The sequence below is a fragment of the Caballeronia sp. RCC_10 genome (assembly GCF_041360715.1).
Classification (GTDB): domain Bacteria; phylum Pseudomonadota; class Gammaproteobacteria; order Burkholderiales; family Burkholderiaceae; genus Caballeronia; species Caballeronia grimmiae.
In genome coordinates this window covers 1-57,036 of sequence record NZ_JBFUPT010000006.1, presented here as the reverse complement: position 1 = coordinate 57,036, position 57,036 = coordinate 1, and the positions used below count along the sequence as shown (strand labels likewise).

Genomic DNA, 57,036 nt, shown 5'->3' with positions numbered 1-57,036 from the left:
CACGCACGCATGCTCTCCGCGACGACGACGGAAAGCCGTGGCGGCAGCGTCGTAATTGAAGGGAGTTCCGTCGAAAAAGCACAAGTGATTCTGGCGTATTTGCGCGAGCATCAACTCGTCGACTACTGATTTCGACGGCAGCAGGCGGGCAGACAAACGGGCACAACAGCGGGCCAAAAAGCGATGCAGGAGCACACGATGAAAGTTTCGGCAGACGTTCGCGCAATGATCGAACGCCGCAAGAAGGGCTATACGCTCGAAGCGCCGTTCTATACGAGCGAAGAGATTCACTCGCTCGATATGAAGGCGATTTTCGGGCAGCACTGGATTCAGGTTGCGGTGGAACCGGACGTGCCCGAGCCCGGCGATTACACGACGATCGATATCGGCAACGATTCGATTCTGATCGTGCGCGACGACGACATGCAGATCCGCGCGTTCCATAACGTGTGCCGTCATCGCGGCGCGCGCCTGTGCAACCAGGAGAAAGGTTCGCTCGGCAATATCGTGTGTCCGTATCACAGCTGGACATATAGCCTGAACGGCGATCTCATGTTCGCCGAGCACATGGGCGACCAGTTCGACCGTTGCAAGCACAGCCTGAAGAAAGTTCATGTGGAGAATCTCGCGGGCCTGATCTTCATCTGTCTCGCCGATGAACCGCCCGCCGATTTCGCCGTCCTGCGCGAAGCGATGGAGCCGTATCTGCTGCCGCACGGCCTGAAGGATTGCAAGATCGCGGCGAGCGTCGATCTCGTCGAAAAGGGCAACTGGAAGCTCACGATGGAGAACAATCGCGAGTGCTATCACTGCGTCGCGAACCATCCCGAACTGACCATTTCGCTCTATGAATACGGCTTCGGCTATCAACGCTCGCCCGCGAACGAGGAAGGCATGGCCGCGTTCGAGCGCACCGTCGTGGAACGCGCGAAGCAATGGGACGCGATGAACCTGCCGTCCGCTGAAATCGAGCGCCTGTCCGATCTCGTCAGCGGCTTCCGCACGCAACGCCTGCCGCTCGATCGCGATGGCGAATCGCAAACGCTCGACGCAAAGGTCGCCTGCAGGAAGCTGCTGGGCGGCTTCGAACGCGCGGACCTGGGCGGACTTTCGTTCTGGACGCAGCCGAATTCGTGGCATCACTTCATGAGCGATCACATCGTCACGTTCAGCGTGATCCCGCTGTCCGCCGGCGAAACGCTCGTGCGCACGAAGTGGCTCGTGCACAAGGATGCACGCGAAGGCATCGATTACGACGTCGACAATCTCACGGCCGTATGGCGCGCGACGAACGAGCAGGATCGCACGCTCGTCGAGTACTCGCAGCTCGGCGCGGCCAGCAGCGCGTATCAGCCGGGCCCGTATTCGCCCTTCACGGAAGGGCTCGTCGAGAAGTTTTGCGAGTGGTACATCGGGCGGCTGGACAGCTTTGCGAACACGCCCGACGAGCAACTCGCATCGCATGGCGAGAAAATCGTTTCCTTCATGCGCTAAGCGCGTTAGAGAGGCACATCATGATGCGCGATCAGGCCACGTTCGAGCCGACGAAGAGCCGCGTGACCCAGCCGAAGTTCTGGGGCGCGCTGCCCGCGCGCTGGAATAGCGACGTCGACGACACGCTCGTCTGCTGTCATGTGCGGCAGGAAACGCATGACGTGAAGAGCTTTTTCTTCAAGGCGCCCGATGAACGCGCGTTCCTGTTCGAGCCGGGGCAGTTCATCACACTCGAACTCGATATCGACGGCGAGCCAGTCAACCGCTGCTACACGATCTCTTCCGCGCCGACGCGCCCGCATACCATTTCGATCACGGTGAAGCGCGTGCCGGGCGGAAAGGTGTCGAACTGGCTGCATGACAACGTGGTTGCAGGGGCGCGCGTGCGTGTGCTCGGGCCATCGGGCGAGTTCACGTGTGCGCGGCATCCGGCGCGAAAGTTTCTGTTTCTGTCGGCGGGATCGGGCATTACGCCGCTCATGTCGATGAGCCGCGCGCATCATGAACTGGGCGACGATGCCGACATCGTGTTCGTGCACAGCGCACGCACGCCGGACGACATCATCTTCGCGCGCGAGCTCGATCTCATCGCATCGAATCATGCGAACTTCCGCACCGCGTTCGTTTGCGAGCGCGTCGGTGCGCGTACGAATTGGCCCGGAATTACGGGGTTTTTGAGCTTGCCGCTGCTCAAGCTGATTGCACCGGATTATCTCGATCGCGAAGTGTTCACGTGCGGTCCCGCACCTTATATGCAAGCGGTGCGCAATCTGCTCGATGAAGGTGGCTTCGATCGCAAGCACTATCACGAAGAGAGCTTCTCGTTCGAAACGATCGCTGAAGTCGCATCGCAACTGACGACCGCGCATGTCGCCGATGCCATCGCCACCGATAGCGAATTCGTCGAAACCAGCGACTTCGCGCCCGCGCCCGCCGACACGACGTACAAGGTCGCGTTTGCCAAGAGCCGGCGCGAGATCGAATGCGGCAGCGGCGAACATGTGCTCGACGCCGCGAAGAAAGCGGGCGTGCGATTGCCGTCGTCGTGCACGCAGGGCATGTGCGGCACGTGCAAGGTAAAGCTCGTATCGGGCGAAGTCGCGATGAAGCATGCGGGCGGCATTCGTCAGCGCGAGATCGATCAGGGCATGGTGCTGCTGTGTTGCAGCAAGCCACTGAGCGATCTCGTCGTCGACAAGTAGAAACCGGGCGTCGTTTCTTGACAACTGGATGTCGCAAAAGCGCGTTACAGCACTATTCTGGCTGGCGATTCTGAGTGCACGGCGTGGGGCCGCAAAGGGGAAACCATATGAAAGCGATGAGAAGACTGTTCGTGCTGGGCGCGATGAGTGCGGCCCTGGCAGCGAGCATGGGGGCAAGCGCCGATACGAAGCCGACCATCAAGATCGGCTACGTCGAAGGCTGGGACGACAGCGTGGCGACGTCGAACGTGGCGGCGCGCATCATCGAGAAGCGGCTCGGCTATCAGGTGCAGCTCGTGCCGGTCGCGGCGGGTGTCATGTGGCAAGGCGTGGCGCGCGGCGATCTGGATGCGACGCTGTCCGCATGGCTGCCGGTCACGCATGGCGCGTACTGGAACAACTTCAAGTCGAAGGTCGTGAATCTCGGCCCGAACTTCAACGACGCGAAGATCGGGCTGATCGTGCCTGAGAACGTCGATGTATCGAGCCTGACCGATCTCGAAGCGAAGAAGGCGGAGTTCGATTCGCGCATCGTCGGCATCGACGCCGGTGCGGGCGTCATGCAAAAGACGAGCGAAGCGATCAAGGCCTATAACCTCGATTACAAGCTGATGCCGAGTTCGGGCAGCGCGATGACCGCGGAACTGGCGCGCTCGGAAGCAGCGAAGAAGCCGATCATCGTGACGGGCTGGAAGCCGCACTGGATGTTCGCCAAGTACAAGCTCAAGTTCCTCGAAGACCCGAAGAAGGTGTTCGGCGAAGCGGAGCATGTCGACAGCGTCGTGAATCCGGAACTGGAAAAGAAGGCGCCGCCGGTGGTCGCGTTCCTGAAGAAATTCCAGTGGAAGCCGGGCGAAATCGATAGCGTCATGCTCGCGACGCAGAACGGCGAAAAGCCCGCCGCAGCCGCCGATGCGTGGATCAGCGCGCATGGAGACCGGGTGGATAGCTGGGTCAAGTAAGCCGGGTTGCAGGCTTAAGCGATGAGGAAAGCGCCGCTTTTCAGCGGCGCTTTCGCGTTTGGGAGACTCAACGCAACACCACTGTCCTCTCCCCGTTGATGAACACGCGCCGCTCGACGAACGCCTTCACGGCGCGCGCCAGCGTGATGCATTCGACATCGCGCCCGGTCGCAAGCAAACGGTCGGGGCTATACGAATGATCGACCCGTTCCACTTCCTGTTCGATGATCGGGCCTTCGTCCAGATCGTCGGTGACGAAGTGGGCCGTCGCGCCGATCAGTTTCACGCCGCGCGTATGTGCCTGATGATAGGGCTTCGCACCCTTGAAGCCCGGCAGGAACGAGTGATGAATGTTGATTGCACGTCCCGCCAGTTTGCGGCTCGTATCGCCGGAAAGAATCTGCATGTAGCGCGCGAGGATCATCAGTTCCGCGCCTGACGTATCGAACAGATCGAGCAGGCGGGCTTCCTGTTGCGACTTGGTATCCGCGGTAATCGGCAAGTGATGGAAGGGCAGGCCATGCTGCTGCGCGAGCGGCGCGAGGTCCGTATGGTTCGAGCCGATGCCCACGATATCCATCTTCAGCTCGCCCATGCGCCAGCGGAACAGCAGATCGGCGAGACAGTGCTCGAGCTTCGACACCATGATGAGCACTTTCGGACGCACGGCGAGATCGTGAATCGCCCACGTCATCGAGAAGCGCGCGGCAATGGATGCGAACTCGCGTTGCAGCATGTCGAGGTCGAGCGTTTCATCGCGCCTGGCGGCATGGAAGACGCAGCGCACGAAGAAGCGTTCGCTGAGGTCGTCGTCGAACACGGTGAGTTCGTCGATATAGCCGTGATGCCGCTCGAGAAAGCCGACGATGGCGGCGACCTGTCCGGCCGCGCTCGGACACGCGACGGTGAGCACCAGTTGATTGAGGCGTGATTCGGCTGACATGCGTGGCTCCGTCCAGAGAAAGCGTCGCCGCAATCGGGCGAGCGTGCCGCTAGTAGAGCAAACGCCGCGAAACGGCGATAGAAGCGATACGCCTCGCAGCTAGTACGAAAGCGTCAACGGACCGGGCAGCCGGTGATGGACGGCGCGTGCAGCGTGAATGACTTAGCCGGAAATGCAACGAGCGCCGCAAACGGCCTGCAAGCGTCGGCGGCGCTCGTCTTGAAGCGAGCAACGCTTCGTTTAGAACGTGAGCTGATCGAGCGCGTCGCGCGTCGCCGGGGCAACGAAGTGACGAATGGACTGGATTTGCGGTGCGTCGAGGAGCATGTTGTCCTGGTAGATGCCAAGCATCTTGCGCATCCGGTCGAGAATGATCCCGTGGACGATGGAGACGTCCTGCCCGAAGTCGACAGCCTGGGTGCTCACGAGGCGATTGATCGCGCTGACGATGGCGATCGGTTCGTCGGACGAGTTTGGATAGGTGTTGAGGAACGGGATGACGATGCGTTCGATGTCGCTCGGGTCGAGGTCGGGATACCAGAGCGCGAGAAGGCGGCGGCGCGCCGTTTGGAGCCACGGACCGGCGACGTCCACCCGGCTGTTGGTGAAGCTGCCGCGATGCGACTTGTGCTCGGTGAGCGCTTCGTCGACATTGGCGAGTTGGCCGCCAGCCGCGATGACCGACGTCAGATAGTCGAGGTCCTAGGCGCTGCGGGCGAAGTCGTCGAACCGGATGCCATGCGCGCGCACGAATGAGCGCCGCACCATGAGGTTGCCGCCGCTGATCGTGTTGAGACCGTCGAGCAGACGAGCCTTGAAGTTGACGTCGCGCCGCGCGCAATAGGCGATGCCGTCGGGAACGTCACCGAACACGCTGGCGTGAGAACTCGCTGCGGCCAGGCGGTGATTTTCCCTGAAGGCGGCGACCTGCGCGGCAAGCCGGTTCGGGACCGCGCGGTCGTCCGAATCCACGCGAGCGATGAACTCGCCCTGCGCCGCGTCGAAGCCGGCGTTCGACGCGGTGCGGATGCCCTCGTTGCGGTCGAAACGGGATGAGGCGGATGCGGCGGTCGTCGCCGGCGGCTTCGCGGGCGGCGGACAAGGTCTGGTCAGCGGAGCCGTCGTCGACGACGATGAGCTGCCAGTCTTCGATAGTCTGACACCGGATCGAGGCGATCGCTTCACCGATGAACGATTCTGCATTGAAGGCGGGAATGACGACAGTGACGAGGGGCGAGGATGACAAGGCGGTCTCGGGCGTTGACGGATCGAGCATGGCCGGCAACCCAGCGAACGGAACAGCGATGGCGCGGGCGGCGTGACGCAGCAGTCCACTGCCCCGTTTTCGAATGGCTAGATGCGGCTTTTTTACAGATTCCGAGGTATGCGGAGACGCCCAGCGGTTTCCTATCGGGCTTGTCTGAATTCGGGCGAATCGGATCGGCACGGGGATGCCGGCGCGCCCGCAGGGCGGCCGGACATGGGCAAAGCGTGCGGCCTCAGATGCCCGCGAGCGCGTTCGTCAGGGCGAGCGCAACGGTAAGAAGCTGCGGTTCAACGACGAGATCGTTATGCCGGCCTTCCACCTGCATGATGCGCAAGCCCTGCTTCGCGACGCGCCGCCATACCGGCAACGGATCGCCGCGATCGTCTTGCTGGATCGATGCGCGCACATAAACGATCGGTCCGCCGAGATAGCGGCGCGGCTTGTAGGTCGTCATCGCGACGCGCATCGACTCACGCACGAGCATCAGCGGCGGCGGCAGGCCGCGCGTTTCGGGGCCGGGGCGCTGCGCCGTCTTGCCGAGACGCATGCGTACCCGATCCCTCATTGCGAGTGCCTTGCCGCGCACGTACGCAATGCGCTCGCGCGTGCCGAGCGCCCGGAACTCGCGCATCCGGTAGGCGATCATGCTGGCCTGATAGCGTGCCCACGCGGTGAGCGGCAGACAGCGCTCGTGCACATAGGTATCGAGCAGGCAGAGCATTTCGATTTGCTCGCCCGCCTTCACGAGTTGCTGCGCGATCTCGAACGCAACCAGCCCGCCGAACGAATAGCCGACGAGCGCATACGGCCCGCTCGGCTGCACGCCGCGCATGCGCAGCACGTAGGCGCGCGCCATGTCCTCGACGCTGCGCTGCGGCGCTTCATCGCCATCGAGGCCGAGCGCCTGCAGACCGTAGACCGGCCGCTCGCTCTGCAGCGTGCCGGCGAGCGTCAGGCATTCCATCACCGAGCCGGTGATGCTGTGGACCATGAAGAGCGGCCGTCCGCGCCCCGCGCGCATCTGCACCAGCGACGAGCTTTCGGCGCTCATGCTCGGATCGGCGGCGATGACGGCCGCGAGCCGCGCGATTGTCGGCGCGACGATGAGCGTGGCGATCGGCAGCGTGCGGTTCGTCGTCCGCTTGATGTCGGCCAGCATGCGCGCCGCGAGCAGCGAGTGCCCGCCGAGTTCGAAGAAGTTGTCGTCGCGGCCGATCGGCGAGAAGCTGAAATACTGCTCCCATAGCGCACAAAGATACGCCTCGATGCTTTCCGCCGATTCGCCCGGCGCGGGCAAGTCGGAATGCGCGCGCGCAAGCAGCGGATGTTCGCGAATGCCATCGAGACAGTCCGGATTCGCGAGCGACGACACGTTGCGCGCGGGCAGGCCGTTGACGGCATCGCGAGCAGCGGCTTCAGACGGCTTGCCGTTGTGCGTGACCGGCAAACCGCCGACCTGCACGATGACATCCGGCACGAGCGCCGCCGAACCGTGCCGCGTGAGTTCGCGCCGGATGCGGATGGCGAGCGTCGCGTTGAGATGCTCGCCTTCGCGCAGCACGAGCAGCAGCACGATGCGCTGGCCGCCCTCGCCGGCGCGCGGGCCGGTTTGCGGCACGGCCATCGCCTGACGAATCTCGTGCACTTCGCTCAGAATGCGGTAGATCTCGCCGGGGCTCACGTTGATGCCGCGCACGTTGAGCACGCCGTCGCTGCGGCCATGCAGGCGCGCGCTGCCGTCCGGCGAAAACTCTATGACGTCGCCGTGCGTCCAGACGCCTTCGTTCTCAGCGAAATATGCCTTGTGAAAACGCGAGCCGTCCGTGTCGCCAAAAAAGCCGAGCGGGCGCGACGGAAACGGGTTCGTGCAGACGAGCTCGCCCGGCATGTTCGTCTGCACGCCATGATCGAAGGCCTGCACGTTCAGGCCGAGCGTCTTGCACTGCGCTTCGCCGGCATGAACGGGCAGGTTGGGATTGCCGAGCACGAAGCAGCCGATGATGTCCGTGCCGCCCGATATCGACTGCAGCTGCAGCGGCTTCACGTGCCGATGCACCCAGTGGAATTGCGTGTCGTAGAGCACGGCGCCGGTCGACATCATCGCGCGCAGGTCGGAGAGGTCGTACAGCGTGCCGGGTTCGAGCCCCGCGTCCTCGCTCATCTTCAGGTAGGCGGGACTCGTGCCGAACACGGTGACATGCTCGTTCGCGACGATGCGCCACAACGTGTCGACGGCCGCCACCGGCCCGTCGTACGTGACGATCTGCACGCCCGATGCGAGCGCCGACAACTGCCAGTTCCACATCATCCACGAGCAGCTCGTGAAGAAGAACAGCTTGTCGTCCGGTCCGAGATCGCTATGCAGCCGATGTTCCTTCACATGCTCGATGAGCGTGCCGCCCGCGCCATGCACGATGCACTTCGGCTTGCCCGTCGTACCCGACGAAAACATCACGAAGAGCGGATGGTTGAACGGAAAGCGCCGCCACGCGAACCGCGACGGATCGCCGTGCTCGATGAGTTCGCGCATCTCGTGCTGACGCGTCGTGACCGTGCTGGGCAGCGGCGTTTCGTCGAGGCACACGATGTCGGTGAGCGTCGGCAACGCGGCGGCCACGGCGGCGACGTGCGCGCTGAGCGCGCCGGCCGTATCGAACGAGCGCTGCATCGTGTGCGCGAACAGCATGCGCGGCGCGAGCGGCGCGAAGCGGTCGAGGATGGCCTGCACGCCGTTTTCCGGCGCTGCGGTGGACAGCGTAGCGCCGAGCGAGGCGACGGCGAGCGCGGCGGTGATCGCTTCGGCGTCGTTGCGCATGATCGCGACGACGCGGTCGCCCGGCTTCAGCCCGAGTTCGCGCAAGGCCTGCGCGAGCCGTATGACGCGCTCGCGCAATTCGCCGCGCGTGTAGGCGACGCGGCCGCCGTCGGCATAACAGGCGACGAGCGCGATAGCGTCGTCGGGCGCGATGCCCGGGCCGAGAAGATTCTCCGCGTAATTCAGTTCGACGTCGGGAAAAAAACGGGCGGTTTCGATTTCATCGCCGGTACAAACGGGTTCCGCGATACCGGACCATTCGAGTCCTTCGGCCGATTCGAGAAAGGATTTCCAGAACTGGCGATATTCGCGGGCGGTGTAATCGTGCAAAGCGGGGTAATCGGCGAAGCGCTCTCCGGTTTGCTTCTCGAAGTCTTCGATAAAGCGTGTCATGCGTGAACGCGATACGCGTTCCGGCGCCGGCGCGTAGAGGGACTGTCGCAAATAAAACTGCGCACTCTCCCGAATGGCGTTTTGACGTTCCATCGTCTGAAGCACCTGTGATTGCACGGGGTTATGAATTTGTAATGTGCTCAGCGACAGGCTCCGAAAATCTCTCATTTTCCGGTGGTGCGCGAAATCGCCGGAGGCAGGTTCACTTCCTCGGCAGTCAGAGTACCGCGAGCGAAAGCGGCGCAATGTGCGCACAACCACAAAAGGCCGCGTGGCAACAGGCAAGAATGCCCTTGCAATTTGAGTTGAATATATGCTTTGACGCGCGAAGCGTAGCAATAAGTACTCGTGCGGATATGCTGAGCATATCAATCAGCGTTAACCAGCGTGGCGGACAACGCGGTCATTCTTTTAGATGAAGTATGCAGCGATAAGTTGAATCAGCGTCTATTCGAAACAACTGAAGATATATAACAGCTTTCAAAGCGACGCGGCAATTGCGCCCTGAATTTTGGCTAGGCTGTTCGTGGGCGCAATCAGAAATTGACGTCGGAATGGAGTGCGTTTTTTGTCTCGCAGATGACGTTCGCAATCCGAGGGATTATTGGCAATTTCAATTAGGAAATGCCTGATGCGACATGACGGCGATGTATCGCGACGAATGGTTGGGTTACCACGGCCATTTACTGTATCGCCACCCGATGCGTGCATGGACCGCATCGGGTGTCGCTTATTGGGGCGACGTCGAGCAAGCAAGCTGCCTTCAATTCGACGATCACATCGGCGAAAGAATGCCCGTCATGCGGCCCGCGTGATCGAACTCGCAGCGCGCCCGCCCGCCGGCTCCGCGCCCGCCGCCGATCCCGCCTGAGCGCGCCACGTCCTGAGCAACAGCGCGTTCGTCACGACGCTCACGCTGGAGAACGCCATCGCCGCGCCGGCGAACATCGGATCGAGCATGCCGAACGCCGCGAGCGGTATGCCGATCAGGTTGTAGATGAACGCCCAGAACAGATTTTGCCGGATCTTGCGATACGTCCGCCGCGATATGTCGATGGCGTCCGCGACGAGAGCGGGATCGCCGCGCATCAGCGTGAGGCCGGCGGCTTCGATCGCCACGTCCGCGCCGCCGGCCATCGCGATGCCGATATCGGCGGCGGCCAGCGCGGGCGCGTCGTTGATGCCGTCGCCGGCCATCGCCACGATGCCGTGGTTCGCCGCCTTCAACTGCGCGACCACGCTCGCCTTGTCGGCGGGCAGCGTTTCGGCGTGGACCGCGTCCGGCGCGATGCCGAGCGCGCGCGCGACGGCCTGCGCACTGCCGGCGTTGTCGCCCGTGACCAGCGCGCTCCGCACGCCCATCGCGGCCAGGCGGTCGACGGCGGCGCGAGCGGTCGGTTTGATCGTGTCGCCGAAAGCGAGGAGGGCGAGCGCGCGGGTGCCGTCGAGATCGATCAGCCATGACACCGTATTCCCCTGGCCTTCGAGTTCGCGGGCGCGCGAAGTCAGCGTGTGCGGCACGTCCGCGCCCAGCTCCGAAAGCCAGCGGCTGCTGCCGATCGCGATACGGCGCGTGGTCCGGGTCCCTTCGTGGCCGATGACCGTCACGCCCGCCTCGACGCCGCGCCCGGCGACCGCGCGAGCATCGCTTGCGTCGTAGTGCGGCGCGCGGGCTTCAGCCGCCGACGCGACCACCGCCTTCGCGAGCGGATGCGTGCTCATCCTCTGAACCGCTGCCGCGAGTGCGAGCGCGTCGGCGCGGTCCTGGCCCGGCGCGGTCTCGAATGCGACGAGGGCCGGACGCCCGACCGTCAGCGTGCCGGTCTTGTCGAACGCGACGATGGCGATGGCGTGCGCCTGCTCCAGCGCCTGCGCGTCCTTGATGAGAATGCCCTGGCGCGCCGCGACGCCCGTGCCCGCCATGATCGCGGTCGGCGTGGCGAGGCCGAGCGCGCACGGACAGGCGATCACGAGCACCGCCACCGCGTTCAGCAGCGCGGTCTCCGCGCTTGCGCCGTGCAGCAGCCAGCCGCCGAGCGTCACGGCCGCGATGGCGAGGATCGCCGGCACGAACACGGCCGACACGCGATCGACGAGCCGCTGGATCGGCGCTTTCTCCGCCTGTGCCGACTCGACGAGGCGGATGATCCGCGCGAGCGTCGTTTCCGCGCCGATGGCGGTCGTTTCGATCGCGATCACGCCTTCGCCGTTGATCGAGCCGCCTGTGGCACGCGCGCCCGGCTCCTTCGCGACGGGCAGGCTTTCGCCGGTGATCAGCGATTCATCGACGTGCGTGCGCCCCTCGCGCACGATGCCATCCACCGGCACGCGTTCGCCCGGCCGCACGATGGCGATATCGCCGATGCGAACGTCAGAGAGCGGAATCTCGCGTTCGCGCGACGGATCTGCGGCATCGCGCACGCGCGCCTTGTCGGGGCGAAGCGCGTTGAGCGCGCGGATTGCATCGGTCGTCTGACGCTTCGCGCGCGCCTCCAGCCACTTGCCGAAGCGCACCAGCGTGATGACCACCGCCGCCGCTTCGAAGTACAGATGCGCGTCCGGCCCGCCGTGCGCGAGCATCTGATAAACGGACAATCCCCACGCCGCCGATGTCCCCAGCGCAACCAGCAGATCCATGTTGCCCGCCAGCGCCCGTACCGCGCGATACGCGCTCACATAGAAGCGCGCGCCGAAGCCGAACTGCACGACGCTTGCGATCGCAAGCTGCCACCACGGCGGAAGCGCGCCGCCGAACATCGGCGCAAGCAGCGGCAGCGTCAGGACCGCGCTGCCGACGACCGCCGCCAGTTCGCCGTCCCGTGTGTGCGCGGCGGCGGGCGGCGCGTCCGGAACGATTAGCGCGGCTTCGTAGCCGGCTTTCGTGATGGCGGCGACGAGTTGATCGTCGGTGACGGCGCTGGCTGCGTGAACCGTCGCGCGCTCGGTGGCGAGATTGACCGCGACGGACTCGACGCCCGGCACGCGCCCGAGCATCTTCTCGACGCGTGCGACGCAGGACGCGCACGTCATCCCGCTGACGGCGAATTCGGCGGTCCGCGCGGACTGCGATGAAGCCGATGACATATGAAAAGCTCCGTATCTGGCTGAATCAATATGACCAGTATCGACCTTCCAGCGATTGGAAGGTCAAGGAGCATCGTGCGCTTCAGTCGCGCGAGGGATCGCCGAGCGTGGCCTGCATTGCGTCGGCGAGTGCGCCGGCCGCGTCGCCGCCGCGCTGGCGCAGGCCGTCGATTGCGCCGATGCGGTCGGCGTCGGCCTTGTTCTGCGAGAGCTTCGCCTTGCCGACGAGCCGCGTCACTTCGATCTCGACGCCGACGATGGCGGCGAGCATCTGATCGATGAAGTCGCGCGGCGCATCGCCCATCTTCCACGGCGCGGGCTCGCCGGCTTCCATCTTCCGCGTGAGCCGCGCGACCACGCCGCGCACGTAGGCTTCGTCGTCGCGCACGGTGATGCGGCCATGCGCGTGCACGACCGCATAGTTCCACGTCGGCACCTGCTTGTGCGTCTCCTGCTTGCTCGGATAGAAGTTCGGCGAAATGTAGCCCGCTTCGCCCTGAAAGATCACGAGCACGTCCTCGCCCGGTGTAACTTCGCGCCAGACCGGATTGGCCCGCGCCACATGCGCGCGCAGCGTGCCATGCTCGCCGGTGGCCGCATCGAACTCGAACGGGATGTGGTTCGCGTCGAGTCCGCTCGGACCGTGCGTGACAAGCGCGCCGAACGGATTGGCCGCGATGAGCGCGTGCAGAGGGTCCGTGCGTTTTTCTTCGAAGTGGGCGGGCAGATACATCTTGGCGACTCGATGACGGTGGATTGAACGAAAGGCGTTGCCTGACTTCGATGTTACAAGATGCCGGCGCACGCGGCTTGCTAGGCTATTTGTTATAGGCCGAACGCGGTGAATTCTTGCCTATCCTCAGCGGATACGTTAAAACCCGAATTCCGAGATAGCGCCGAGCATGTATCCCGAAGCGAACGAAGGCCGCGGCGCTGCTCCCTGCACCACGCGTGCGCCCGTGCAGCACAAGAACCGGATTCCAATTCGAATGACTCAAGACCGACGCTGGACATTCCCGCTGACCGCCACTTTCTGGGCGGCGGCAAGCCTGACCGGCATGGCGCTGCTGTCCGGCTGCGCCGCCGACAAGGCGCCCGAAGCCAAAGCCAGCAGCGGATGGATGAAGGATCAGGTCGCGGATGCCTACACGTTCGGCTTTCCGCTCGTCGTGTCGGACATTGCGCGGGAGCGGGCGAGCGGCAACGCCGGGCAGCCTGGCCGCGCGCCGCTCAACACCTTCCGTCACGCGACGGCGCTGCCGCCTGTCGGTGCGACCGGCTGGCCGACCGTCGATACGCTCGATTCCACCGCGTGGCTCGATGTATCCGCCGAGCCGGTGATGGTCTCGCTGCCCGCAGCGCCGCGCGGCCGCTATCTCGACGCCCGCGCGTTCGACGCATGGACCAACGCCCTGTATTCGAGCGCCGACACGACGCCGTATCCGAAAGCGCAACTGATCGCCTTCGTGCCGGCGGGATGGACCGGCTCGCTGCCCGCCAACGCGACGCGCGTCGAAACGCGCACGCGCTACGTGTGGCTGTCGGTGCGCGTGCGGGTGAACGGCCCGCGCGACGTGCGCGAGGCGCGCAAGCTGCAGACGGCGATGCGCATCGATACGGCCACGCCCGCAAACGGCTCGGCCGCCGATGCCGGGGCGACGCCCGCTGTCGTCACTGGCGCGTGGCCGGGCAACTCGAGCGGCCAGTCGCCCGCCGTGCCGGCCCTGGCCGCCGCGCCGCCGACGGCATCGCCGGGCGCGCAGGCCGAGGCGCTCGAAGCCAACGCGTTCTTCGCCCGCCTCGCACGCGCGCTCGACGCCAATCCGCCCGCCACCGCCGACACCCCCGCGATGAACCGTCTCGCCTCGCTCGGCGTAAAGCCCGGCGAGCCGGTGCAGTTCAAAAAGACCGACGCGCCCTTGCTCGATTCCGGCGTGGCCGATGCCCGCACGCGCCTCGCCACCGTGCCGGCCAACGCGATCACGAAAAACGGCTGGACCTGGTTCGGCGATGGCGTCGGCGTCTACGGCACCGACTACATCCTGCGCGCGTACCTGGCCCGTCATCAAATCGCCACGACGACGAAGAACGGCGAAGTGAAGCCGGTCGCGCATCTGGACAGCGAGGGTCACGCGCTCAACGGCGCGAACCAGTACGTGCTGCATTTCGCGCCGAACCAGCTTCCGCCGGTGCGCGGATTCTGGACGCTCATCGCATACACGAAGGACGGCGCGCTCGCCGACGACAAGGTCGCGCGCATCGCGCTGTCGGATCGCGACCGGCTGAAGAAGAATCGCGATGGCTCGATCGACGTCGTGGTGTCGGCCGAAGCGCCGGGCAAGGCGCGCGCGTCGAACTGGCTGCCCGCGCCCGATGGCGAGTTCCAGTTGACGATGCGCCTCTATGCGCCCAAGCCGCAGGCCAGCGATGGCACATGGGCCCCGCCCGCCATCGAGCGGCAATAGCCAGCTTTCTTGACTGCAAGCGAACATAGAAAGTTTTGACAACGTTGGCGCGGTGCATCGTCGTATACTCGTGCATCCCCCTTCCGAACGGCGATCCCGCGCGCACGCGCCGCCGCGCATCGAATGTCAAGCACGACGAAGTCAACCTTCACCACAGCCGGGCGGACCCTGCGCGGCGTAGTTCACGCGCGCCGCACCCGGCGCATCACAATCGGGTTCATCGTTGCACTGCTGGTCATCGGCGTGCTCGGCTTCTTCGTCGCGCCGCCGGTGATCCGGCATGTCGCCGAAACGCAGCTTTCGCAGCAACTCGACCGCCCCGTCAGCATTCGCCGCATTGCGCTCAATCCGTACACGCTTCGCCTCGAAGCCGATGACGTGCATATCGGCGAAGCGGCGGCGAACATCGCGAAAGCGCCGGGCGGCGCGGACAGTTTCGTCGATGTATCGCGGCTCGTCGTGCGTACGTCATGGACTTCGCTCTTTCGGCTCGCGCCGGTCGTCGATGAACTGAAGATCGACTCGCCGCGCATCCGGCTGGCGCGCTATGACGCCGACCATTTCAATTTCTCGGACCTCATCGCGAAGTTTTCGAAACCGGCGCCCGAGCCATCGACCGCGCCCGCGCGTTTCTCGGTATCGAACATTCAACTGGAGAACGGGCGCATCGAATTCGACGACCGGCTGACGAACGCGAAGCATGTCATCGATCGTTTCGCGCTCGGCATTCCGTTCATCGCGACGTTGCCGTCCGCGACCGATATCTTCGTGACGCCGCTTCTGCAGGCGCGCATCGACGGCTCGCCGCTCGTGCTGAAGGGCCGCACGAAGCCGTTCGCCACGTCGCGCGAATCCGAAGTCGCGCTGACCCTCGATGCGCTCGATGTGCCGCAGATGGCGTCGTATGCGCCGGCGTCGCTGCCGGTCGCGGTGAAGAGCGGGCGGCTCTCGACCGCGCTCAACGTGCGATTCGCCTTCGCCGGCGACGTGCCGACGATTCGCATCGACGGAACTGCGGATCTCGCCGATGCCGCCGTCACCGACCGCGCGAAGGCGCCGCTCGTCGCGGCTCGTGCGGTGCATGTGAAGATCGCGGACATGCAGCCGTTGCGCAACGTTTACCGGTTCGACGAGATCACGCTGGCAGGTCCGGACGTGCATCTGACGCGCGATGCTTCCGGCGCGTTGAACGTGAGCAAGCTCGCGCCGCCGCCTGCGAAGCCGGAAGCGCCGCGGCCTGCCGACGCCAGGGACAAGACCCCGCCGCTCGACCTCGCCATTCATCATCTTTCGATCGATGCGGGCAAGCTGACGTTCGACGACCGACTGCTGAAGCAGCCGGTGCAGGGCGCGCTGACCGATATCGCGATCACGCTCGACAGCTTCTCGACGCTCGCGAAAACGCCCGCGCGCTACACGCTCAAGACCGCGTTCGACAAGGGTGGTGCGCTCGACGCAGCCGGCAACGTGACGCTGTCCGCCAAAACGGCCGACGCGACGCTCGCACTCGACGCGCTCGCGTTGCCGCCGCTGCAGCCGTACATCGCGAACGCGGTGGCGGCGCGCGTCGTGTCGGGCACGCTCGGCGCGAAACTGCCGGTATCGGTGGACTGGTCGAAGCCCGACGCCGCCGTGCAGGTCGGTGCGGGCGACGTGAAGCTCGAATCGCTCACGCTCGTCCCGGCGAACGCAACCGGCGCTGCGCCGATCAAGCTGGCATCGGCGAACGCGAGCATCAGCAAGGTCGATGTCGGCGCGCGCACTGCCGCGCTCGACAGCGTTCAGCTTCGCGGCCTTTCGCTCGATGTGACCCGCCGCCAGGACGGCAGTATCGACCTTGCCGCGCTTGCCGGCCCGCACGAAGCCGCGCCCGAACAGACCGCGACGCGCAAGATACAGAAAGCGCAGGCAGCCGGTCCGGCGTGGCGCTATCAGATCGGCGAGATCACGCTGGCAGACGCATCGGCGAATTTCACCGATGAAACGTCCGCGCGGCCAGTGAAGCTGCATGTCGCGCCGGTATCGATCAATGTCAAACAGTTCAGCGACGATCTGACGAAGCCGCTCGCCGTCGACGGCAAGCTCACGCTGAACGGCAAGGGCGCGCTCGGCGTGACGGGCAACGTGACGGTCAGTCCACTGAAGCTCGCGCTGCACGTGAAAGGCGATCAGGTCGATGCCTCCGCGTTCGAGCCGTACTTCGGCGACAGGCTGAACGTCGCGGTGACGAGCGCGTTTCTGAACGCGAACGGCGACGTGGCGATGTCTGGCAGCGGCAAGACGCTGGCGGCCTCGTACAAGGGCGATGTATCGCTCACGGACGTGCGCATGCTCGATAAGGCGACCTCCGACCGCTTCGCCGGCTGGAAGCTGCTCGGCCTGACGAACGTGAAGGCGGCGTACGGCCAGCGCGGGACGGATGTCGAGGCGGCGCGCATCACGTTCGCGAATTTCTACGGCCGCGTGCTGCTGGATGCGCAGGGCAAGCTGAATTTGAAGAACGTCATCGTGAGCGATAGCGGGCAGGCGCAATCGGTGACGCAGCCGGCGGCGTCTGCACCGGTCGCTGCGAGCGCGCCGCAGGACACCGCGAAATCGGGTCCGCCCGTAAACATGCGCTTCGGGCAGCTCGTCTTGCAGAACGGCCGCGTGACTTACACCGACAATTTCATCAAGCCGAACTACACGGCGAATCTGGTGGCGATCAACGGGACGATCGGCGCGTTCGGCACGCGTTCGACGACGCCCGCGCCGGTCGATGTCACCGCGAAGCTCGCGGCGAACGGTCCGGTGTCGATCAAGGGGCAGGTCAATCCGCTGATCGAGAAGCCTGCGCTCGACGTGACCGCGAGCGCGCACGATGTCGAACTGACGAATCTCACGCCGTACTCGGCGAAGTACGCGGGGTATCCGATCACGAAGGGCAAGCTCAACGTCGACCTGCATTACATGCTCGCCGACGACAGGCTGACCGCGAACAACCATCTGTTCATCGACCAGTTGACGTTTGGCGATCACATCGACAATCCGAGCGCGACGAAGCTGCCGGTGCGGCTCGCGGTATCGCTGCTGAAGAATTCGCGCGGCGAAATCGACGTGAACATTCCGATTTCCGGCTCGCTGTCGAACCCCGAGTTCTCGATTGGCGGGCTCGTGTGGCAGGCCATCGTCAATCTCGTGCAGAAGGCGGTGACTGCGCCGTTCTCGCTCCTCGCGCATGCGATCGGCGGCGGCGGTGGCGAGGAACTGAACTACGTCGAGTTCGATGCCGGATCGGCCACGCTCGGCGATGCCGCGCAGAAAAAGCTCGATACGATCGCAAAGGCGCTGGCCGACAAGCCGTCGATCAGACTCGATGTGACGGGCCGCGTCGATCCGAAGGTGGACGAGCCGGGCTTGCGCAGCGCGTGGCTCGACGCCCAGGTGAAGCGCGCGAAGGTGCGCGACATGTCGAATAGCGGCGACGCCGTCGATTGGGCGGCGGTGAAGGTGTCGGGCGACGACTACGACAAGTATCTGACGAAGGTGTACAAGTCGGCGGATTTCAAGAAGCCGCGCAACGTGATCGGCTTGACGAAGAGCGTGCCGGATGCCGACATGAAGGCCGCGCTGATGCAGAACGCCCCGATCGATGACTCGTCGCTGCGCGATCTGGCGCAAAAGCGCGCGCAGGCGGTGAAGGAGTACTTCGACGGGAAAATCGACAGCAGCCGGATTTATGTCGTCGCGCCGAAGCTGAATGCGGACGGCATCGACGATAAGGGTGCGGGGAGCCGGGTGGAACTGGGATTGAAGTAGCGCGAATTAGCCGTTTGGACGACTCGATGAGCAAGGAACTGCAGAGCATGATCGATACCGGAAATCCTGAGGACAACGGGAGTGAGCCGATGGGAACGCCTTATGACAAGGACGTGGTGGCGTGGGCGGAAGAACAGGTCGCGCTGTTGCGGGCAGGAAGGCTCTCGGCCATCGATATCGAGCATATTGCAGAGGAAATCGAGGACGTGGGGAAGAGCCAATTACGCGAACTGGGAAGCAGAGTGTCGGTGCTTCTCGCGCATCTGCTCAAGTGGCGATATCAGCCCGAGCGGCGGGGCAAGAGCTGGATCAATACGATCCGCACGCAAAGGACAGAAGCCCTATACCTTCTGGGCGAAGCTCCGAGCCTGCGGCGACGCTTCGAGGAAGCGAGGTGGCTCGACCTCGTCTGGTTGAAGGCGCGAAACCTGGCGGAAACGGAGACGGGCATGGACTTCGATTCGTTCCCGGAGGCTTGCCCCTGGCCGATGACGTCGGTACTCGAAGAGGGATTTTTGCCGGAGTAACCGCGACGCGAGCCGCCCGGCTCGCGCTTTCAGGGTGGGCTCTCGCCGCCGCCGCGACCGTCGTGATTCAGGTCAAGGGATGACCAACCAACTGCAGCTCGATGACAATGCACGGGCGCGCATGCCGCTGACGCCCATCTATTTCCTGACGCCGCAGACCTGACGCGGCGTGGGCGCACCGTGTATATCGACCGATGCGGTCAAGCATCAATGCGCCCCCGCCGCCGCCCCGCCGCCACCACCCTTCGAGACCTTCGTGATCCAGATCAGCGGAATGATCAAAATAAAAATGACCGCCGAGATCAGGAAAATATCGTTGAGCCCCATCATCGCGGCTTGCGAGTTCACGGTGAAATTGAACATGCCGCGCGCCTGCGCTTCGCTGATGCCGAGCGTCGATTGCGACATCCCGAGCGACTGCGAAAACGCCGGGTTGTAGATATTCGCCTGCTCGGTCAGCCGCTCATGATGCAGCGCGATGCGGTTGTCCCACGCGTTGCCCGCGAGCGACGTGCCGACCGCGCCGCAAAACACGCGCGCAAAGTTCGACAACCCCGCCGCCGCCGGTATCTTCGATGGCGGCAGGCCCGACAGCACGATCGCGGTGAGCGGCACGAAGAACATCGCCATCGGGATGCCTTGCAGCAGCGTCGGCAGCACCAGATGGAAGGTGTCGATCTCGATGACGTACTTCGAGCGCAACCAGAACACGAACGCAAAACCGATGAACGCCATCGTCGCGATCACGCGCGCATCGCTGCGCGGCAGAACCTTGCCCATCACCGGTGCGAGAATCACGGCAAACACGCCGAGCGGCGCGGTGACGAGTCCGGCATCGACGGAGCGGTAGTTCAGATACTGCTGCATCCATTGCGGCAGAAGCACCAGATTGCCGAAGAAAACGCCATACGCGACCGATATCGCCACCGTCCCGCCAAAGAAGTTGCGGCCCGCGAACAGCCGCAAGTCGACGACCGGGTTCGCCTCCGTCAACTCCCACACGACGAAGAACGCGAAGGAAATGGCCGCGATGATTGCCAGCACGACGATCAGCGGCGACGAGAACCAGTCGAGATCGCGTCCCTTGTCGAGCATGATCTGCAACGACGCCACCCACGTGACGAGCAGCGCGAGCCCGATCACGTCGATGGGCGCCTTGCGCGTCGGCGATTCGCGCTTGCTGTAGATGACCCACGTCACGCCCGCCGCGAACAGGCCGACGGGGATGTTGATGTAGAAGATCCACGACCACGAATAGCTGTCGGTGATCCAGCCGCCGAGCGCGGGGCCGGCAATCGGCCCGACGGTCGCGGTCATCGCCCAGAGCGCAAGCGCCATCGACGACTTCTCCTTCGGATACGAGCCGAGCAGGATGGCTTGCGACAGCGGGATCAGCGGCCCGGCGACGGCGCCCTGCAGCACGCGAGCGACCAGCAGCACCGGCAGGGTTGGCGCCAGGCCGCACAGCCACGACGACAGCACGAACATCAGAATCGCGCCGACGAAAAGGCGAATCTGCCCGAGCCGCTGCGTGAGCCAGCCGGTGAGCGGAATCGAAACCGCATTCGATGCCGCGAACACGGTGATGACCCACGTGCCTTCGTTGACCGACACGCCGAGATTGCCGGAGATCGTCGGAATCGCGACGTTGGCGATCGACGAATCGAGCACGTTCATGAAAGTCGCGAGCGCCACGGCGAAGGTGGCGAGCACGAGTTGAGCGCCTTCGAGCGGCGGAGGCGGAGGCGGCTGTCCGGCGTTGGTCGGCGTCGGCGTGCTCATGCGGTTCCTAACTGGGGGTCGATCCGCAAGTGTGCCTGTTGTCCGGGAATGCTGCTGGACAGGCGGACGATGTGCGCTCGTCGATCAAATCCGCAGCCGGAGCCAGGTCGCCCGTGACGCGATGTTCAAGGGCGAGACCGTGACCGAAGACCAACTCGACGCCGCGAACGTCATGCTCCCCAGCTCTGCTTCACCCATGCGCGGCAGCTTGCCGCCGCGCATGCCGACCGTTACTTCGCCGAAATATCGATATTGCCCAGATACTTCTTCGCGTACTTGTCGATGGTCCCGTCCGCCTTGACCTTTTCGATCGCCGCGTTCAGCTTGGTCTTGAGCGCATCGTCGCCCTTGCGGATGCCATAGGCGATGCCGCTGCCGAGAATCTTGTCATCGCGCACCGGCGCGCCGACGAACGCGAAGCCCGCGCCATCCGGTTTCGACAGGAAGCCGGTTTGTCCGGCGGGCGCGAGCACGAGCGTCGCATCCAGGCGGCCGGACTTCAGATCCGCGTAGACCTGATTCTGGTCCTGATACGGCACGACCTTCACGCCTTCATTTTCCCAATGCGCCTTCGCGAAAGTCTCCTGAATCGACCCTTGCAGCACGCCCACGCTCTTGCCCTTCAGCGCCGCCGCCGTCGGCTCGATGCCGCTGCCGGTCTTCGCGATCAGTTGCGTCGGCACGCGATACACCACCGTCGTGAAGTCGATGGCCTGGCGGCGCTGCTCGGTCGCGTTCATCGCGGAATTGATTGCGTCGAACTTGCGGCCCTGCAGCGCGGGAATCAGGCCGTCAAACGACGTCTCGACCCACTTGCACTGCATCTTCGCGGCGGCGCACACCGCCTTGCCGACATCGATATCCAGCCCTTCCAGTTCGCCCGTCGCGGACTTCGATTCGAACGGCGGATATTGCGCTTCGAGGCCGAAGCGCAGCGTATCGGCGGCGAATGCAACGCTGCTTCCGAACGAGCAAGCAATGAGAAGCGCGGCCGCAATATGATTCTTCTTCATCGTGGTGGTCTCCAATAAACAAGGCTAGATCTGGCAAAGGCGGCGCGCGCCTTCGATGAGCGTGTCGTCGTCCTTCGCGAAGGAAAGACGAATCAGACGATTGTCGGTGCCATCGGTATAAAACGCCGACAGCGGAATGGTCGCGACGCGCGCCTCGCGAATCAGCCGCAGCACGAAGTCGCTGTCGCGCTCGTCCGAAATGGCGCTGTAGCGCGCAAGCATGAAGAAGCTGCCCGCGCTCGGCAACAGCTCGAAACGCGAACCTTCGAGCGCCCGCGCCAGCACGTCGCGCTTGTGCTGATAGAAGCGCCCGAGATGCAGATAGCTCGATTCGTCCGCGAGGGCCTCGGCGAACGCCATCTGCATCGGCGTGTCGGCGGAAAACGTCATGAACTGGTGGACCTTGCGGATCTCGGCGGTCAACGCCGCGGGCGCGAGACAATAGCCGACGCGCCAGCCCGTCACGTGATAGGACTTGCCGAACGACGACACAATCACGCTGCGTTCAGCCAGTTCGGGATAGCGCGCCATGCCGTGATGCAACGCGCCATCGAAGACGACGTGTTCGTACACTTCGTCCGACAACACGACGATCTTCGTGCCGCGCGTGATCGCCGTGAGCCGCTCGATATCGACGGGCGTGAAGGCGCTGCCGGTCGGATTGTGCGGCGTGTTGACGAGAATCATGCGCGTCTTCGGCGTGACGGCGGCAGCGACTTCGTCCCAGTCGATGCTGAAATCCGCCGGCGACAGCTTGATCGCAACCGGCGTCGCGCCCTGAAGCTGCACGATGGGTGCGTAGCTGTCGAACGACGGCTCGAAGTAGATCACCTCGTCGCCGGGATGCACGAGCGCGCTGATCGTCGCGTACAGCCCTTCGCTCGCGCTCGCGACGACCGTCACTTCCGTGCCCGGGTCGTATTGCGCGCCGTAAAGCTTTTGCGTCTTGACGGCGATCGCCTCGCGCAACGCGAGAACGCCCGCCATCGGCGAATACTGGTTATGTCCTGCCTGCATGGCTCGCGTGACGCCTTCGACGAGCTTCGGATCGCACGCGAAATTGGGCGCGCCTTGCGACAGGTTCAGCGCATCGTGTTCATCGGCCAGTTGGCCGATCACGGTGAAAATGGTCGTGCCGACGTTCGGCAGTTTGGATTCGGGGACGCAGGCGCTTTGCACGACGATTGACTCCACTATGGCGTTGCCACGATTCAACCGTGGCAATAAAGCGCCGACAATCGAAAGTTTGTCATACTAGCCATGCTTTTCGCTCATGGCTACTCGACAAAAACCCGATGAAACCGCTGCCTTCCCTCGACGTGCTGAAAACCTTCCTCGTCGTCACCCAAAAGCTGAACTTCACGCGCGCCGCCGACATGCTCAACGTGACGCAAGGCGCGGTGAGCCGGCAGATCGCCGGACTGGAGGCGCATCTCGGCTATGCGCTCTTCGTGCGGCAGGCGCGCGGGCTCGCGCTCACGCATCAGGGCACGCTGCTCGTCGCGCCGCTGCAGCAGGCGTTCGCGCAGATCGGCGACGCGCTCGCCAAGAGCGGCAGCCAGTCCGGCACGCTGCGCGTCAAGTGTCCGACATGCGCGATGCGCTGGGTGCTGCCGCGCGTGATCCGCTTGCAAAACGAGCGGCCCGAACGGGTGGTGGAAGTGACGGCGTCGGTGTTGCATGGCGTGGAGTTCGACGCCGAGCATTTCGATGCCGCCATCGTCTTCGGCGTGCCGGCCGTGGTGTCGTCGATGAAGGGCGTGACCGTGCATCATCTGTTCGACGAAGTGCTGACGCCCGTGTGCGCGCCCGAACTCTGGAAGCCGCGCAAGCACACGGCCCCCACGCCCGACGACCTCGCCGGCAAGACGCTGCTTCACCCGACGCGCGATCGCCGCGACTGGCTGCTGTGGCTCGGCGCGTATGGTTACGCGGGCTTGCCATCGGCCAAAGCGCAGCATTTCGATACGCTCGACCTCGCGATGTCATCGGCGATGCAGGGGCTCGGCGTCACCATCGGCGATGTCTCGCTGATCGAAGAAGACCTGCGCGCCAGGCGCGTGATCGCACCGTTCCCGCTATGCGTGCCGAGCGGCGCGGGCTACTACCTCGTCTATCCGGAGCGGCCCGCGCCGTCGCCCGCGTTGCAGCAGTTCGCGCTGTGGCTCGACGCCGAAGCGGCGGCCACGCGCGAGACGCTGCACGTTACATCCCATGCTTCGTGACGATGGTTTCCCACTGCCCGTTCTTGACCTGATACAGCGTCGATGACGCATTTTTCAGCGCGCCCTTTTCGTCGAACGCAATCGGGCCGGTGATGCCCTCGAACGAGATGCTCTTCAGCGCCGGGCGATACACCTTCGGATCGGCCGAGTTGGCCTTCTGCATCGCGTTGATGGCGGCCCACGCAGCGTCGTAGCCGAACGGCGCATACGACAGAATGGCGACGCCGAAGCGCTTCTGGAACTTGTCGCCGAACGCCTTGCCTTGCGGGAGCTTGTCGAGCGGGCTGCCGTATTCCCAGGCCTGCGCACCTTCGGCGGCATCGCCTGCGAGCTTCAGGAAATCGGCATCCATCACGCCGCCGCCGCCCACGAACTGCGCATTCACGCCAAGCTGCTTTATGCGCTTGACGACCGCCGCCGCCTGCCGGTCGAGCCCGCCGAAGAAGATCAGGTCCGCGTTCACGGCTTTCAGGCGGGTGAGCTGCGCGCTGAAATCGACGGTCTGGTTGTCGCTGAACTCGCGGGCGACGATGTTGCCGCCCTTCGCCTTCACCGCCTTCTCGAACTCGTCGGCTTCGCCCTGACCGAAGGCCGTGCGATCGTCGATGATCGCGATGCGCTTCGCCTTCGTCGTCGTCACCGCGTAGACGCCGGCGTTGCCCGCGTTCTGCGCATCGCTCGAAATCACCGTGAAGATGTTCTCGAGGCCGCGCGTCGTGATGGTCGGGTTGGTCGCGGCGGGGTCGATCATCGGGATGCCGGCGTTGTTGTAGATCGGCGATGCAGGCAGCGTCGTGCCCGAATTGAAGTGGCCGACGACGACCGCGACGCCGTTATCGACCAGTTTTTGCGCCGCCTGCACGCCGACGCGCGGATCGGCCTGATCGTCTTCCGCCGCGATCTCGAACTTCGCCGTCTTGCCGCCGATGGTGATTTTTTTCGCGTTGGCTTCGTCGAGCGCGAGCTGCACGCCGTTCTGAAGATCCTTTCCGTAACCTGCATTCGCGCCGGTGAGAGGCGCGGCGAAACCGACTTTCACCGTGACGTCTTCGGCGGCGGCGGTCATCGGCGCGGCGGCGAACACGGCGGCGCACGCCACCATCCATGCCGACGGTTTGAAGCTCGTACGGATACGCATGGTTTCCTCTCCTGTTGTGGTTTGAAATCTAGTCAGACGTGGCCGATGCATCGCGCACGACCACTGCATGGAACACGACCAATTACGTGCCGGCAAGACGGAGTTGCCCTCTGCAGCGACGGACATGCGCCAATGTAGAAAGCCAAATTGGCCGCGTCTTGTCGATTCGTCGCGAACGGAATGCGGATTTCGGCACAGGCGCGGCGGTGCGCTTTCGCAGGCCCGGCGTGGCGGCACGGGTTTTTGCCCCTTCTTTCACGCGACGATTTGTGCCGTGCCTATCGTTTCGATAAAAACGCCGTGCTTGACGGAGTGCATATGCACCGATAAGCTGTATTCCATGACAACGCACTCATCACCTCTGGATTGCAACTGCTTCGCCATTCGTCAGGCGGCGCGCTACATTTCGCAGCTTTACGAGCGGCACCTGAGCGTGGCTGGCATCACGCCGGCGCAGTTCACGCTGATGGCGTCGATTTCGCGCAAGCCCGGCGTTCAAATGGCCGAACTGTCGGAATCGATGGTGATGGACCGGACCACGCTCGTCCGTGCGCTGAAGCCGCTTGAGCGCGATGGCATCGTGGAAATGGAGCAGCAAGCGCCGAGTTCCCGCGCCGTCGGTCTGAAGCTGACGGCGGCCGGCAGGGCCATGCTGGCGCAGGGCCACGAGCAATGGCGCGCGGCGCAGGCGGAATTCGAAGCGAAGTTCGGCGAGAAGCGTGCGAAGGCGTTGCGCAAGTCGCTCTTCGAACTGACCGAACTGGGTTGATTGATCGAACGTAGCCCGCATCGAGCGGGCTTTTATATACCATGTTTAGTGCATATGCACATAATAGGGAGCCGTCATGCAGATCAAAGGAAAGGTCGTTCTTGTCACCGGTGCGAATCGCGGTCTCGGCAAGCAGTTCGTAAAGTCTTTGCTGGATGCGGGCGCGTCGAAAGTCTATGCGGCGGCGCGCAATCCGGGCAGCGTCGATATCGAAGGCGCGCAAGCCGTGAAGCTCGATGTGACCAATCCCGCCGACATCGCCGATGCGGCCGCGAAGTACACGGATGTGCAGGTCGTCATCAACAACGCGGGGGCGCTCGCGCGCGGCGCGCTGCTCGATGCGGCATCGACACAAGGCGTGCGCGATCTCATCGAAGTGAACGCGATCGGACCGCTCAACGTCACGCAGGCGTTTGCGCCCGTGCTGAAGCAGAACGGCGGCGGCGCGGTCATCAACGTGCTGTCCGTGCTGAGCTGGGTCGTGTTGCCGGATGGCGGCGCGTACAGCGTGTCGAAGTCGGCCGCGTGGGCCGTGACCAATGCGCTGCGCGACGAATTGCGCGGACAGGGCACGCTCGTGGTCGGCGTGCATCCCGGCTACATCGACACGGACATGGTGGCGGAAGTCACCGCGCCGAAGACATCGCCCGCGAGCGTGGTCGAGCAAGTGCTGGCGGCGGTCGAGCGCGGCGAAGAAGAAGTCCTCGTCGATGACACCGGCCGCGCCGTCAAGCAATCGCTCTCGACGCCGACGCCGATCTATATCACCGGCATCCCGCGCTGATACGGCATCAACGCTTCGCCGCCTTCTGCATCTCGTCGAAGCCCGCGGACGCTTCCTGCACATCGGGCGGGAAGTCGTCGAACTCCATGACCTGCCGCACTTCGATCGTCTCGTTCGGCGAACCGGGGCAGCGCTTCGCCCATTCGATCGCTTCCTCGCGCGAACTGACCTGAATCATCCAGTAGCCGCCGAGCACTTCCTTCGCTTCGGCGAACGGGCCATCGGTGACGCGCGGCTTGCCGCCTTCGAACGAAACGCGCGCACCCATCGACGGCGGATGCAGCCCGTCGAGCGCCAGCAGCACGCCCGCTTTCTGCAGCGCTTCGTTGTACTTCATCATCGCCGCGACGGCTTCGGCGCTCGGCATCGTGCCGGGCTCCGCGCTTTCGTAGCCGCGCGGGATCATCAGCATCATGAATCGCATGGACGTGCTCCATTTGGTATCGTCGGTCGGGCAATGACGCCCTCATACACTACGACGGCCGGGCGCGCGCCGGATCGACATTAGGCGACATTGAGCGGCATTAAGCGTTTATCCCTATCCGATTCCGGTTGCCTTGCGAGCACGTCGGACCAAATAATGTAATCCATTACATCCCGTCCGCCGTCGTGGCGCGCAGCATGTCGGAAACCGTTCGATCCCGCGAGGAAGTGTCGATTGCCGATGTCGCGGCGCGCGCAGGCGTGTCCGTCGCGACCGTGTCGCGCGTGCTCAACGGCCATGCGAACGTTCGCGAAGTCACACGCGACAAGGTGCGCGCGGCGGTGGCGGCGAGCGGCTATCGCATCAACGAGCTTGCGCGCAATCTTCGCACGGCGGAAAGCCGCCTTTTGCTCACGATGGTCCCCGACTTCGGCAACCCGTTCTATGCGGCGATCGTGCGCGGCATCGACAGCGTCGCGCGGCAGAACGGCTACTTCATGCTGCTGTGCGATACCGGCGCGGACCCGTTGCGCGAGCGCAGTTACTTTGATCTTTTGCGTGGGCGGCGCGCCGATGGCGCGATCTGTCTCGATCCCGCCGCCGTGCAAAACGCGCTCGCCGAAGAAGCGTCGACATTGCCCTGGGTCGCGTGCTGCGAGTTCGATCCGGACGCGGGCGTGCCGTATGTCGGCATCGACAATCATCTTGCAGCGGGCGACGCCGTGCGGTATCTGCTAGCCAGAGGCCACGATCGCATCGCGCTGATCGGTTCGGGGCAGGGCTATCTGTACGGACGCCAGCGGCTTGCGGGCTATTGCGATGCGCTCGAAGCCGCGGGCATCGTGCCGAATCCGGCGTGGCGCATCGAACTCGACAGCCTCGACTATGACGCGGGCGAACGCGCCGCCGTGCAGCTGGCATCGCTTGGAAGCGACAGGCCGACGGCGATCTTCGCGGTCTCCGACACGCTCGCGATCGGCGTGATGAACGGCTTGCGCGGCGTGGGCTTGCGCGTGCCGGACGATGTCGCCGTCGTCGGTTTCGACGATATCGCCGTGGCCGCGCACGTCGATCCGCCGCTGACCACCGTTGCCCAGCCGATGCAGGCGCTCGGCGAAGCGGCTGCCGATCTGCTGCTCAAGCGGCTGCGCGATCCGCGCGCCGATGTTCCGGGCGTGCTGCTGCCGCATCGTCTGATCCAACGAAGGAGCGCCTGACGATGAGCCTTGCCGTGCGCTTTGAAGGAATCGAAAAACAGTTCGGGCCGGTGCGCGTGCTGCATGGCGTGAGCTTCGATCTCGCGCCGGGCCGCATCTATGGCCTGCTCGGGGAGAACGGCGCGGGCAAATCCACGCTGATGAAAATCCTCGCCGGCTACGAGCGCCCTAACGCGGGCATGGTTTCGATTGATGGCGCGCGCGTCGACTTCACGAGTTCGCGCGATGCGGAACGCGCGGGCATCGTGCTGATTCATCAGGAACTGAATCTCGCGGATCACCTGAGCATCACGCAGAACATGTTTCTCGGGCATGAACTGCGCAAGGGCTACTTTCTCGACGAACCCGCGATGCGCGACGACGCCCGCGCCGCGCTCGCCGATGTCGGCCTGCACAAGAATCCGGATACCCGGGTCCGCGAATTGATCGTCGCGGAAAAGCAGCTCGTCGAGATCGCGAAGGCGATGCTGCGCGATGCGCGTCTGCTCATCATGGACGAACCGACGGCCACGCTCACGCCGTCCGAAACGCAACGCCTCTTCGCGCTGATGGCGCGCCTGAAAGAGGCGGGCGCGACCATCGTCTATATCTCGCATAAGCTCGATGAAGTCGAGCGCGTGACGGACGAAGTCATCGTGATGCGGGATGGCCGCTTTGTCGCGCGCGCGCCGACTTCCGACCTGACGCGGCAGCAGATGGCGAACCTGATGGTCGGCCGCGAAGTGTCGGACATGTTTCCGCCGAAGCCCGCGCTCGCCGCCGATGCCCGCGTCGCATTCGAAGTGGAAGGCGCATCGGTGCCGGGCTGGGCCGATGGCGTGAGCTTCTCGGTGCGCGAGGGCGAAGTGTTCGGCTTTGCGGGACTGGTCGGCGCGGGCCGCACCGAACTGTTCGAGGCGCTCGTCGGCTTGCGCACATTGAGCGCGGGGCGCGTGACCATCGAAGGCGAAGCGGCCACGCTGAGAAGCCCGCGCGATGCGATGCGTCACGGCGTCACGTATCTGAGCGAAGACCGCAAGGGCCGCGGCCTGCACGTCGACATGGCGCTCAAGGACAACCTGACGATGATGACGCTCGAACGCTACGCGCGTCCGTTCATCGACAAGCGTGCGGAGCGCAATGCGCTCGGCGTCGCGATGAAAGACTTCGGCATTCGCACGGGCAACCCGGCAAACCGCGCGCGCATGCTGTCGGGCGGCAACCAGCAGAAGCTCGCGCTCGCAAAATTCCTGCATCCCGATCCGCGCGTCATCGTGCTCGACGAACCGACGCGCGGCGTCGATGTCGGCGCGAAACGCGACATCTATTTTCTGATTCACCGCCTCGCCGCCGAAGGCCGCGCGGTGATCGTCATTTCTTCCGAGCTGATCGAACTGATCGGGCTATGCCATCGCGTGGCGGTAATGCGCGCGGGCGAACTCGTCGCCACACTTGGCATGGACCTTCTGACCGAAGAGAGGTTGATCGCGCATGCGACCGGCACACACTGAAGACACCGAAAGCGAAAGCCGTTTCGCGGCGTTCTCGCGCATTCTGTTCGGCATCGGGCCGCTGCTCGGGCTGATTGCGCTCTGCATCGGCGGCACGCTGCTCAACGGCGACTTCGCCACCCTGGACAACGCGATGAACGTGCTCACGCGCACGTCGTTCATCGGCATCATCGCGGTGGGCATGACCTTCGTGATCATTTCGGGGGGCATCGACCTGTCGGTGGGATCGATGGCCGCGTTGATCGCGGGCAGCATGATCTACATGATGAACGGCCTGATGCAGGGCGTGAGCGGCCATGCGGTGCCGCCGCTCTTGATCCTTGCGCTCGGCATCGTGCTTGCGCTCGTGCTCGGCGCGTTGTTCGGCCTCGCGCATGGGCTGCTGGTGACGAAGGGGCGCATCGAGCCGTTCATCGTGACGCTCGGCACGCTCGGTGTGTTTCGCGCGCTGCTGACGTGGCTTGCGGACGGCGGCGCGCTCACACTCGACAATTCGCTCGTCGATCTCTACGGCCCGGTGTACTACGCGAGTCTCTTCGGCGTGCCGGTGCCGATCTGGGTCTTCGCCATCGTCGCGGGAGGCGGTGCGCTGGTGCTCAATCGCACGGTGTTCGGGCGGCACGTGCAGGCCATCGGATCGAATGAGCAGGTCGCGCGTTATGCGGCGATACGCGTCGATCACGTGAAGATCGCCACTTACGTGCTGCTGGGTCTATGCGTTGCCGTGGCGACCGTGCTCTATGTGCCGCGCCTCGGTTCGGCCACGCCGACAACCGGCCTGCTATGGGAACTCGAAGCCATCGCTGCCGTCGTGGTCGGCGGCACTGCGCTGAAGGGCGGCGAGGGGCGCGTGATCGGCACGGTCATCGGCGCGATTCTGCTTTCGGTCATCAACAACATCCTGAATCTGACGAGCATCATCAGTGTGTATCTGAACGCGGCGGTGCAGGGCGCCGTGATCATCTTCGTAGCCTTCTTGCAGCGTGGCCGTCGTTAATATTCGAACAGGAGACATCGTCATGAAGAAACTCTTCCGCGCGCTCACCGCGCTGACGCTCACGGCGAGCGCGTTTGCCGTTGCGCCGTCCGCATCCGCCGCTGATAAGGTCGTGCTGGGCGTCGCCATTCCGACCGCGACGCACGGCTTCACAGGCGGCATCGTCTGGTGGGCGAACGAAGCGAAAAAGGAGCTGGAGAAGGCGCATCCGGATCTCAAGATCATCGTCAAGACGGCGGGCGGCGCGCCCGAGCAGGCGAATCAGCTGCAGGATCTCGTGACCGTCAACAAGATCAATGCGCTCGTGATCTTCCCGTTCGAATCGGCGTCGCTCACGCAGCCCGTGGCGCAAGTGAAGAAGAAGGGCGTGTATGTGACGGTCGTCGATCGCGGCCTGACCGACACCAGTGCTCAGGATGCCTACGTAGCCGGCGACAACACCGCCTTCGGCAAGCTGCCCGCCGAGTATCTCGCGAAGACGCTCAACGGCAAGGGCGATATCGTCGCGCTGCGCGGCATTCCCACGACGCTCGACAACGAACGCTGGGCGGCTTTCGAAGGCGTGATGAAGCAGCATCCGGACATCAAGATTCTCGATGCGAAGTATGCGAACTGGAACCGCGATGACGCGTTCAAGGTGATGCAGGACTATCTCACCCGCTTCAAGCATATCGACGCGGTCTGGGCGGCCGACGACGACATGATGATCGGCGTGCTGAAGGCGATCGATCAGGCGAAGCGCACGGATATCAAGGAAGTGTTCGGCGGCGCGGGATCGAAGGAAGCGGTGAAGCGCATCATGGATGGCGACAAGCGCGTGCGGGCTGATGTCTCGTACTCGCCGAAGTTCATCTACGACGCGATCAAGCTCACTGCCGAAGCGCGCCTGAAGGGCGACAAGCTGCCGCCGACGACCATCATTCCTTCGGTGCTCATCACGAAGGACAACGCGAAGCAGTTCTACTACCCCAACTCGCCGTTCTGAGCGCCAGGCCGGTCACGCGTTGACCGGCATTCTTATCGAGGCGAAAGATGAAGACCATCAAGGGCCCCGCGATCTTTCTCGCGCAGTTCATGGGCGATGCCGCGCCGTTCGATTCGTTGAAGAACCTGGCGTCGTGGGCGGCATCGCTTGGCTACGAGGGCATTCAGGTGCCTTGCGATGCGCGTCTGATCGATCTGGAGCAAGCCGCATCGAGCGACGCGTATTGCGACGATATCCGCCGCACCGTCGAAGATGCGGGCGTTGCGATCACCGAATTGTCGACGCATCTGCAAGGGCAACTCGTGGCGGTGCATCCCGCTTACGACACGCTGTTCGATGGTTTTGCGGCCCCGCACGTGCGGGGCAATCCTTCCGCGCGGACCGAGTGGGCGATAGCGCAAATGAAGCACGCGGCGGCGGCATCGAAGCGGCTCGGTCTGAACGCGCATGTCACGTTCTCGGGTGCGCTGGCGTGGCCATATGTTTATCCGTGGCCGCAGCGTCCGGCGGGTCTCGTCGAAGCGGCGTTCGATGAGCTCGCGAAGCGCTGGCGTCCGATTCTCGATGAGTTCGATCGCGCGGGCATCGACGTGTGCTACGAACTGCATCCCGGCGAAGACCTGCACGATGGCGTGACGTTCGAGCGATTTCTCGCCGCGGTCGATGACCATCCGCGCGCGAACATCCTTTACGATCCAAGTCACTTCGTGTTGCAGCAGCTCGACTATCTCGCGTTCATCGACATCTACCACGCGCGCATCAAGGCGTTTCATGTGAAGGACGCGGAGTTTCGTCCCAACGGTCGGCAAGGCGTGTATGGCGGCTATTCGGGCTGGGTGGAGCGCGCGGGACGTTTTCGTTCGCTCGGCGACGGCCAGATCGACTTCAAAGCGATCTTCTCGAAGATGGCGCAATACGACTTCGGAGGCTGGGCCGTGCTCGAATGGGAATGTGCGTTGAAGCATCCGGAAGACGGCGCGCGCGAGGGCGCGGTGTTCATCCGCGATCACATCATCCGTGTGGCGGAACGGGCGTTCGATGATTTCGCCGGCAGCGGCGCGAGCCGGGACGCGATGCGCGACGTGCTCGGCATTGGAGAGCAGCGATGAAGCGCGTGCGCCTGGGGATGGTGGGTGGCGGCGAAGGCGCGTTCATCGGCGCGGTGCATCGCATGGCGGCGCGGCTCGACGATCGTTACGAGCTGGTGGCGGGCGCGTTGTCGTCGGATGCGCGGCGGGCGGCGTCGAGCGCGGCGGCGATCGGCTTGCCGCGCAGCTACGACGATTATCGCGAGATGGCGCGCATCGAAGCGGGGCGCTCCGACGGCATCGAAGCGGTGGCGATCGTCACGCCGAATCATCTGCACGCGCCGATTGCAACGGCGTTTCTCGAAGCGGGCATTCACGTGATTTGCGACAAGCCGCTCGCGGTATCGCTCGATGAAGGCGAGGCGCTCGCGAAGCTGGCGCGCGAGAAGCGGCTCGTGTTCGCGGTGACGTACACGTACACCGGCTATCCGCTCGTGCGCCATGCTCGCGCGATGGTGCGGCAGGGCATGCTCGGCGATATCCGCGTCGTGCAGGTGGAGTATGCGCAGGACTGGCTGTCGTTGCCGGTCGAGACGCAGGCGAACCGGCAGGCCGCGTGGCGCACGGACCCGTCGATGGCGGGACCGGCGGGGTGTCTCGGCGATATCGGCACGCATGCGTATCAGCTTGCGGAATACGTGACGGGGATGCGGCCTTCCGAGCTATCGGCGGAAGTGACGACGTTCGTGCCGGGGCGGCGCGTCGACGATCATGTTCAGGCGATGCTTCGGTATCCGAACGGTGCGCGCGGGATGTTATGGGCGAGTCAGGTCGCGGCGGGCGAGGAGAACGGCTTGCGGCTGCGCGTGTATGGGACGAAGGCGGGACTTGCGTTCGATCAGCAGTCGCCGAATGAATTGTGGTTCACGCCGGTTGGCGGGACGTCGCGTCGCTTGACGCGCGGGCGCGTGCAGGGCGCCGAGGCGCAGCATGCGACACGCGTGCCGGCGGGGCATCCGGAAGGGTATATCGAAGCGTTCGCGCAGGTTTATACAGACGCGGCGGCTTGTATCGCGAGTGGGACCACGCAGGGAGATGAATGGCTTACCACGGTAGAGGACGGAGTCGCGGGGTTGAGGTTCGTGGAGGGCGTGTTGCGGAGTAGCGGGATGGATGGGGGGTGGGTCAGCATCGATTGAAAACGAGGCAGCCATGAGGCTGCCCCGCTCGATCAACGGCTCAGATCGTCACGCCCAGTTCGCGTGATACGACCCTGCCTTATCAGTCCGCTCGAACGTATGCGCGCCGAAGAAGTCCCGCTGCGCCTGCACCAGATTCGCCGGCAGCCGTTCCGATCGATACGCATCGAAATAAGCAATAGCAGACGAGAACGCCGGCACCGGAATGCCCGCCTTCACCGCCGCAACGACGACATCGCGCAGCGCGTCCTGATACTTCGCCGCGATATCGCTGAAATACGGATCAAGCAGCAGATTCGCGAGGTTCTTGTCAGCCGCGTAAGCATCGGTGATCTTCTGCAGGAAGCGCGCACGGATGATGCAGCCTGCCCGGAAGATCTTCGCGATCTCGCCATACTGCAGGTTCCAGTTGTACTCATCCGATGCCGCGCGCAATTGCGCAAAGCCCTGCGCATACGAGACGATCTTCGACAGATACAACGCTCGCCGCACCGATTCGATGAACGCCTCACGATCCCCATCGAACTTCGGCGACGGACCCGACAGCACCTTGCTCGCCTTCACACGCTGATCCTTCAGCGACGACAGCACGCGCGCAAACACCGCTTCGGTAATCAGCGGCAGCGGCGCGCCGAGATCGAGCGCGTTCTGGCTCGTCCACTTGCCGGTGCCCTTTTGCGCGGCGCGATCGAGAATGACATCGACGAGATCCTTGCCGGTCTCTTCGTCCTTCTTCGCAAAGATCTTCGACGTGATCTCGATCAGGTAGCTATCCAGTTCGCCCTGATTCCACTCGACATACACCTTGCCCAGTTCTTCGTTCGAGAGGCCAGCCACGCGCTTCAGCACGTCGTAGCTCTCGGCGATCAACTGCATGTCGCCGTACTCGATGCCGTTGTGCACCATCTTCACGAAGTGGCCCGCGCCGTCCGGTCCCATGTAAGCGACACACGGCTCGCCATCCGGCGCCTTTGCGGCAATCTCGTGCAGGATCGGGGCGACCAGTTCATAGGCTTCCTTCTGTCCGCCCGGCATGATCGACGGCCCCTTCAGCGCGCCTTCCTCGCCGCCCGACACGCCCGTGCCGATGAAATGCAGGCCCGACTTCGCGAGATCCTGATTGCGGCGGATGGTATCGGTGAAATGCGTGTTGCCGCCGTCGATGAGAATGTCGCCTTTTTCGAGCAGCGGGCGTAGTTGCGCGATGGTCTCGTCGGTGCCCGCGCCGGCCTTCACCATCATCAGGATGCGGCGCGGCGTTTCGAGGGATTGCACGAACTCTTCGAGCGTGTACGTCGGCACGAGCTTCTTGTCGGGATGTTCCGCAAGCAGTTCGTCGGTTTTGGCGCGGCTGCGGTTGTAGACCGAAACGGCGTGCCCGCGGCTCTCGATGTTCAAGGCCAGGTTGCGGCCCATGACGGCGAGGCCCACCACGCCGATAGCTTGTTTGCTCATGCTTGATCTCCGAATGACCGAAGCGCTTGCGGCTCGTGGCGCGGGCGCTTCGGATGAAAACTGTGGATGGATGCGGCGCTCGCGCTTCACGAGGCGTCATGGATGCTACCGACACCTGCCCATTGGGCGAGCGCAGACCGCCCGAATTTACCACTTTGGGCGGCATCCGGCAGCGGTGGCGGCCGCGCACGCACGCGGGCATCGGCATAGAATGGACGCCCCTGACCGTATCGCATCCTTCATGGCGCTTTCGCGGCGCACACGAGCGCATCACTATTCGGTTTATGTCGTCGAACTGTCGGACGCGGTCTGGAACGAGGCGCGCTTTCGTCGTGCGAACGCGGATTACGTGCTCGGCAAGCCGTTCGTCTATGTCGGGATGACGGGCATCGACCCGGACGTGCGTTTCGACAAGCACAAGGCCGGCATCCAGTCGAACCGCTTCGTGCGGGATTACGGGCTGCGGCTCTTGCCGCATCTGTACGAGATGTACAACCCGATGCCTTACGACGGCGCACGCGACATGGAAGTGGAGCTGGCAATCGGCTTGCGCGACGCGGGCTATGGCGTGTGGCAGGCTTGAGCGGAATCAAACGATCAACGACAAGGAGCGAGGCATGCGGATTCTGGTAGTGGGCGCGGGGGCCATCGGCGGATATTTCGGGGCGCGGCTGCTCGAAGCGGGCCGCGACGTGACCTTTCTCGTGCGCGAGCGGCGTGCGCAACAGTTGCGCGATGGCGGCCTGAACGTGCGAAGCCCGGAGGGCGATGTGCGCATCGGCAATCCGCCGATCGTGCTGACGCAGGATATCGCCGAGCCTTACGATCTCGTGCTGCTCGGTTGCAAGGCTTACGATTTGCAGGGCGCGATGGATTCACTTGCGCCCGCCGTCGGCCCCGATACGGCGATTCTGCCGCTCCTGAACGGCATGGCCCATCTCGATGCGCTCGACGCGCGCTTCGGCGCCAGCAAAGTGCTCGGCGGCCAATGCGTGATCGCCGCGACGCTGGACGCTCAGGGTGCCATCGTTCATCTGAACACGATGCAGTCGATGACCATTGGCGAGCGCGCGGGCGGCCGGTCGGCGCGCATCGATTCGATCGGGCAGCAATTGAGCGGCGCGCGCTACGAGTTGAACGTCAGCGAAAACATCCTGCAGGCGATGTGGGACAAGTGGGTGTTCCTCGCAACGCTCGCGGCCGGAACGTGCCTGATGCGCGCGCCCATCGGCGACATCGTGGCCGCGCCGGGCGGGGAAGCGCTGCTGCGCGGAATCTTCGACGAGTGCAGCGGTATCGCCGGCGACAACGGCCATGCGCCCGGCGAGGCGGTGCTCGCGCGCTCGCGGACGTTCTTTTCGGAGCGCGGCTCGCTGATGACGGCGTCCATGCTGCGCGATATCGAAAACGACGCGCCCATCGAAGCGGACCATATCGTCGGCAATCTGTTGGCGCGGCGAAAGACGGCGTTCGATGGAACGTCGTTGCTGGCGGTGGCTTACGCGCATCTGAAGGCGTATGAGGCGCGGCGTGAGCGCGAGGCGCGCGCGTCGAAAGGTTGAGCAATTGCGGGAGCCGCATCCGACGCTGTACGCTTCCCGCTTCTTGGCAATTCCTTGCGCGCCATGCATCAGAACGACACGCCCAGGCCCACCATCGCCGAACTTTTCATCGGCTTTCTGACCCTCGGCCTCACCGCCTTCGGCGGCGCGCTGCCGCTCGCACGGCGCGAGATCGTCGAGCGCCGCAAATGGCTCGATGCCGACGCGTTCACCGATCTCCTCGGCCTTTGCCAGTTTCTTCCGGGCGGCAACGTCATCAATCTGTCGGTCGCCATCGGCATGCGGTTTCGCGGGCTGCCCGGCGCGCTCGCGGGCTTGCTCGGGCTGCTCGTCGGGCCGTCGCTTGTCGTGATCGCGCTGGGCGTCATCTATCAGCGCACGCATCATGATCCGCGCGTCGCGCATCTGTTCGCGGGGCTCGCGGCGGCCGCGGCGGGGCTGCTCATCGCGATGTCGGTCAAGCTCATGTGGCCGCTTCGCAAGAAGCCGGAAGCGGCACTCGTCGCGCTTGCGATGTTCGCGGCCATCGCGCTGTTCCGCACGCCGCTGCTGCCGTCGATGCTCGTGCTCACGCCCGTTTCGGTGCTCATTGCGTGGAACGTGCGCCGATGAAAGACGATCTTTGGTCGCTAGCCGCCATCTTCAGCCAGTTGTCGCTGCTCGCGTTCGGCGGCGGCAATACCATCCTTCCCGAGATGCAGCGGCAAGTGGTGCAGGTCCATCACTGGATGACCAAAGCCGATTTCTCCGCGCTCTTCGCGCTCGCGCAAGCCGCGCCCGGGCCGAACATGATGGTCGTCACGCTGATCGGCTGGCACGTCGCGGGCTGGCCGGGCGTGCTCATCACGTCGATCGCGAAGTTCGGGCCGTCATCGCTCGTCACGATCGCGGCGCTGCACGCGTGGGAGCGCTTCAAGGACCGGCCCTGGCGGCGTTATGTGCAGCTCGGGCTCATGCCGATCACCGTGGGGCTCGTCGCGGCGAGCGCGTTGCTGATCGCGGAGGCGTCCGATCAGACGGCGATGCTCGGCGGCATCACGGTCGCCGTCGCGCTGCTGGCGTTCCGGACGAAGCTGCATCCGTTATGGCTGCTCGGGGCCGGCGCGCTGATCGGGTTGACGGGATTCGGGCAGTAAAGCGCACGCGGGCTGGCAGGTTTTCTGCTGCTTCGCGGAACAACGAAAGCGATGAGGACAGCACCATGAGCATGGCCACCGAATACGCGAAGACCGCGCCGGATCGCAGCGAAGTCGACGCCCTGACCGCTCCCACCGTCGTCGAGTTCGGCACGGACTGGTGCGGCTACTGCCGCGCCGCGCAGCCGCTGATCGCGCAGGCGTTTCAGGCGCATCGCGGCGTGCATCACATCAAGATCGAGGATGGCAGCGGCCGCCCGCTCGGCCGATCCTTCCGCGTCAAGCTCTGGCCGACGCTTATATTCATGCTCGGCGGCAAGGAAGTCGCGCGCCTCGTGCGCCCCGGCGATGTCGGCGAAATTCGCGACGCGCTCGCGCTCATCGACGAGCCACTGGCGGAATGATCGCGGTTTAAGGGCTAAGGGTTATCGCCGAAGAGACATGCGCGGCGTCAACTTGTATGATAACCCGATGACTTCCGATGCCACGACGCCGCGCATGTTCGAAAGAATCTCGCCCCGCGCGCTCTCCGATACGGTCGCGCAGCAGTTGCAGAAGCTGATCGAGAAAGGCAGTTTTGCCGCGACAGGCAAACTGCCGAGCGAAGCCGTGCTCGCGCAGGAGTTCGGCGTGAGCCGCACGGTGATCCGCGAGGCCGTCTCGCGTCTCAAGAATGAGGGCATGGTCGAGCCGCGCCAGGGCAGCGGCGTGTTCATCGTCGAGCGGGCGGGCATTCGGCCGCTGCGCATCGATTATGCGCAGGCCGTCGAGCCGGGCGCGGTCGTGCAGATTCTCGCGCTGCGCCGGGCGATCGAAGCCGAAGTCGCCGCCGAGGCCGCGCTGCGCCGCACCGATGCGCAACTCGCCGCCATCGACGCCGCGCTCGCCCGCATCGACGAAGCGGTGCGCGAAGGCCGCGACGGCGTCGCCGAAGACGTGGCGTTTCATCGTGAGATCGCGAACGCGACCGGCAATCCGTATTTCCTCAAGACGCTCGCCTTCCTGAATCAATATCTGGAAGCGGGCACGCTCGTCACGCGCCGCAACGAGGCGCTGCGCGAGGACTTCTCGCGGCAAGTGCGCGAAGAGCATGCCGAAATCGCCGCCGCCATCCGCGCGGGCGATGCGGCACTTGCGCGTCACGCCGCCCAGACGCATCTTTACAACGCCGCGCGCCGTCTCGCGGAAGCCGGCATCCGCTAACCTTCACTCGAAGAGAATCGCCATGTCCAGAAACGTGGGAGTCATCGGCTTGGGCGCAATGGGGCTGGGCGTCGCGCGCTCGCTGCTGCGCGCGGGCTTTGCCGTGCATGTATGCGATGTGCGCCGCGACGTGCTCGACGCCTTCGCCGCGGAAGGCGGCATCGCGTGCGCGTCGCCGGCGGAGCTGGGCGGCAAGTGCGATGTCGTCGTGACGCTCGTCGTCAATGCGGCGCAGACGGAAACCGTGCTGTTCGGCGATAACGGCGCGGCGCCCGCAATGAAGCCGGGTGGCGTCGTGCTCGCCTGCGCGACGGTCGCGCCGGGCTTCGCGGTGGAACTTGGCAAGCGCGTCGAAGCCTTGGGTCTGCTGATGATCGACGCGCCCGTTTCCGGCGGCGCGGCGAAAGCGGCATCCGGCGAAATGACGATGATGACCTCCGGCCCCGCCGAGGCCTACGCCGCCTGCGAGGACGTGCTCGACGCAATCGCCGGGAAGGTCTATCGGCTGGGCGACGCACACGGCGCTGGATCGAAGGTGAAGATCATCAATCAACTGCTCGCGGGCGTGCATATCGCGGCGGCGGCCGAAGCAATGGCGCTCGGCCTGCGCGAGGGCGTCGACCCGGACGCGCTTTACGATGTCATCACGCATAGCGCGGGCAACTCGTGGATGTTCGAGAACCGCGTGCCGCACGTTCTGTCGGGCGACTACACGCCGCTTTCCGCGGTCGATATCTTCGTGAAAGACCTGGGACTCGTGCTCGATACCGCGCGCACGTCGAAGTTTCCGCTACCGCTTTCGGCGGCGGCGCATCAGATGTTCATGATGGCGTCGACGGCGGGCCACGGCGGCGAGGACGATATCGCGGTCATCAAGATCTTTCCGGGCATCGACGTTCCGAAAAGCGCCAAGTGACCGCGCCTCCCGGCTTGCCGCGACCACCCATTCAAGGAGACACCCGATGCCCCGCTTCGCCGCCAATCTCACGATGATGTACACGGAACACGCGTTCCTCGACCGCTTCGCCGCCGCCGCGAAGGACGGCTTCAAGGCGGTCGAATTCCTGTTTCCGTACGACTTTCCCGCCGCCGACATCAAGACGCGCCTCGCGGACAACGGCCTCACGCAGGCGCTTTTCAACGCGCCGCCGGGCGACTGGTCGGCAGGGGAGCGCGGCATCGCTTCGCTGCCGGGACGCGAGGACGAGTTCAGGGAGAGCGTCGACAAGGCGCTTGAATACACCGCTGCGCTCGGAAACAAGAAGCTGCACGTGATGGCGGGGCTGATCACGCCGGAGCAGCCGCGCGAGAAACATCGCGCGGTGTATATGAAGAATCTCGACTATGCGGCGAAGGCGGCGCAAGGCGCGGGCATCGGCATCGTGATCGAGCCGATCAATACACGCGATATTCCCGGCTTCTTTCTCAATCGTCAGGACGAAGCGCAGTCCATCTGCGATGAAATCGGTGCGCCGAACCTGCAAGTGCAATTCGATATCTATCACTGCCAGATCGTCGAAGGCGACATCGCCGTGAAGCTCAAGCGCGACATGAAGCGGCCCAACGCGGGCATCGGTCATATACAGATTGCGGGCGTGCCGGACCGTAACGAACCGGACATCGGTGAAATCAACTATCCATATCTGTTCGATCTGATCGATTCGCTCGGCTACGACGGATGGATCGGTTGCGAATATCGTCCGAAGGCGGGCACGTCCGACGGCCTCGGCTGGCTCAAGTCCTATCTCTGACACAGGAGCGACGCGAATGAAGATCCTCATTACGGGCGGCGCCGGTTTCTTGGGCCAGCGGCTCGCCAGACGCCTGCTCGATCGCGGCGAACTGAACGGCAAGCCGATTAGCGAACTGGTTCTGCTCGACGTCGCGCGTCCCGCCGATGCGCGCCTTCTGGCCGATTCCCGCGTGCGCGCCGAAACCGGCGACATCTCGGATCGCGCAGTGCTGGAACGTCACGTCGACGCGAGCACGGAAGCCATCTTCCATCTCGCGGCGATCGTCTCGGGTCAGGCGGAAGCCGACTTCGACCTCGGGATGAAGATCAATCTCGACGCATCGCGTGCGCTGCTCGAAGTGTGCCGCGCGGCGGGACATGTGCCGCGCGTCGTGTTCACGAGTTCGGTCGCGGTCTATGGCGGCACGCTGCCCGCCATCGTTCGGGACGATACGGCGCTCAACCCGCAATCCTCGTACGGGACGCAGAAGGCGATCGCCGAATTGCTGCTGTGCGACTATGCGCGGCGCGGTTTCGTCGATGGCCGCGTGCTGCGGCTTCCGACCATCAGCGTGCGGCCGGGCAAGCCGAACGCGGCGGCGTCGTCGTTCGCGAGCGGGATCATTCGCGACCCGCTGAACGGCGAGCGCTCGGTCTGTCCGGTCGATGGCGGCACGCGTTTGTGGCTGCTGTCGCCGCGAAGCGCGATCGAGGCGCTCATCGCCGGCTGCGAGCTGGATCGTGCGGCGCTGGGAGAACGTCCGGTCGTCAACCTGCCGGGCTTGTCGGTGAGCGTCGACGAGATGGTGGCGGCCTTGCGCGAAGTGGCGGGCGATGAAGCGGTCGCGCGCATCGACTGGCAACGCGACGAGCGCATCGAGAAGATCGTCGGAAGCTGGCCGGGCGCGTGGGATACGTCGCGGGCGGAGGCGCTTGGGCTGAGCGGCGATGGGTCGTTCGTGGAGGTGGTTCGGGGGTATATCGAGGAGCAACGGGACGCATGAGCAGCGTCCGTCCGCAACAACCAGCGTGACGCGCGCTCCCTGCACGCCGTCACGCTTCCTTCCGCATTTCCGCGCTAAACTCATCCCTTAAATGTGACGAAGGCCGGCCCGGCGCTCCATGCGCCGCCATGGATCACGGGCGTCGGTCGCCCGTTTCTCCCGATTCTTCCGGTTTGCGCCTTTCGCCGCCCTCGCGCGCGAAACCGCTTCGTCCCGTCACTTGCCGTAGCGCCAAGCGGGAGATTCCCATGTTGCTGCATCAGCTAGTCGATCGGTTCGGCCCGATCATCGTTTTCATCAACGTGATGGGCTCGGCCCTCGGGCTGCCTGTGCCCGCCATGCCGACGATGATCATCGTCGGCGCGTCGATCGCGTTGATGGCCGTGAACGGCGCCGCTTTCTGGACGCCCTTGCTCGGTGTGCTGGCCGTCGCGGTGGCGGGCGGCGTGCTCGGCGACTTCGTCTGGTTCCAGGGCGGACGCAAATATGGCGACCGCACGCTCAAAACCATCTGCAAGCTGTCCCTTTCGCGCGATACCTGCGTGAAGAAGACCGAACGCTTCTTCGGGCGATGGGGCGTGCGCATTCTGCTCGTCGCCAAATTCATCCCGGGTCTGTCGCTCGTCTCCGTGCCGCTCGCCGGCGCGATGGGCGTGCGCCTGCGCAGCTTCATCGCGCACGATGGCGCAGGCATCGCGCTGTGGGGAGCGGTCGGCCTGAGCGTCGGCGTGCTGTTCGCAGCCGAGCTGGAAATGGTCTTTGCGATGATCTCGCGGCTCGGCCGGCAGGCGGGCATGGTCGTCGCGGTCTTGCTGGCGATCTACGTGACGTATCGCTGGTGGCGTCGCCGTGCGCTGATGGCGACGCTGGAAAAAGCGCGCATCACCGTCGACGATCTCTACGCGCTGATGCACGCCGAACCGCTGCCCGTGATCTTCGACATCCGCTCGCCGGAGAAGCGCATGCTCGATCCGTTCGCGATTCCGGGCTCGCTCTTCGCGGATGAGCGCGAACTGCAGAAAATCATCGAAAGCTATGACAAGTCGCGCAAGGTCGTCATCTATTGCTCCTGCCCGAACGAAGTGTCGGCGGCGTGGATGGCGAAGACCATGCGCAACGCGGGCTTTCGCGATGTGCTGCCGCTGACCGGCGGTCTCGACGCATGGCGGCTCGCCGGTTTCGAAGTCGCCAATCTGACCGAGTTCGGCGAACTTGCGGCGACGAGCCCCGAGGAAGCGGAGCAGATGGCCTCCGCCTGCACGTTGCCCATCGTGCAGCAGGTACAGGCGGTACAGGCCGCGCAGACGTCCCAGGCAACTGCGTCCTTGCATGAACCAGGGTTACCACACGGAGATCGCGCATGAGTACGACCCCGAGTAACGGGCACGCAATGGAGATGCCGAACATGGTCGCCTGGAGTCCGGGGATGCCGCCGCCCGACGATCCCAACGTCGTGGCCACGGGCGTCAGTCCATCCGCATCCGCCGACGACAGCGCGCCGTTCTCGCCGCTGCAAACCCGCTCGCATCAGATGTTTCCGCGCCTCACCGATGCCGAAATCGAGCGCATGAGCCGCTTCGGCACGCCGGCGCGCTGGCGTGCGGGCGAGTGGATGTTCCGCATGGGCGAAGTCGGGCGCGGCATGGTCATCATCCTGAGCGGACTCGTGCGCGTCACGCGGCGCGATGCGCTCGGTGGCAATCACGTGATCGTCGAACATGGCGCGGGACATTTCCTCGCGGAAGTGGCGCAGCTTTCGGGCAAGCCCTGTCTCGTCGATGGCATCGCGGTGGACGATGTAGAAGGCATCGTGGTGCCGCCGGAGCGGCTGCGCGCGCTGCTCGTCGCGGAGGCGGAACTCGGCGAGCGCATCATGCGCGCACTGATTTTGCGGCGCGTCGGCTTGATCGAGAAGGGCAGCGGCCCGGTGCTGCTCGGCCAGTCCGACGATGGCCGGCTCGTGTCGCTGCAAGGCTTTCTGCGCCGCAATGGTTATCCGCATACGGTCATCGACGCCTGCTCGGACCCGGATGCGATCGCGCTGCTCGAACGCATCTCGGCGTCGACGGCGGATTTCCCGCTCGTCATCTGTCCGGATGGCACGGTGCTGCGCGCACCCGACGAGAATCAGCTTGCGACGCAGCTCGGCTGGCTGCCCGAGTTCGATCCGGCCCATGTCTATGATGTCGCTATCGTCGGGGCCGGTCCGGCCGGCCTGGCGACGGCCGTTTATGCGGCGTCCGAAGGGCTGTCCGTGGCGGTGTTCGATTGCCGCGCGCCGGGCGGGCAGGCGGGCACGAGCGCGCGCATCGAAAATTATCTCGGCTTTCCGACCGGTATCTCCGGCCAGGCGCTCGCGGGCCGTGCCTTCGTGCAGGCTCAGAAGTTCGGCGCGCATATCGCGATTCCGACGCGCATCAAGGCGCTGCACTGCGGTTCGTCGCCGATTCAGATCGAGCTGGAGAACGGCGAACGCGTGACGACGCAGACGGTCGTGATCGCGTCCGGGGCGGCGTATCGGCGGCCGGCGATCGACGGGCTCGAGCGTTACGAAGGGCATGGCACGTACTACTGGGCGTCGCCGGTCGAGGCGAAGCTCTGCAAGAACGCGGAGGTCGTGCTCGTCGGCGGCGGCAATTCGGCGGGGCAGGCGGCCGTGTATCTCGCCTCGCACGCGAAGCACGTCCATGTGCTGATTCGCGGTTCAGGGCTCGCGGCGAGCATGTCGCATTATCTGGTCGAGCGCATCGGCTCGCTGCCGAACGTGACGGTGCGCACGCATACGGAAATCGTCTCGCTGATGGGCGATGACCGCGCGCTCACCGCCGTCCGGTGCAAGACGCCCGATGGTCCGCTCACGCTCGAATCGCGGCATCTGTTTCTCTTCACCGGCGCCGATCCCAACACCGACTGGCTGCGCGATTGCAGCGTAAGCGTCGATGGCAAGGGCTTCGTGCTGACCGGTCCCGAAGCGCACGACGGACGCACGCAAGGCGTCATGGGCCTCGAAACGAGCGTGCCGGGCGTCTTCGCGATCGGCGATGTGCGTTCGACTTCGACGAAGCGCGTCGCGGCGGCGGTGGGCGAAGGCGCGGCGGTCGTCGCGCAGATTCATGGCCTGCTGGCGCAGCGGCAGGCGTTGAGCGTCGCCGGGGCGTAGCGTTTTCAGGCGCTTGCCGGAAACCGCAGCGTGAATTCGATCCACCCATCCGGCGAACACGCGGCCGACGCGCTGCCGCCGTGCATCCGCATGATCGCCTGTACGATCGACAGCCCGAGCCCGCTCGATTCCGTGAACTCGCTGCGGGCCGCATCGCCGCGATAGAAGCGGTCGAAGAGCCGCGCGAGTTCTTGCCGCGCGATGACCGCGCCGCGATTGCCCACGACGATGCACGCGCCGTCCGCATCGGCATGACCGGACAGGCGCACGACGGTGCCCGCCGCCGCATAACGCACCGCATTCACGACGACGTTGCCGATCGCGCGCCGGCACATGATCGCGTTGGCGTGCATCTCGCCGCTCGCCTCGATGGCGAACGTGATGCGGCGTTCCTCCGCGATGCCTTCGAAATACGCCGCGATGGTTTCGAGTTCCTCGCGAATGTCGATTCGCTCGCGCTCCATCGGCTGTTGCGAATGATCCGCTTGCGCGAGAAAGAGAATGTTCTGCGCGATGCGCGAGAGCCGCTCCAACTCTTCGAGATTCGATTCCAGCACGCCGCGATATTCGGCCACGCTGCGTTCGTGCGCGAGCATCACCTGCGTCTCGCCGATCAATACGCCAATCGGCGTGCGCAACTCGTGCGCGAGGTCCGCCGAGAATTGCAGCAGGCGTTCGTAGCCATGTTCGAGCCGATCGAGCATCGCATTGAACGACGCCGCGAGGCTTTGCAGTTCCGCCGGCGCATGCGCGACGTCGAGCCGCGCCGACATGCGGTTCGGCGTGATCTCCGCGGCCTTGGCGGCCATCAGCTTCAGCGGCATGAGTCCGCGGCTCGTGACCCAGTACGCGAGCAGCATCGTTACCGCCACCGCGCCGATCACCGTGAACCATACGCGCTTCAGATAAGCCGACAACACGTGCGCTTCCTGCGTCATCACGTGCGCCGCGATGATGTCGACCACTTCGCCGCTATCGCCGATGCGCGCCTGTGCGCCGACCCAGCGCATCCGCACGCCATCGGCGCGCGTGCCTTCGTAGAGATCGTCGAGACCGATGGCGCGATCGACCGGCACGATCGACAGCGGCGGCAACGGCATGTGCTCGGGATTGACGTTGATGAAGGGCGCCGTTCCCGCGCGTCGAAAGAGAATCACGTCTTGCCGGTCGCCGAGCATCGTTTCGAAGAGCCGGGGCCGCGCTTCGAGTTCGTTGATCGTGTAAAGGTCGTGCAGCAGCGAGCGAAAATGTTCGACGCGGGCGATCACCTGATAGTCGGCGCGCGTCGACAGTGCGGAGTTGGTCGCGTGATAAAGCGACGCGCCGACCATGCCGACGACCGCGCATACGATCGCCGCAAACGACAGCGCGATGCGAACCGCAAGCGATCGCGAAGGCCGCTTCAAGAATCCTCCCCGAATGAATAGCCGATGCTGCGCACGGTATGGATCAGCTTCAGTTCGAACGGATTGTCGATCTTCGCGCGCAGACGCTTGATCGCGACATCGACGACGTTCGTATCGCTATCGAAGTTCATGTCCCACACTTCCGATGCGATAAGCGTGCGCGAGAGCGCTTCGCCCTGATGCTTGCAGAAGAGATGCAGCAGCGCGAACTCCTTGTTCGTGAGCACGATGTCGATGCCCTTGCGCGTGACCTTGCGGCGCAGGACATCGACGTGGAGGTCGGCGACCTGAAAGGTATCCGATTCGCGCATCACGCCACGGCGCAACAGCGTGCGAATGCGCAGCACGAGTTCAGTGAACGAGAACGGCTTGACGAGATAGTCGTCCGCGCCGAGTTCGAGGCCGTGAATGCGGTCGCTCACCTGATCGCGCGCCGTGAGAAAAATGACAGGAAGGTCACGCTTCGCGCGCAATGCGGACATGATCTGCCATCCATCGATGCCCGGCAGCATCACGTCGAGCACGATCAACTCGTAGGGGTTGGCGAGCGCCTGATGCAGGCCATCCGTGCCGTTGCGCACGAGATCGACCTGATATCCGGACTCGATGAGCCCTTTTTTCAGGTAGTCGCCGGTCTTGCGGTCGTCTTCGATCACGAGGATGGTCATGCGCGCGCTTCGCTGTCGTTGCTACGTTGACGTCATTCTGCCAGCGCGCGCGTGAGGCCGGCCGAGTATGACAAAAAAGTCATCGAGTCGTCATCGATCCATCAGCGCCGCGCCGTTAGCATCCGCTTCATGCTCTCGTTTCAAGTCCCATCAACCCGACGCGAGGTTCGACGTGCAGCAAGGAACGCTACAGCCGCTATGGCTGCGTATCACGCACTGGCTCAATGCGCTCGCCATCGTCGTGATGGTGACGAGCGGATGGCAGATCTATAACGCATCGCCCATTTTCAAACCGTTCGCGTTTCCATCGTCGATCACGCTCGGCGGCTGGCTCGGCGGCGCGCTGCAATGGCACTTCGCGGCAATGTGGCTCCTGGTGGCGAACTTCATCGTGTATGCGGTGATGAACGTCGTCACCGGGCGCTTTCGCCGGCGCATGTTTCCGTTGAGCATCAGAAGCGTCGTGAACGATGCGCTCGCCGCAGTGCGCGGCAAGCTCGGCCACGACGATCTCACGCACTACAACGCCGTGCAGAAGCTCGCTTATCTCGCGGTGATCGTGGATATCGTGGTCATCATTCTGTCGGGCCTCGTCGTGTGGAAGTCCGTGCAGTTCCCCTTTCTTCGCACGCTGATGGGCGGCTATGACAATGCCCGCGTCGTGCATTTCTTCGGCATGAGTTTTCTGGTGGCGTTCGTCGTGCTGCATGTGGTGATGGTCGCACTCGTGCCGCGTTCGCTCGTGCTGATGATCCGAGGACGTTGACGCCATGTCGATCCGAAACACCAAGCTCGATGCAGAGTCCATCATCAAGGATGCCGCGAAGGAGCTGAAAGCGCCCGCCCGGCGTCTCTTCGGCAAGCGCATTCTTTCGCTCGGCGGCCTCGTGATGCTGTCGGGTTGCAGTCTCACCGATGACAAGTCCGTCAACGCGATGCTGCGCAAGATATCGTCGTTCAACGACGACGCCCAGGCGCTGCTCTTCGATCCGAACAAGCTCGCACCGACGTATCCCGAGTCGATGATCACGCGTCCGTTCCCTTTCAACGCGTTCTATGACATCGACGAAGTGCCGGAAGTCGATGCATCGGCCTACAAGCTCCAAGTAGGCGGGCGCGTCACCGGCAAGCGCGTGTGGACGCTCGATGAACTGCACGCGATGCCGCAGGAAAGCCAGGTGACGCGGCACATTTGCATCGAGGGATGGAGCGCCATCGGCAAGTGGGGCGGCGTGCGTTTCGCGCATTTTCTGGCGCGAGCCGGCGCGGATACGGGCGCGAAGTATGTCGCGTTCCATTGCGCCGATAACTACTCGACGAGCATCGACATGCCGACGGCGCTGCACGCACAAACGCTGCTCACGCTGACTTACGACGGCCAGATCTTGCCGCCGAAATACGGCTTCCCGATGAAGCTGCGCATGCCGACCAAGCTCGGCTACAAGAACCCGAAGCATATCGTCGCGATTACCGTGACCAACGATTACCCCGGCGGCTATTGGGAAAACCAGGGCTACAACTGGTTCGGCGGTTCCTGATGATGCTTTTTCTATCGCTTACGTTGTCCACTCACTGAAGGAGATTCAATGTCGATTCGCACGAAACTCGGCCTCAGCATCGCGGCTCTCGCATTCACGACCGCCGCCTTCGCTCAGGCGCCTGCAGGCAAGCCCGCGCGCATTCGCGGCGATATCGTCGCGTTGTCGGGCGATACCTTGACCGTGCATCGCCGCAGCGGCGATACGGTGAAAATCGCGGTGAAAGCGGATACGCCCGTGTCGGCGCTGAAGAACATCAAACTGGCCGACATCAAGCCGGGCCAGTTCGTGGGCACCGCAGCCACCACCGGCACCGATGGCAAGCTCACCGCAACCGAAGTCCTCGTGTTCCCGGAAGCCGCACGCGGCACGGGCGAAGGCCACTATGCGTGGGATCTCGGCCCGCAAAGCTCGATGACCAACGCGAACGTCGATCAGGTCGTGCAGGGCACGAGCGGGCGCGACCTGAAGCTGTCGTACAAGGGCGGATCGAACGCGGTGACGGTGCCGGAGAACGTGCCGGTCGTCACTTTCGCGCCGGCGACGCATGACGATCTGAAGCCGGGCAAGAAGGTGTTCGTGGTGGCGAGCCCGGAAAGCGGCGGCGCATATGCCGCGCAGCGGATCGTCGTCGAGAAAGATGGCGTCGCCCCGCCGATGTAATCGCAGCGACGCTTGTTTCAGGCCGCGTCGCGCTTCTGAGTCATATGCTCGAAGAAGCGCGACGCGCGCCGGTCTCCCGCATACGCCGAGTTGATCCGCACCCACGGACACGCTTCCCCGTTCGGCCGATAGTAACTCCCCGGCGCGAGCGTGACGCCGAACTTCACGGCTTCATCGACCAAGACCGCTGAATCGCCGATGCCCGGCACGCTTGCCCAGACGAAGCTGCCGCCGCTCGGTTCATCGAACACTGTCCATCCATAGCCTTCCAGCTGCTGCACCGCGCTCGACAGCGAATCGCGCACGCGCTTGCGCAGCCGCTCCAGATACTTGCGATACGTGCCGCGTTCGAGCAGGCTCGCCGCGACGCTTTCCGCGAATCGCGTGCCGCCGAGACTCGTCAGCACCTTCACATCGACGAGACCCTTCACGAGTTGCCGGTTCGCGGCCAGATAGCCAATCCGCAGCGACGACGACAGCGTCTTCGACAAGCCGCCCACGTAAATCACACGGTCGAGCTGATCGAGCGACGCGAGCCGTTGCGTCGGCACGGCCTGGAAATCGGCGTAGATATCGTCCTCGACGATTGAGAAGCCGTGCAGCGTCGCGAGTTGCAGCAGCTTGAACGCGACCTGCGGCGCAATGTTCGTCGCGGTCGGATTCTGGAAGACCGTGTTGACGAAGAAGAGCTTCGGCTTGTGTTGCTTCAGCAGGGCTTCGGCCGCGTCGACGTCCGGCCCGTTCGCGAGCCGCGGCACGCCGACGAGACGCACGCCTTGCAGCTTCAGCAGGCCGAAGAGGTTGTAGTAGCCGGGATCTTCGACGAACACCGTATCGCCCGGCTTCAGCATTGTTCGCACGATCAGGTCGAGCGCCTGGCTCGCGCCGTTCGTGATCATCACGTTCGGCAGATCGGCGGCGATGCCGAGCGCGTTGAGCCGCAGCGTCACTTGCTGGCGCAGGCTGGCGTCGCCGTGCGGAATCGCGTAGTCGATCACGCTCGATATGTCGCTGCGCGACGCCTGACGGATGGCTTGAGTGAGGCCATCGAGATCGCGCCACGCCTCCGGGATGAAACCGCTCGAGAGCTTCAGCGTCTCGCCGGGATAGTTGAACTGCTGAAGCACCTGATTCGATTCTTCTTCCGCGAGACGCGGATCGCAATTGCCCGACTCGCCCTCGCGGTCATCGACGCGATTCGCCACGTAAAAACCCGAGCCGTGCTTCGGCTGGATCAGCCCGCGCGACGCGAGGCGGTCGTAAGCCTCGATCACCGGGAAGCGGCTGATGCATTGTTCGGCGGCCAGCTGACGGATCGACGGCAGCTTCGCGCCGGCGAGCACGCGCCGCGAGCGGATCATCGCTTCGATCTGGCTGACGATCTGCTCGGTGAGCGGAACGCCGGTCGCGCCGTCGATTTTGAGCGGAAGTGCGTTCATCGTTGAGTGTTCGGTGGAGTCGGGTGAACAGTTGCACGCGCTGTTTGCACGAGTGTCAGAAGTGATTCGAACGCAGCCGTAAAGCCGTGTCAAGCTGCCCGATCGGCTAATGCCGTGTCCGCGCGCTGGCCGAACAGCTTGAACTGTTCACCCTGTCTGACTGAACAGTTCCGATGCAACTGTACGCAAGTGTTCATTTAAAATGTTTGGAACCGGCCGAATAATGTGTTCAACGGCTCGGCGACCACTTTCGCGGCGCGGCCATCCGATGAGTCAACTGGGAGCGGCATCATGCGTGAAATCCGGACTTTCGAACTCGACGGGCGCGATGCGCCGACGCGGTGGAGCAGCCACCGCCCGCAAACGCTGCGCGTGCTGCGCGGGCAAATCTGGATGACGGTGGAAGGCGAGGCGGACGATCACTGGCTGAACGCCGGCGACGCGATAGAACTGAAGCCGTATTCGACGATCTGGGTCAGCGGCGCATGCGAGGGCAGCCGGTTTTCGCTGGCGTCGGAGTCGGCGTCAGCGCGAAGTCTTGCTGCGCTCATTCACGCGTGGCTGGCGCGGCGCGCGGGGCAAAGCGGAACGGCTGTGTCGAACGTGTAACGCGCAGGCGAAAAAAAACCCGGCCGAGGCCGGGTCCAATGTTCCCGCGCTCTTTCGAGCGCGGTCACCTGCAAAACCACGCGCGTGCTTAAGCCGCGAGCAGCGAACGCAGCACGAACGGCAGAATCCCGCCGTGCTTGTAGTAGTCGACTTCGATCGGCGTATCGATACGCAGCAGCACTTGCACGCGATCGTTCTTGCCATCCTTGCGATGGATCACGAGCGTCACTTCCTGCTGCGGCTTGAAGTTATCGCCGAGGCCTTCGATGTCGTACGTTTCATCGCCGGTGATGTTCAGCGACTGGATGCTGTCCGCGCCCTTGAACTGCAGCGGCAGCACGCCCATGCCGACGAGGTTCGAGCGATGGATACGCTCGAAGCTGCGCGCGACCACGGCCTTCACGCCGAGCAACTGCGTGCCCTTTGCGGCCCAGTCGCGCGACGAACCCGTGCCGTACTCTTCGCCCGCGAAGATGACAGTCGGCGTTTCGTCGGCGATGTACTTCATCGCGGCGTCATAGATCGACAGTTGTTCGCCGCTCGGCTGATGAATCGTCAGACCGCCTTCAACGCGCGTGCCGTCCGCCTTCGCCGGAATCATCAGGTTCTTGATGCGGACGTTCGCGAACGTGCCGCGCATCATCACGTCGTGATTGCCGCGACGCGAGCCGTAGCTGTTGAAGTCGGCCTTCTGCACGCCGTTCGCCTTCAGCCACACGCCCGCCGGCGACGTTTCCTTGATCGAGCCCGCCGGGCTGATGTGGTCGGTCGTCACGGAATCGCCGAAGATGCCGAGCGCGCGCGCGCCCGTCACCGCGGGAATCGAATCGGCCGGCTTCATCGAGAAGTCGTCGCCGAAGAACGGCGGCTCAGCGATGTACGTCGACTTCGGCCAGTCGTAGACCTGGCCCGTTTCGCCCGCGATCTTGCTCCACAGGTCGCCTTCCGTCGTGAGCTGCGCGTAGTTCTTGCGGAACGCGTCGGCGTCGAGCGCGAACTTGAGCAGCGCGTGCACTTCTTCGCTCGTCGGCCAGATGTCGCCGAGGTAGACGTCGCGGCCATCCTTGCCCTGACCGACCGGCTCGGTCATCAGGTCGCGCGTGATGTTGCCCGCGATGGCATAGGCCACGACCAGCGGCGGCGAAGCCAGGAAGTTCGAGCGGATGTTCGGGTGAATGCGCGCCTCGAAGTTGCGGTTGCCCGACAGCACGGCGGCCGCGACGATATCGTTCTTCACGATCGCGTCGTTGAGTTCCGGCGTCAGGTCGCCCGCATTGCCGATACACGTCGTGCAGCCGTAAGCGGCCAGCGTGAAACCGAGCTTGTCGAGATACTGTAGCAGGTCGGTCTTCGTCAGATACTCGGTGACGATGCGCGATCCCGGCGCGAGCGACGTCTTGATGTGCGGCGCCACCGTCAGACCGGCTTCGACGGCCTTCTTCGCGAGCAGGCCCGCCGCGAGCAGCACGCTCGGGTTGGACGTGTTCGTGCACGAGGTAATGGCCGCGATCAGCACGTCGCCGTTCTTCACGTCGATGCCGTCAGCCGTCTTGTACGTCGCTTGCAGGTCTTCCGGCTTCTTTGCAAAGCCGTTTTCGCCGACCGGCTTCGAGAACAGGTCGGTGAACGTGCTCTTCACGTTGCCGATTTCGATGCGGTCTTGCGGACGCTTCGGGCCGGCGAGCGAAGGCGCAACGGTCGACAGATCGAGCGTGAGCGTCTTCGTATAGTCGATATCGCCGGCGTGCGGCACGCCCCACAGGTTCTGCGCCTTGAAGTAGTTTTCGAAGGCGGCGATTTCCGCGTCGGTGCGGCCCGTGCCCTTGAAGTAGTCGATGGTCTTTTCGTCGACCGGGAAGAAGCCCATCGTCGCGCCGTATTCCGGCGCCATGTTGCCGATGGTCGCGCGGTCCGGGACCGCGATCGACGCCGTGCCTTCACCGAAGAATTCGACGAACTTGCCGACGACCTTCTCCTTGCGCAGCATTTCGGTGATGGTCAGCACGAGGTCGGTTGCCGTGCAGCCTTCGCGCAGCTTGCCCTTCAGCTCGACGCCGACGACGTCCGGCGTGAGGAAGTACACCGGCTGGCCGAGCATGCCCGCTTCCGCTTCGATGCCGCCCACGCCCCAGCCCACCACGCCGATGCCGTTGATCATCGTCGTGTGCGAATCCGTGCCGACGAGCGTGTCCGGGTAGTACACGGTGTCGCTGCCTTCGGCCTTCTTGTGGACGCCGCGTGCGAGGTACTCGAGGTTGACCTGGTGCACGATGCCGACGCCCGGCGGCACGACCTTGAACGTGTCGAATGCCTGCATGCCCCACTTCATGAACTGGTAGCGCTCGTTATTGCGCTGGAATTCCAGCTTCATGTTCAGGTCGAGCGCGTTCGGCTCGCGGAAGTGGTCGATCTGCACCGAGTGATCGACGACGAGGTCCACCGGGACGAGCGGCTCGATCGCCTTCGGGTCCTTGCCGGCACGCTTCGCGACGCCACGCATCGCGGCAATGTCGGCGAGCAGCGGCACGCCGGTGAAGTCCTGCAGCACCACGCGCGCGACGACGAACGGAATTTCATCGACGCGAGCCGCGTTCGGCTTCCAGTTCGCGAGCTGCTTGATGTGCTCCTCGCTGATCTTCTTTTCGTCGTAGTTGCGCAGCACCGACTCGAGCACGAGACGGATCGAAACCGGCAGGCGCTGGATGTCGACCTTCAGTGCTTCGCCGAGTTGCGGCAGCGAGTAGAACTTGCCTTTGCCGGAACCGCTGTCGAATTCCTTGAGCGTATTGTGGAGATTGTGGGCCATGGTTGTTTTCCTAGGGCTAAACGAGGAAATGCTTCGATGCAACGTTTCTGTATGACCGAGTCGATCGACTAAATCACGTACAGATCGACGTATTCATTGACCGGCATTGCTTCCAGCTTTGCCTGATCGAGCGATACCGCGAGGATCGCCTCTTGTTGCTTGGTGGGAAAGCGGCGCGCGAGGTTCGTCTTGAACTTCTCGACGAGCAGCGGAATGCCGTCCGCACGGCGGCGCTTGTGACCGATCGGATACTCGACCACGACTTCATCGAGCGCCGAACCGTCGTTGAACTCGATGGTCAGCCCGTTCGCGATGGAACGCTTGTCCGGATCGAAATAATCTTTTGTGAACTGCGGGTCTTCCACGCATTCCATCTTTGCGCGCAAGGTGTCGATGCGTGGATCTTTTGCGACGGCGTCTTCGTAATCCGCGGCGGTCAGGCGGCCGAAGATCAGCGGCACGGCGATCATGTACTGGATGCAGTGATCGCGGTCCGCGGGGTTATCGAGCGGCCCCTTTTTGTCGATGATGCGAATGGCCGCCTCGTGCGTGCGAATGGTGATCTTCCTGATGTCCTCGACGCCTTTGCCGGCTTCCTTCAGCGTGCCGTGCAGGGTCATGGCCGCTTCCACCGCCGTCTGAGAGTGGAACTCGGCCGGAAACGATATCTTGAAGAGCACATGCTCCATCACGTACGAGCCATACGGACGCTGAAACTTGAACTCGTTGCCCTTGAAGAGGACATCGTAAAAGCCCCAGGTCTTGGCCGTCAGCACCGACGGATAGCCCATTTCGCCGGTCTTCGCGATGAGCGCGAGACGCACGGCGCGCGAGGTTGCATCGCCGGCTGCCCACGACTTGCGCGAGCCGGTGTTCGGCGCATGACGATACGTGCGCAGCGAATGACCATCGACGAATGCGAGCGACACCGCGTTGATGAGCTCTTCGCGCGAGAGGCCGATCATCTGCCCGACCACCGCCGTGGAAGCGAGCTTAACCAGCAGCACGTGATCGAGGCCGACCTTGTTGAAGGAGTTCTCGAGCGCGATGCAGCCTTGAATTTCGTGCGCCTTGATCATCGCGATCAGGACGTCTTTCATGGTGAGCGGCGTTTTGCCGGATGCGACGGCGTTGCGCGAAAGCCAGTCCGCGGTCGCCAGAATGCCGCCCAGGTTGTCCGACGGATGGCCCCATTCGGCGGCGAGCCAGGTGTCGTTGAAGTCGAGCCAGCGGATCATTGCGCCGATGTTGAAGGCGGCCTGAACCGGGTCGAGCTGGAACTGCGTGCCCGGCACCTTCGCGCCATTGGGGACGATCGTGCCGGGCACGATCGGTCCCATCAGCTTGGTGCAGGCGGGATAGGAGAGGGCTTCGAGTCCGCAACCGAGCGTGTCGATCAGACAGTTGCGCGCCGTTTCGAGCGCGAGCGTGCTGTCGACGTCGTAGTTGAGAACATAGTCGACTATGTCTACGAGTACCTTGTCCGGCTCAGGGCGGACATTGGAGATCGGTGCGGACATCGAGGATTCCCTGTTTGATGTGCTGACGTTGCTTATTCCGCCGGCTTGAGCAGCAGCGGGTTCTGCTTCAGCGCTTCGGACTGCGTCGGCGCAGCCGCGCCTGCGGCCATTTCGGACGTCACGCACTCGTCGGCGAGTCGCGAGGAGTCCTTGTCCGAGAACAGCATCGCCTTGGTCGGGATCACGACGAGATCCATGCCCGTTGCCGAATCGTGGAAGCGATCGGCGCCGGTCGTCGTATCCTGACGCGGCAGCTTGTAGTCCTTCTTCGCCCAGTTGACCGTGACGATTGCGTCACGCTTCATGTCGCCCTTCAGATAGAAAGCAAGACCGTCCTTGCAGGCCCACTTCACGGCGCCTTCGGGAACCGGGTCCGTCTTGGCTGCTGCAGCCGCCGCCGCCTTGGGGGAGCGTTTGATGATGCGGCGCGCCGGGGCGGGGCGCTTGGCCTTGCTCGCGCCCGACTCGGTTGTCGCGGCGAAGGCGTCGGCGCTCACGAACACGCTGGTGGTGGCGAGCGTGCCGACGATTGCAGCGATCAGAAGCTTATTCATCTAAAAACCTTTCAAAAACATTTGGGTTGATTGGCGGTTGTTGCGCGGATTGGAACGCTTTACCCGCGGTTCCGATCGCGCAAGCCCGCTATTTTCGCTTATTTATCGGCACGAACTTCAAATTCTCCGGCCCCGTGTAATTCGCGCTCGGGCGGATGATCTTGTTGTCGATGCGCTGCTCGATGATGTGCGCGCTCCAGCCCGACGTGCGCGAAATGACGAAGAGCGGCGTGAACATCGCGGTGGGCACGCCCATCATGTGATACGAAACCGCGCTGAACCAGTCGAGATTCGGGAACATCTTCTTGGCGTCCCACATGACCGATTCGAGGCGTTCGGCGATATTGAAGAGCTTGGTGTCGCCGGCTTCGGTCGACAGCGACTTCGCGACTTCCTTGATGACCTTGTTGCGCGGATCGGAGATCGTATAGACCGGATGCCCGAAGCCGATCACCACTTCCTTGTTCTCGACGCGGCGGCGAATGTCGGCTTCGGCTTCGACGGGCGTCTGATAGCGCGACTGGATTTCGAACGCGACTTCGTTCGCGCCGCCGTGCTTCGGGCCGCGCAGGGCGCCGAT

The 57,036-nt window shown here is 64.1% G+C and carries 51 protein-coding genes and 1 pseudogene (1 of these 52 only partly in view); 32 read left to right on the top strand and 20 right to left on the bottom strand.

The window, feature by feature from the left end:
- The 4 genes from AB6804_RS13570 to AB6804_RS13555 form a co-directional block, all read left to right on the top strand.
- Window positions 1–129, top strand: partial view of an electron transfer flavoprotein subunit beta/FixA family protein gene (locus AB6804_RS13570; protein ID WP_370886872.1) — the 3' end only. It extends 630 nt beyond the left edge of the window; the window shows 129 of its 759 coding nt (coding positions 631–759); its start codon lies beyond the left edge, outside the window; it ends in the stop codon at window positions 127–129.
- A gap of 69 nt (window positions 130–198) precedes the next feature.
- Complete coding sequence (locus tag AB6804_RS13565; protein WP_370886871.1) at window positions 199–1,494, top strand: SRPBCC family protein; 1,296 nt, start codon at window positions 199–201, stop codon at window positions 1,492–1,494.
- Window positions 1,495–1,517: 23 nt separating this feature from the next.
- Window positions 1,518–2,696, top strand: coding sequence for a 2Fe-2S iron-sulfur cluster-binding protein (locus tag AB6804_RS13560; RefSeq protein ID WP_370887039.1), 1,179 nt, complete (start codon window positions 1,518–1,520; stop codon window positions 2,694–2,696).
- A gap of 107 nt (window positions 2,697–2,803) precedes the next feature.
- Window positions 2,804–3,658, top strand: coding sequence for a glycine betaine ABC transporter substrate-binding protein (locus AB6804_RS13555; RefSeq protein WP_370886870.1), 855 nt, complete (start codon window positions 2,804–2,806; stop codon window positions 3,656–3,658).
- A gap of 67 nt (window positions 3,659–3,725) precedes the next feature.
- On the opposite strand, the gene purU is transcribed toward AB6804_RS13555, so the two are convergent.
- From purU to AB6804_RS13530, 5 genes and pseudogenes are all read right to left on the bottom strand, one after another.
- Window positions 3,726–4,601: a formyltetrahydrofolate deformylase gene (gene purU / locus AB6804_RS13550; protein ID WP_035970103.1), complete on the bottom strand. Its 876-nt coding sequence runs from the start codon at window positions 4,599–4,601 to the stop codon at window positions 3,726–3,728.
- Between the two features lie 240 nt (window positions 4,602–4,841).
- A complete protein-coding gene (locus AB6804_RS13545) occupies window positions 4,842–5,195 on the bottom strand; it encodes a hypothetical protein (RefSeq protein WP_370886869.1) in 354 nt (117 codons plus the stop codon).
- Between the two features lie 108 nt (window positions 5,196–5,303).
- Complete coding sequence (locus tag AB6804_RS13540) at window positions 5,304–5,786, bottom strand: glycosyltransferase family 2 protein (RefSeq protein WP_370886868.1); 483 nt, start codon at window positions 5,784–5,786, stop codon at window positions 5,304–5,306.
- Window positions 5,713–5,877, bottom strand: a pseudogene (locus tag AB6804_RS13535) (glycosyltransferase family 2 protein); the annotation flags it as partial. The gene AB6804_RS13540 and the pseudogene AB6804_RS13535, both read right to left, overlap by 74 nt.
- A gap of 223 nt (window positions 5,878–6,100) precedes the next feature.
- Window positions 6,101–9,169, bottom strand: coding sequence for an acetoacetate--CoA ligase (locus AB6804_RS13530; RefSeq protein WP_370886867.1), 3,069 nt, complete (start codon window positions 9,167–9,169; stop codon window positions 6,101–6,103).
- A 545-nt stretch (window positions 9,170–9,714) separates the two neighbouring features.
- Between AB6804_RS13530 and AB6804_RS13525 the strand changes: the two genes are divergently transcribed.
- Window positions 9,715–9,891, top strand: a complete 177-nt coding sequence (locus tag AB6804_RS13525) for a hypothetical protein (RefSeq protein WP_370886866.1) — start codon at window positions 9,715–9,717, stop codon at window positions 9,889–9,891.
- On the opposite strand, the gene AB6804_RS13520 is transcribed toward AB6804_RS13525, so the two are convergent.
- Together AB6804_RS13520 and AB6804_RS13515 are read right to left on the bottom strand one after the other, a co-directional pair.
- Window positions 9,875–12,160, bottom strand: a complete 2,286-nt coding sequence (locus tag AB6804_RS13520; RefSeq protein WP_370886865.1) for a heavy metal translocating P-type ATPase — start codon at window positions 12,158–12,160, stop codon at window positions 9,875–9,877. The two genes, AB6804_RS13525 and AB6804_RS13520, sit on opposite strands and share 17 nt — an antisense overlap.
- Window positions 12,161–12,242: 82 nt before the next feature.
- Complete coding sequence (locus tag AB6804_RS13515) at window positions 12,243–12,893, bottom strand: FMN-binding negative transcriptional regulator (RefSeq protein ID WP_370886864.1); 651 nt, start codon at window positions 12,891–12,893, stop codon at window positions 12,243–12,245.
- Window positions 12,894–13,149: 256 nt separating this feature from the next.
- On the opposite strand from AB6804_RS13515, the gene AB6804_RS13510 reads away from it, so the two are divergent.
- The 3 genes from AB6804_RS13510 (at window position 13,150) to AB6804_RS13500 (ending at window position 18,950) form a co-directional block, all read left to right on the top strand.
- Window positions 13,150–14,625 carry a DUF1254 domain-containing protein gene (locus tag AB6804_RS13510; RefSeq protein ID WP_370886863.1) on the top strand — a complete coding sequence of 492 codons (1,476 nt, stop codon included), beginning with the start codon at window positions 13,150–13,152 and terminating at the stop codon, window positions 14,623–14,625.
- A 123-nt stretch (window positions 14,626–14,748) separates the two neighbouring features.
- On the top strand, window positions 14,749–18,423 hold the full coding sequence (locus tag AB6804_RS13505) for a DUF748 domain-containing protein (RefSeq protein ID WP_370886862.1): 3,675 nt from the start codon (window positions 14,749–14,751) through the stop codon (window positions 18,421–18,423).
- Between the two features lie 89 nt (window positions 18,424–18,512).
- Complete coding sequence (locus AB6804_RS13500; protein WP_370887038.1) at window positions 18,513–18,950, top strand: DUF29 domain-containing protein; 438 nt, start codon at window positions 18,513–18,515, stop codon at window positions 18,948–18,950.
- Between the two features lie 207 nt (window positions 18,951–19,157).
- Here AB6804_RS13500 and AB6804_RS13495 read toward each other — a convergent pair whose 3' ends face one another.
- From AB6804_RS13495 to AB6804_RS13485, 3 genes are all read right to left on the bottom strand, one after another.
- Entirely contained in the window at window positions 19,158–20,732 is a 1,575-nt protein-coding gene (locus AB6804_RS13495; RefSeq protein ID WP_244795463.1) for a DHA2 family efflux MFS transporter permease subunit, read from the bottom strand.
- A 230-nt stretch (window positions 20,733–20,962) separates the two neighbouring features.
- A complete protein-coding gene (locus tag AB6804_RS13490) occupies window positions 20,963–21,745 on the bottom strand; it encodes an ABC transporter substrate-binding protein (protein WP_370886861.1) in 783 nt (260 codons plus the stop codon).
- 24 nt (window positions 21,746–21,769) lie between these two features.
- A complete protein-coding gene (locus AB6804_RS13485) occupies window positions 21,770–22,924 on the bottom strand; it encodes a methionine aminotransferase (RefSeq protein ID WP_370886860.1) in 1,155 nt (384 codons plus the stop codon).
- Between the two features lie 116 nt (window positions 22,925–23,040).
- Between AB6804_RS13485 and AB6804_RS13480 the strand changes: the two genes are divergently transcribed.
- Window positions 23,041–23,970 carry a LysR substrate-binding domain-containing protein gene (locus AB6804_RS13480; RefSeq protein ID WP_370886859.1) on the top strand — a complete coding sequence of 310 codons (930 nt, stop codon included), beginning with the start codon at window positions 23,041–23,043 and terminating at the stop codon, window positions 23,968–23,970.
- On the opposite strand, the gene AB6804_RS13475 is transcribed toward AB6804_RS13480, so the two are convergent.
- Window positions 23,951–25,108: a branched-chain amino acid ABC transporter substrate-binding protein gene (locus tag AB6804_RS13475; RefSeq protein ID WP_370886858.1), complete on the bottom strand. Its 1,158-nt coding sequence runs from the start codon at window positions 25,106–25,108 to the stop codon at window positions 23,951–23,953. The two genes, AB6804_RS13480 and AB6804_RS13475, sit on opposite strands and share 20 nt — an antisense overlap.
- Window positions 25,109–25,448: 340 nt before the next feature.
- Here AB6804_RS13475 and AB6804_RS13470 point away from each other — a divergent pair, with 340 nt between their 5' ends.
- Both AB6804_RS13470 and AB6804_RS13465 read left to right on the top strand, forming a co-directional pair.
- Entirely contained in the window at window positions 25,449–25,877 is a 429-nt protein-coding gene (locus AB6804_RS13470) for a MarR family winged helix-turn-helix transcriptional regulator (RefSeq protein ID WP_370886857.1), read from the top strand.
- Window positions 25,878–25,953: 76 nt separating this feature from the next.
- Complete coding sequence (locus AB6804_RS13465) at window positions 25,954–26,661, top strand: SDR family oxidoreductase (RefSeq protein ID WP_370886856.1); 708 nt, start codon at window positions 25,954–25,956, stop codon at window positions 26,659–26,661.
- A 7-nt stretch (window positions 26,662–26,668) separates the two neighbouring features.
- Here the strand turns inward: AB6804_RS13465 and AB6804_RS13460 are convergent, their stop codons facing one another.
- Window positions 26,669–27,085, bottom strand: a complete 417-nt coding sequence (locus AB6804_RS13460) for a YciI family protein (protein WP_035970091.1) — start codon at window positions 27,083–27,085, stop codon at window positions 26,669–26,671.
- Window positions 27,086–27,282: 197 nt separating this feature from the next.
- Here AB6804_RS13460 and AB6804_RS13455 point away from each other — a divergent pair, with 197 nt between their 5' ends.
- Genes AB6804_RS13455 through AB6804_RS13430 form a run of 6 tightly spaced genes read left to right on the top strand, consistent with a single transcriptional unit; the run spans window position 27,283 to window position 34,001 of the window.
- Window positions 27,283–28,302: a LacI family DNA-binding transcriptional regulator gene (locus tag AB6804_RS13455; protein ID WP_370886855.1), complete on the top strand. Its 1,020-nt coding sequence runs from the start codon at window positions 27,283–27,285 to the stop codon at window positions 28,300–28,302.
- A 2-nt stretch (window positions 28,303–28,304) separates the two neighbouring features.
- On the top strand, window positions 28,305–29,792 hold the full coding sequence (locus tag AB6804_RS13450; protein ID WP_370886854.1) for a sugar ABC transporter ATP-binding protein: 1,488 nt from the start codon (window positions 28,305–28,307) through the stop codon (window positions 29,790–29,792).
- Window positions 29,773–30,789 (top strand): ABC transporter permease, encoded by a 1,017-nt coding sequence (locus AB6804_RS13445; protein WP_370886853.1) that lies wholly within the window; start codon window positions 29,773–29,775, stop codon window positions 30,787–30,789. The genes AB6804_RS13450 and AB6804_RS13445 overlap by 20 nt, the downstream gene beginning before the upstream one ends.
- Window positions 30,790–30,811: 22 nt before the next feature.
- Complete coding sequence (locus AB6804_RS13440; RefSeq protein WP_370886852.1) at window positions 30,812–31,774, top strand: substrate-binding domain-containing protein; 963 nt, start codon at window positions 30,812–30,814, stop codon at window positions 31,772–31,774.
- A gap of 47 nt (window positions 31,775–31,821) precedes the next feature.
- The gene (locus tag AB6804_RS13435) at window positions 31,822–32,883 is read left to right on the top strand and encodes a sugar phosphate isomerase/epimerase family protein (RefSeq protein ID WP_370886851.1); all 1,062 of its coding nucleotides are present in this window, start codon (window positions 31,822–31,824) and stop codon (window positions 32,881–32,883) included.
- The gene (locus tag AB6804_RS13430) at window positions 32,880–34,001 is read left to right on the top strand and encodes a Gfo/Idh/MocA family protein (RefSeq protein ID WP_244795474.1); all 1,122 of its coding nucleotides are present in this window, start codon (window positions 32,880–32,882) and stop codon (window positions 33,999–34,001) included. Before AB6804_RS13435 ends, AB6804_RS13430 begins: the two co-directional genes overlap by 4 nt.
- A 48-nt stretch (window positions 34,002–34,049) precedes the next feature.
- On the opposite strand, the gene gndA is transcribed toward AB6804_RS13430, so the two are convergent.
- The gene (gene gndA / locus AB6804_RS13425) at window positions 34,050–35,456 is read right to left on the bottom strand and encodes an NADP-dependent phosphogluconate dehydrogenase (protein ID WP_035970642.1); all 1,407 of its coding nucleotides are present in this window, start codon (window positions 35,454–35,456) and stop codon (window positions 34,050–34,052) included.
- Window positions 35,457–35,667: 211 nt separating this feature from the next.
- On the opposite strand from gndA, the gene AB6804_RS13420 reads away from it, so the two are divergent.
- The 11 genes from AB6804_RS13420 (at window position 35,668) to AB6804_RS13370 (ending at window position 45,253) form a co-directional block, all read left to right on the top strand.
- Entirely contained in the window at window positions 35,668–36,039 is a 372-nt protein-coding gene (locus AB6804_RS13420) for a hypothetical protein (RefSeq protein ID WP_370886850.1), read from the top strand.
- A 34-nt stretch (window positions 36,040–36,073) separates the two neighbouring features.
- Entirely contained in the window at window positions 36,074–37,018 is a 945-nt protein-coding gene (panE, locus tag AB6804_RS13415; protein WP_370886849.1) for a 2-dehydropantoate 2-reductase, read from the top strand.
- A 63-nt stretch (window positions 37,019–37,081) separates the two neighbouring features.
- Window positions 37,082–37,630 (top strand): chromate transporter, encoded by a 549-nt coding sequence (locus AB6804_RS13410; protein WP_370886848.1) that lies wholly within the window; start codon window positions 37,082–37,084, stop codon window positions 37,628–37,630.
- Window positions 37,627–38,154: a chromate transporter gene (locus tag AB6804_RS13405; RefSeq protein WP_370886847.1), complete on the top strand. Its 528-nt coding sequence runs from the start codon at window positions 37,627–37,629 to the stop codon at window positions 38,152–38,154. The genes AB6804_RS13410 and AB6804_RS13405 overlap by 4 nt, the downstream gene beginning before the upstream one ends.
- A gap of 65 nt (window positions 38,155–38,219) precedes the next feature.
- The gene (locus AB6804_RS13400; RefSeq protein ID WP_370886846.1) at window positions 38,220–38,558 is read left to right on the top strand and encodes a thioredoxin family protein; all 339 of its coding nucleotides are present in this window, start codon (window positions 38,220–38,222) and stop codon (window positions 38,556–38,558) included.
- Between the two features lie 94 nt (window positions 38,559–38,652).
- Window positions 38,653–39,357 (top strand): FadR/GntR family transcriptional regulator, encoded by a 705-nt coding sequence (locus AB6804_RS13395; RefSeq protein ID WP_244795855.1) that lies wholly within the window; start codon window positions 38,653–38,655, stop codon window positions 39,355–39,357.
- Complete coding sequence (ltnD, locus tag AB6804_RS13390) at window positions 39,245–40,273, top strand: L-threonate dehydrogenase (protein WP_370886845.1); 1,029 nt, start codon at window positions 39,245–39,247, stop codon at window positions 40,271–40,273. Before AB6804_RS13395 ends, ltnD begins: the two co-directional genes overlap by 113 nt.
- A gap of 46 nt (window positions 40,274–40,319) precedes the next feature.
- Window positions 40,320–41,108, top strand: coding sequence for a 2-oxo-tetronate isomerase (otnI, locus tag AB6804_RS13385; protein WP_370886844.1), 789 nt, complete (start codon window positions 40,320–40,322; stop codon window positions 41,106–41,108).
- 16 nt (window positions 41,109–41,124) lie between these two features.
- A complete protein-coding gene (gene denD, locus AB6804_RS13380) occupies window positions 41,125–42,093 on the top strand; it encodes a D-erythronate dehydrogenase (protein ID WP_370886843.1) in 969 nt (322 codons plus the stop codon).
- Between the two features lie 251 nt (window positions 42,094–42,344).
- On the top strand, window positions 42,345–43,457 hold the full coding sequence (locus AB6804_RS13375; RefSeq protein ID WP_370887037.1) for a DedA family protein/thiosulfate sulfurtransferase GlpE: 1,113 nt from the start codon (window positions 42,345–42,347) through the stop codon (window positions 43,455–43,457).
- Complete coding sequence (locus AB6804_RS13370; protein WP_370886842.1) at window positions 43,454–45,253, top strand: FAD-dependent oxidoreductase; 1,800 nt, start codon at window positions 43,454–43,456, stop codon at window positions 45,251–45,253. Before AB6804_RS13375 ends, AB6804_RS13370 begins: the two co-directional genes overlap by 4 nt.
- Before the next feature lie 5 nt (window positions 45,254–45,258).
- Here AB6804_RS13370 and AB6804_RS13365 read toward each other — a convergent pair whose 3' ends face one another.
- The gene (locus AB6804_RS13365) at window positions 45,259–46,659 is read right to left on the bottom strand and encodes a heavy metal sensor histidine kinase (protein WP_370886841.1); all 1,401 of its coding nucleotides are present in this window, start codon (window positions 46,657–46,659) and stop codon (window positions 45,259–45,261) included.
- The gene (locus AB6804_RS13360; RefSeq protein ID WP_370886840.1) at window positions 46,656–47,327 is read right to left on the bottom strand and encodes a heavy metal response regulator transcription factor; all 672 of its coding nucleotides are present in this window, start codon (window positions 47,325–47,327) and stop codon (window positions 46,656–46,658) included. The genes AB6804_RS13365 and AB6804_RS13360 overlap by 4 nt, the downstream gene beginning before the upstream one ends.
- A 172-nt stretch (window positions 47,328–47,499) precedes the next feature.
- On the opposite strand from AB6804_RS13360, the gene AB6804_RS13355 reads away from it, so the two are divergent.
- From AB6804_RS13355 to AB6804_RS13345, 3 genes are read left to right on the top strand one after another with little or no spacing between them, the layout of a single operon-like run.
- Window positions 47,500–48,093, top strand: a complete 594-nt coding sequence (locus tag AB6804_RS13355; RefSeq protein ID WP_370886839.1) for a cytochrome b/b6 domain-containing protein — start codon at window positions 47,500–47,502, stop codon at window positions 48,091–48,093.
- Window positions 48,094–48,097: 4 nt separating this feature from the next.
- Complete coding sequence (locus AB6804_RS13350; RefSeq protein ID WP_370886838.1) at window positions 48,098–48,865, top strand: molybdopterin-dependent oxidoreductase; 768 nt, start codon at window positions 48,098–48,100, stop codon at window positions 48,863–48,865.
- 48 nt (window positions 48,866–48,913) lie between these two features.
- Window positions 48,914–49,528, top strand: coding sequence for a DUF5666 domain-containing protein (locus tag AB6804_RS13345; RefSeq protein WP_035970587.1), 615 nt, complete (start codon window positions 48,914–48,916; stop codon window positions 49,526–49,528).
- A gap of 17 nt (window positions 49,529–49,545) precedes the next feature.
- Here the strand turns inward: AB6804_RS13345 and AB6804_RS13340 are convergent, their stop codons facing one another.
- Window positions 49,546–50,967, bottom strand: a complete 1,422-nt coding sequence (locus AB6804_RS13340; protein WP_370886837.1) for a PLP-dependent aminotransferase family protein — start codon at window positions 50,965–50,967, stop codon at window positions 49,546–49,548.
- A 291-nt stretch (window positions 50,968–51,258) separates the two neighbouring features.
- Here AB6804_RS13340 and AB6804_RS13335 point away from each other — a divergent pair, with 291 nt between their 5' ends.
- Window positions 51,259–51,576: a DUF2917 domain-containing protein gene (locus tag AB6804_RS13335; protein ID WP_370886836.1), complete on the top strand. Its 318-nt coding sequence runs from the start codon at window positions 51,259–51,261 to the stop codon at window positions 51,574–51,576.
- Window positions 51,577–51,664: 88 nt separating this feature from the next.
- On the opposite strand, the gene acnA is transcribed toward AB6804_RS13335, so the two are convergent.
- The 4 genes from acnA to AB6804_RS13315 all read right to left on the bottom strand — a co-directional run.
- Window positions 51,665–54,382 carry an aconitate hydratase AcnA gene (acnA, locus tag AB6804_RS13330; RefSeq protein ID WP_370886835.1) on the bottom strand — a complete coding sequence of 906 codons (2,718 nt, stop codon included), beginning with the start codon at window positions 54,380–54,382 and terminating at the stop codon, window positions 51,665–51,667.
- A 68-nt stretch (window positions 54,383–54,450) separates the two neighbouring features.
- Window positions 54,451–55,902, bottom strand: a complete 1,452-nt coding sequence (locus AB6804_RS13325; protein WP_370886834.1) for a bifunctional 2-methylcitrate dehydratase/aconitate hydratase — start codon at window positions 55,900–55,902, stop codon at window positions 54,451–54,453.
- Window positions 55,903–55,934: 32 nt separating this feature from the next.
- Window positions 55,935–56,456, bottom strand: coding sequence for a hypothetical protein (locus AB6804_RS13320; RefSeq protein WP_370886833.1), 522 nt, complete (start codon window positions 56,454–56,456; stop codon window positions 55,935–55,937).
- A gap of 88 nt (window positions 56,457–56,544) precedes the next feature.
- On the bottom strand, window positions 56,545–57,036 hold a 492-nt coding region (locus AB6804_RS13315; protein WP_370886832.1), incomplete at its 5' end, for a citrate/2-methylcitrate synthase.

Coding starts and splice junctions, on each gene's coding strand:
- AB6804_RS13565 (WP_370886871.1), top strand. CDS start 199: ATGAAAGTTTCGGCAGACGTTCGCGCAATGATCGAACGCCGCAAGAAG.
- AB6804_RS13560 (WP_370887039.1), top strand. CDS start 1,518: ATGCGCGATCAGGCCACGTTCGAGCCGACGAAGAGCCGCGTGACCCAG.
- AB6804_RS13555 (WP_370886870.1), top strand. CDS start 2,804: ATGAAAGCGATGAGAAGACTGTTCGTGCTGGGCGCGATGAGTGCGGCC.
- purU (WP_035970103.1), bottom strand. CDS start 4,601: ATGTCAGCCGAATCACGCCTCAATCAACTGGTGCTCACCGTCGCGTGT.
- AB6804_RS13530 (WP_370886867.1), bottom strand. CDS start 9,169: ATGGAACGTCAAAACGCCATTCGGGAGAGTGCGCAGTTTTATTTGCGA.
- AB6804_RS13525 (WP_370886866.1), top strand. CDS start 9,715: ATGACGGCGATGTATCGCGACGAATGGTTGGGTTACCACGGCCATTTA.
- AB6804_RS13520 (WP_370886865.1), bottom strand. CDS start 12,160: ATGTCATCGGCTTCATCGCAGTCCGCGCGGACCGCCGAATTCGCCGTC.
- AB6804_RS13515 (WP_370886864.1), bottom strand. CDS start 12,893: ATGTATCTGCCCGCCCACTTCGAAGAAAAACGCACGGACCCTCTGCAC.
- AB6804_RS13510 (WP_370886863.1), top strand. CDS start 13,150: ATGACTCAAGACCGACGCTGGACATTCCCGCTGACCGCCACTTTCTGG.
- AB6804_RS13505 (WP_370886862.1), top strand. CDS start 14,749: ATGTCAAGCACGACGAAGTCAACCTTCACCACAGCCGGGCGGACCCTG.
- AB6804_RS13500 (WP_370887038.1), top strand. CDS start 18,513: ATGGGAACGCCTTATGACAAGGACGTGGTGGCGTGGGCGGAAGAACAG.
- AB6804_RS13495 (WP_244795463.1), bottom strand. CDS start 20,732: ATGAGCACGCCGACGCCGACCAACGCCGGACAGCCGCCTCCGCCTCCG.
- AB6804_RS13490 (WP_370886861.1), bottom strand. CDS start 21,745: ATGAAGAAGAATCATATTGCGGCCGCGCTTCTCATTGCTTGCTCGTTC.
- AB6804_RS13480 (WP_370886859.1), top strand. CDS start 23,041: ATGAAACCGCTGCCTTCCCTCGACGTGCTGAAAACCTTCCTCGTCGTC.
- AB6804_RS13475 (WP_370886858.1), bottom strand. CDS start 25,108: ATGCGTATCCGTACGAGCTTCAAACCGTCGGCATGGATGGTGGCGTGC.
- AB6804_RS13470 (WP_370886857.1), top strand. CDS start 25,449: ATGACAACGCACTCATCACCTCTGGATTGCAACTGCTTCGCCATTCGT.
- AB6804_RS13465 (WP_370886856.1), top strand. CDS start 25,954: ATGCAGATCAAAGGAAAGGTCGTTCTTGTCACCGGTGCGAATCGCGGT.
- AB6804_RS13460 (WP_035970091.1), bottom strand. CDS start 27,085: ATGCGATTCATGATGCTGATGATCCCGCGCGGCTACGAAAGCGCGGAG.
- AB6804_RS13455 (WP_370886855.1), top strand. CDS start 27,283: ATGTCGGAAACCGTTCGATCCCGCGAGGAAGTGTCGATTGCCGATGTC.
- AB6804_RS13450 (WP_370886854.1), top strand. CDS start 28,305: ATGAGCCTTGCCGTGCGCTTTGAAGGAATCGAAAAACAGTTCGGGCCG.
- AB6804_RS13445 (WP_370886853.1), top strand. CDS start 29,773: ATGCGACCGGCACACACTGAAGACACCGAAAGCGAAAGCCGTTTCGCG.
- AB6804_RS13440 (WP_370886852.1), top strand. CDS start 30,812: ATGAAGAAACTCTTCCGCGCGCTCACCGCGCTGACGCTCACGGCGAGC.
- AB6804_RS13435 (WP_370886851.1), top strand. CDS start 31,822: ATGAAGACCATCAAGGGCCCCGCGATCTTTCTCGCGCAGTTCATGGGC.
- AB6804_RS13430 (WP_244795474.1), top strand. CDS start 32,880: ATGAAGCGCGTGCGCCTGGGGATGGTGGGTGGCGGCGAAGGCGCGTTC.
- gndA (WP_035970642.1), bottom strand. CDS start 35,456: ATGAGCAAACAAGCTATCGGCGTGGTGGGCCTCGCCGTCATGGGCCGC.
- AB6804_RS13420 (WP_370886850.1), top strand. CDS start 35,668: ATGGACGCCCCTGACCGTATCGCATCCTTCATGGCGCTTTCGCGGCGC.
- panE (WP_370886849.1), top strand. CDS start 36,074: ATGCGGATTCTGGTAGTGGGCGCGGGGGCCATCGGCGGATATTTCGGG.
- AB6804_RS13410 (WP_370886848.1), top strand. CDS start 37,082: ATGCATCAGAACGACACGCCCAGGCCCACCATCGCCGAACTTTTCATC.
- AB6804_RS13405 (WP_370886847.1), top strand. CDS start 37,627: ATGAAAGACGATCTTTGGTCGCTAGCCGCCATCTTCAGCCAGTTGTCG.
- AB6804_RS13400 (WP_370886846.1), top strand. CDS start 38,220: ATGAGCATGGCCACCGAATACGCGAAGACCGCGCCGGATCGCAGCGAA.
- AB6804_RS13395 (WP_244795855.1), top strand. CDS start 38,653: ATGTTCGAAAGAATCTCGCCCCGCGCGCTCTCCGATACGGTCGCGCAG.
- ltnD (WP_370886845.1), top strand. CDS start 39,245: ATGCCGAAATCGCCGCCGCCATCCGCGCGGGCGATGCGGCACTTGCGC.
- otnI (WP_370886844.1), top strand. CDS start 40,320: ATGCCCCGCTTCGCCGCCAATCTCACGATGATGTACACGGAACACGCG.
- denD (WP_370886843.1), top strand. CDS start 41,125: ATGAAGATCCTCATTACGGGCGGCGCCGGTTTCTTGGGCCAGCGGCTC.
- AB6804_RS13370 (WP_370886842.1), top strand. CDS start 43,454: ATGAGTACGACCCCGAGTAACGGGCACGCAATGGAGATGCCGAACATG.
- AB6804_RS13360 (WP_370886840.1), bottom strand. CDS start 47,327: ATGACCATCCTCGTGATCGAAGACGACCGCAAGACCGGCGACTACCTG.
- AB6804_RS13350 (WP_370886838.1), top strand. CDS start 48,098: ATGTCGATCCGAAACACCAAGCTCGATGCAGAGTCCATCATCAAGGAT.
- AB6804_RS13345 (WP_035970587.1), top strand. CDS start 48,914: ATGTCGATTCGCACGAAACTCGGCCTCAGCATCGCGGCTCTCGCATTC.
- AB6804_RS13340 (WP_370886837.1), bottom strand. CDS start 50,967: ATGAACGCACTTCCGCTCAAAATCGACGGCGCGACCGGCGTTCCGCTC.
- AB6804_RS13335 (WP_370886836.1), top strand. CDS start 51,259: ATGCGTGAAATCCGGACTTTCGAACTCGACGGGCGCGATGCGCCGACG.
- acnA (WP_370886835.1), bottom strand. CDS start 54,382: ATGGCCCACAATCTCCACAATACGCTCAAGGAATTCGACAGCGGTTCC.
- AB6804_RS13325 (WP_370886834.1), bottom strand. CDS start 55,902: ATGTCCGCACCGATCTCCAATGTCCGCCCTGAGCCGGACAAGGTACTC.
- AB6804_RS13320 (WP_370886833.1), bottom strand. CDS start 56,456: ATGAATAAGCTTCTGATCGCTGCAATCGTCGGCACGCTCGCCACCACC.